Here is a 57671-nt window from a genome sequence, read left to right on the forward strand (position 1 = left end):
CGTTGCTGACGACTTTTTCGACTGTGACTGGATAGCGATGCAGTTCTTGAATGATTCTTTCGATTTCTGCTGCGGGTGTTTGGGATTTGATGACGACAATCATTTTATTTACCTCGTGAAATAGTTGTGGTTTCTTCTTTGTATCTTTGTCCGCCGTAGTTTGGGGGCGTTTTCAACTCGTTTTTTGGCTTCTAAATTTCTATAGGAGTCAGGCTTGAAGACTTATGCGCGTCCCGATGCTTTTTTGGAGAAAAATTTCTACTTTCTAGTTTTTGAGGAGAATTCAGAGCATTGTACTGCTGATTATGCTTGCAAAAAGCAGTCATTATCAGCAAAAATATTACGTTACTATATAAAAAATGTCTTAATGTAGCGGTTCTGCTCTATAAAATCTACTTAAAACAAACAAAGCTGTTTAAAGCGTTTACTTCCTACTTCATCACAGACCGTCGGCGGCACCTGCTCCATAGGCTTTTCAGGGTTAAGCCGACCCCAGGCGCGATAGGTTTATCGCTGCGTTTAAGTCCCTGTCCCGGCTAATATTGCAGCAAGGACAGACATAAACACGCTCAAAGAGCGGCATATGATTGCTGGTATCCGCATTCAGAACAAATCTGAGAACTTGGGTAGAACCTATCCACTACCACTAATCTTGAACCGTATCGTTTGCACTTATACTCAAGTTGACGGCGAAATCCATAAAACCCACAATCAGCAATCGCTGCTGCCAAGTTATGATTAGCCATCATTCCCAAGATATTTAAATCCTCACTTCCCACCTCGCCGTGGTTCTTGGCGATATATGTTGTGATTTTATGTAAACTCCAGAATCATAAGTCCGATAATTTTACAAGTTCTACAAAAGCTAGTTTGAATCTAGCTAACAGTTAGAAATTGGGATTTTTCAACCTTTCACGCTGTCATCAGGTATTAATCTCTATATATCTTCTCTTGGCTCACCCTTACTTTTAAACTCTATCATATGAACTCTGGGGGATTTTACAGCACTTCAATTTGTAATAGCGAAGCCGTTTTAAGGCTTTAAGTTTTTAACAACAAAAAACATAAGTCACTTATTTATGTTTTTAAAATAATTTTTAATCTCTTGAAAGATTAGAATTAATTTCATAATATTCAAGTGGAGTTAGACATTGTGGAGAAAATCTATGATTATTTCTGATTTAAACTATGAAGAAATTTCTGAATTAGAAAGCTTAAACATTATTGGAGGTGTTAGAGCACCGGGGTGTGTTGACATAAATACCAACACTAGCACATTCCGTACAAATGCCACAATAACTAACAACTGCGGTTATACATTAAATGCAAGAGCAATTTGGAATTTTGCCATTGATGACTCATGTAATACGCTTGATAACGGCGAAGCATATAAATCATCAAGAGGGAGACAAGCCACTGTTGAACGAGTCGATCTCTGCTAACTTTGCAGTGATTATTTTGCGTCTGTAATAAATATTCATCGCTGTACTTAACAAAGTTGCCGAAAACTCCCTGCCCTCAATAAAGCAGGGCGGGGTAGTTCTTTAGCGATTCAAAGTCATAGATGTGTTGCCCTTGTTTTAGTTTTCCAAGATTCTTCTCTCTTGAGCTTGGGCTTGTGCGATCGCTCTCTCCATAGCCTCTGGTGGGATGGATGCTTCTATAGCTTTTAGAACCTCATCACCTTAGATGGCTGGAGATACAAACGAGAAGCCTTTCAGGTACATCAACACTTCTATAGCTTAGAAGACAAAATTTACCAGGCTTCTGAGCTTAACTGAACCGTATTGGACGATGGAGTATGGTATGAATGTGTAGACAAGCCTTGGTATTCAGGCGGCGACGAATGGGAAACTTATAAAGGTTAATTTCTGACTTTAATGGATAATTGCCTGCGGTCTATTTAAGACCTTTAAAGCTAATTAGGTTATGTCTATAGGAATGTTTTAGACGTAACCTAATTATCATTTCTGGTTTCATCCGGGATAGGAAAATAAATGTAATGTCTACCGCTTGAAAAAATGGCGATGGTGATTATTTCATTCCCGATACTAATAAAAGCCTTATTGGGAAAAAAATTGATGCTTTAGAGTTTAATTTATCCGAGAGTAATGGAAGAGGGGTATATGAATATTAAGCTAGCTAAATCAGGTTTCTTGGTACTTTGCTTGGTCTGCGCGATCAGCATAACTTTACTATTCGGAAATATGCCTGCGAACTCTCATGAATCTCCCTCACAACCGAGTACCGCCTCAACTTCTAGTTCAACGATGAATTCCATACAAGAGTGGAAGGGCTTAATCGAACCCTTTTCAGTAATGACACCTGAATCACCCTTGCCAGAGCTGTACCCTGGCACAATACTACCAGGAGTACGTTTCCCAGATTTGGGGCAAGAACATGTGGAAGTAGGTACTTCAGTCACTTATAACTCAAATCCACCAACCTCCGGGCCGCACTACCCCTACCCAGCAGCGTGGGGTATATACAAAGAACCGCCCGCCGATGAATTTTTAGTACATAATTTGGAACACGGTGGGGTGATTATTAGCTACAACCCTAAGCAAATTAAAGATCAAGAGTTGACCCAATTACGGCAGCAGGCGCGATCTTTGAGCTACTTTAACGGACGTATTATCCTGACACCACGACAGAACCTCGACACAGCAATTGCACTCACCGCTTGGAATTACTTGCAGAAGCTTGACAGTTACAACTCTACAGCAGTAAAGGTCTTTTATGATACGCACATTGTTCGAGGCCCTGAGTGCCAGGAAGGGCTATGTCCGGGCTAATGCTTTGTTCCATGAATGATGTCGGTTAACAGATTATTTGTCGCTTTAACAAATTAATGTAGTTCTCTCATAAACTGCTAAAGTCAGGTCTAGTTAAATAGTTGTAAGTTTTTGAGCATTCCTCACAAGGTGCGGATTAGCGATCTTAGTTAAAACTGAAAACCTTACATCATAATGTTTTTTCGATGACATCAATTTGTTAAAAGGACTAACAATCTGTTAACCGACAACAGCACTTTAATTTGTAAGAGCCAACTTTTGTGCTTAAAAGGTTTAAAGCTTGGAACATGAAAACATAAGTCATGTAATTATGCATTAAAAATCCGCTTTTAATCCTTGAAATATTCACTCCAAAGCCCCGTGGAAAATCTCCTGGTTGGAAAACTGGGAAGCCACGCCAACGTAGAATTCGCTATCCTCTTGTCAAAAAAGGTACTACACGACGAAAGTCGCAAGTCTCAAAGACGGCTTGATCCTTTAATAAATCATCTTTCAGGTTTTTAGTTCGTTAACGAGCGCGCTCCTGGGTCATTTTGTTGTTGCCTAGTATCAATTCCAATAAGTAAGTTTTTTAACGATCGCCCGTTTAGTCTAAAGTCCAGATTATAGGCATCCCTTTATTTTTGCCCAGCCTCTCAAGGGTGCGATTGCGCAGAGCGCAGTGCCCTTTGGGCAATCGCTTGCTTTAGTCTAAAGTCCAGTTATAACTAAATAGACGCGGATTATAGCAAAATTAGCCGAGAATGGAGTGAGTCACACCTCACCATTATCAGCTAACATTTGTTCTGGCTCTTTTATGCTTGATGTATTGAGTTGTAAGTTGTTAATTTGAGAATGCTTTCTTTAAATTGTTCTGCCCTTTCCTGGTTAGGAATTTCTGCCACCAAAGTTTCTATAAGTTGATTTGGAGTTAAATTTGGGTGTGCATCCAAAGTATGTTCGAGAATGACGCTAGCAACAGGACCAACAAAACTAGTCAGTTGTCGCCGACAATGTTCTAAAAACTCTGGATTGCTAATCGCAGGATAGCTTCCCTGGGGTTGCAGTGACTTGATAGAATTCTCAAGCTTTCGGGAGTTAGGTTGAATAGAAAGTTGGATGCGATTTCTAAACTCTTGTGCTAAATTTGCATCAGGAATTGCCTCAGCTAGCGATTCAATGAATTCGTTTCCTGCTATTTCTGGGCTTTTGTTCAAAGTCTGTTTCACCAAAAAGCTGGCGAAAGGACCAACAAAACTAGTCAATTCTCGCCCGACAAACTCTAAAAATTCTGGGTTGAGAGAGACAGGCGTTTGTGTCTGCAATTGAGTATTTGTTTCACCGGCTTGACTAAGCTTTTGTTCTAGTTCTGATAAAACGAGGAAATCTTCTAAATTTTTATTGCGAAGTGCTTTGGGTTTTTCCTGCGCTTGAGAAATGTTAGTGTTAATTCGCTGTGTTTTCGGCAACAGGCTCGAAACTATGCCACCAAGTGAAAATGGTGACTTTTTATTGTCATTCTTATTGTTGTTTTTATTATTATTATTATTATTATTATTATTATTATTATTCAGTTCAACCAGAACTTCTTTTGCTGACTGGTAGCGCTCTGTTGGTACTTCTGCCAGCATTTTTTCAAGTATGCGAGCTAAAGAGTCACTGATATTGGCATAGGAGCGCCATTGCCACTTTAGAGAACCATCCATTAACAAATATGGCATTTTCCCAGTCAAAAGGACAAGCGCAGAAACGGCAAGTGCGTAGATATCACTAGAGGGGTAGCAATGTCCTAAACGCAGTTGTTCAGGTGGAGAGTAGCCAATTTTCCCCACGACTGAACCGTGAGCTGAGTACTGGTGATTTGGAGATTCATCTGATAATATCTGGGTTAATTTCTCCTTAACCACTCCAAAATCAATCAGCACGGGTTTAGATTGACTATGGGCAAGCATGATATTATCGAGTGAAATATCGCGATGAATAATGTTGGAGTCGTGGATATATTCCAACACTGGCAACATATCTAGTAGCCATGCTCTCACTTCAGTTTCGGAAAATGGCTTACCTTTTGCAGAAAGACGTTGGGATAAAATTTGTGCATAAGTTTTGCCATCAATATATTCCTGGACGATGAACAGCCGCTCGTTGTCCGTCAACCAAGCCATAAATTTGGGAATTTGAGGATGCTGAATTTGGTATAAAACTTTCGCTTCCCGCTCAAATAGCTCCCTAGATTTACGAATAACACCTTGTTTGGTGGTTGCAGGTACAAACTCTTTGAGAACACAGGCTTCACCAAAGCGTTGAGCATCAAATGCTAAGTAAGTTCGTCCAAACCCGCCTTGTCCAAGGGTTTTCTCAATCTGATAACGATTATTTATGAAAGTTCCTGGTTTAAGTTCTGTAGTCATTTGTAAGTTCTTGTTTAACTATAAATATGCTTTTTAATTTCATAGGGTTAGAGATCCACTCATTATGCACAGGACTAAAGTTGCGTATCCCCGTCACTCATGTCAACTTTCGGTACGCACCTCAGCTAAGTTTTTGACTCGCCTTGCATAGTGCCGCCACTCGTATGTACCGTTATGGCAGAGGACTTCAAAGGCAGTCTAGTTAAAGATTACTTACAGCAGATCATATTATATTTAACGCCTTAACGCTTCTACAACATGGCTGAACAAACAAAACCATACAGTTTTCAGCAAAGACACGAATCGTACTTAAAAATACAAGATTTCGCATTCATAATCTTCTGGAGTCGGCTCTACCTGCCACACTAACCCTTCCCCAGCATCGCCCAAAGCCACTTCAACGTAAAGCCTGTTTACAGGTTTTGTGGCTTGCGCTTGATTACCCTCGAATGGCTGTAAATCTTCAGTCAGGAGTTTCAATTTAAATCCACTGGGAATCAGTTCCTCTCTATTTCCATTGCGTAGTTCAAAGCGCCATATGCTATCTTCAATACTACCTTTGGGTTGCAGCCGCAATTCGTATGGTTGTTGGGCAATGGTTAATTTTCGTACCAAAGTTGGCGTTGCCGATTCCGGCTCTGAACCCCTAGCACCTGCTAAAGTTGGCTGTAACTCTACACTTCCCCAACCAAATTTTTGTGCAAAATCTGATACACCTGATTGTACCCATTGACGAATCGACCATTGTTGTTGCGCTCCTTGACGTTGTTCGTACAAACGTTGTCTCCAACCTCCATGTTCTAGGAGCGCTCCCCAGGTTTGAAACGGTACTGCTAAGCGTGGTAATATAAGTCTGGGATTTCCTAAACGTTGGAGCAAGTTTTCTGCTTGGGTAGCAGATAATTCTGTCAAGGGCGGAGTTTCAAGGTGAGTCACTTCTTCTGGACAAATTTCACGCGCCATCCACAAGATACTGAGATTAGAAATCAAATCCTCTCCATTTAAACAGTAAGCGCGATCGCTCGCATCATAACTGCCCATTGTCTTAAGTTGGGCGTGTGTTGTACATCCCCAAATCCGAATGTAGCCTTCTTCCAGATTGACTTGCACTGCTAGATAATAATCAGCACTCCAGTTCGGAATATCAACCCATTCTTGAGGAACGCGCAGTTCGCTCAAATCAAGCGCTTCACTCGGAATTAATGCTATGCGTGTCGTTCCGAGGGAAATACCTGTGCCATTAACGACTTCCCAAATGCTGGGTAAAGCCTTCAAAGCAGGAAAAACAGTTGCATCTGCGGCGTATTCTTCCCGCAGCCAAGGTAGAACAGTGTTTAAGCTCAAGCGGTTGATATAGGCATTCCAACGACGATTAACGCTGGAAAAAGCTTGGCTTTGCTCCCAAATCTTTGTTTTCTCGGCTTCAGAAATTTCTAGCCACATATCTGTTGTGTTTGTTAAAGTGAGTGCTACTGGGTCGAATGTCATAATTGTTACTCCTACTAAACTGAGGGACGGCTATAGTGAGCTTGTAACCATTCCTCTAAAACAGTGTTGATATAGTTTAATACCTGTGAGTTTAGTGAAATATGCAGCGATTCTTTAGTCCAGTTTGCAAGTTTAAGTAATAATACCTCTTTAGACTTAGTGAGCCGACGAGAAACGGTGTACTGCTTGACTCCTAATTGTTTTGCAATCTCCTGTTGCTTTAAATTTTCACTGTAGTAGAGTTTGATGATATTTTGCGCCTCTGCATCCAGTTCGTTCAAAGCTGCAAGTAACACACCACTGATTTCAGACTGCTGTGACTGTCGCTCAACGAGTTCTTCTTCAGCAACAATTTCCGTAAGTAACGATTCCTGCTTGAGTTGCGGTAAAAAATCTTGAAATTCCCCCCCAGAATCATCATCCCCTCTCGGCGCATTTAGGGAAGCCATATTTGGATACAAATAAGCGCGGGCTGCTTTCGCACTAGCAACCAGCCATTTTTCTATCGTTTCCGGACTGGACTCTGCGCCTGGGCTTGACAGTTGAGTCTGGCGTTGGAAATTGTAAAGCTGAGCGATCGCAGTCCATATAGCGTCATCTGGTCTTGCCAATTTGCGAGTCCCAGTAGATTGCTGTGGAGCATATAGCGACTGATAACATTTCCAAGCTAATATATAACGTTCTATTGTGTCCGCACTCAGCCCTGCATTTTGTAAAGACTCTACCAACCGCTTTTGGCTTAGCCTCCGTAACAATCGCCAATTGGTACTAATATCAACTTCGTTCTGCTGGCGCAGCATTTCCTTGAGTTCGCTGCTAAAAATCGCACTGGCGTAATTCTTGAGGTTAAAACCCATCTCGGGTTTAAACCTTTTCAAAACCTTATCTGTACTCGTTGTCACCATTTGGAAGCAGTCAGATAAAGTGTACTGCCCAGAAGAGAAATTAACAGCTGTTTTCTTCGCCGCCCAAAAGCACACTTCTTGTAAATAAGCTGACAAATGTCCTCCTGCCAGATTTTCCGTTTTGGTTTGCCATACTTTATACCAGTAAGATACCCAAAAAGTCTCGGAATTTTCTGGCTCTGATAAACGCGCCTGACAATTGAGTATATTTCGACGCAGCCTACTATCAGTAGCCCAACCAATGACCCTGTCAGCGTCAAATTGTAAGAAAGTCGTAAATAGCTCAGTGATACCTTGGCGGGAACGCATAAACTAACCAACTTATAAATAGTCAACTAAACAACTCATAAATGGAGCACCATATTAATGGATAGGTACATCACAAATACACTTATGCAGTCTAATGATCGTGCTACAACACCTAGAGCTTGCCTGCCAACTCTATTTTAGAGGTCTGTTATCAATATTAATAATGACTTTCATGTTTTGCGTTATACCATCATTAAGTTTTGTAACAGTTAACGTAATTTGTAAAATAAACTTGATTAATAAATTATAGAGAAAAGTGTTTGATGCCTACAGGGAAAATCCGTATTGAGTGAGCTAAGGGGTACAAAATGAACTTTAATTTAAGTAATTAACGTAGCAAATTTGCTAGATAGGACTCCTCCAAAGATTTTTGAAATACAGTAGGGTGGACAATGCTTACCAAAACCCAGATATAACTCAGATACGGTAGGCAAGGCACACCCGAAAGATACTTAGATTTTTCAAAAATAAAACCGGATTGCTATAGTTAAGTGGAAGGGGAAACAATTTCCTTGAAGCTACACATTAAAGCCTTGAGGGGTTTGGCTAAACGGACTCATACTAAATTATTAAAGTTTTTTTTAGGATTAAGTAGTAAATATGTCTCCGCTCGGTGTTGGTTCTAGTGGCTCGACTCATATATTAACAACAGGAGAAGGTAAGCTTTGGATTTTATTGGTAGGTGTTAACGAATATCAAGAGCCGAGCTTACCTTCTTTACGCTACCCAGCGTTAGATTGTCAAGGGTTAGGAGAAGCGCTCAGCAGCGCTACCCAAGGATTTCCTAATAAAGAAGTGATTGTTCATCACGATTTTGCGGCAAAACCCCCGACTTTGCAAAGTATTCGTCGGAGCCTGCAACAAATTGTTTCACAGTCTCAATCCCAAGACTCCATCCTATTATACTTTTCAGGACATGGGGTGTTAGAGCCGAATACTCAGCAAGCTGTTCTATGTCTGGCAGATACCCGCAAAGAAGACTTGCTCGCTACAGGGTTAGGCATGCAAGAACTGGTAGGAATATTAGGGGCTAGTCGTGCCAACCAACAGTTACTTTGTTTAGACACCTGTCATAGCGGTGATATGAGGTTGTTGGGTGGAAACCGTGGGAGCGCCAGAGATGGAAACATCTCTGAGACTTTCCTCAATCCCACAACACAAATGATGGATATCTTGAGACAACGTGCTTCTCAAAGTAAGGGATTTTGCGCCTTGCTATCTTGCGATCAAGGACAACAGTCTTGGGAGTTTCCAGAATTAGGGCATGGAGTCTTCACTTACTATTTAATGCAGGGACTGTTGGGTGAAGCAGCTGATTCACATGGAGTCATTGAAGCAGACGGGCTTTACAAATATGTTTACCGCCAGACGCTGCAATATATTGATAAATTAAATCAGCAACTGCGTCTGATTAATCAACAAAAGCTCAATCGTGGAGAGAGTCAACTCCATCCAGAATATCCCCTGCAAACACCCAAACGAATTGTAGAAGGAGTAGGAGAATTAATTGTTGGATTCAAGCCGGCAATTGTTGAATCTCACAAACAGCGACGTGCGGTTGTGATTGATGCACTCTCAAACAAGAAAACGACTACTGATTTGAGTCGATTGTTTGCTGGTGCTGGCGGTTTTGAGGTAGAATATTTTCCTCAAAAAGGCAAAAGTTGGTCAGAAGTACGCTTAATCATCCAAGCATTTACTCGTTCGCATGGTGAATCAGAAACGAAATTTCCCTCACAATTTCGTGCGGGAAAAAAGACACCAACATCCTTATTGTACTTACGCGGGCACGTCGAAGAAATCGAAGATGGAGAAGCCTGGTTAATTTTGGGTGATGGAATGCGCTTGAGTCGTTCTTGGTTAAGACAAGAGTTACGCCGCGCTCAAAAAAGTCAGCAAATCATTATCTTAGATTTAATTATCTCAGAACAATCTGAGGGGACTTCGCTGGAGAATTGGATAGAAGATTTGCAAACTGGCGCGGAGCAGGGACAATGTTTAATAGTCGCTGCAACGCCTGCCGAAAAGCCAGAATTATTTTCCCAAACGGTTCTAGAAACTCTTGTAGCAGCAAATCCGCAAGTCGGATTACCAGTTGCAAAATGGATGACTCAATTACAAAACCTTTTGCAAGCCAAAGGTATCAAGCTGCATACTTGGCTGTCAGGCACACAAGCAGTTATTGATATTTTACCTGGTAATATTAGCAGGATTTTCCAAGATTTCCAAGAACTAGAAGTTTCTGGCATTCAGGAAAACACACAGCAAAACAAGGAAAATTTACTTTCCATTGCCAACACGCAGTTGTCACCCTTTGGCAAACCCTTTCAAAAGAAGCGGCATGAGGCAAACCCTCCCGCAGCTTCTTCCCACGTGGGAGTTCCTACTTCCCCATCTGTTTCTGCTTCCTTGTCGTCACGCGAGTCACAGCAGGTGTCTCCCTCTCCTGCTGTTGGTGTTCGTGAATCTTCAGCAACCAAACAACCCCAACTGAATTTATTCCTAGGCTCAGAACAATATACCAACTTGGAACAGTTGCTAAAGCAATCGATAGGACCTGTCGCGCCGACAATTTTACAAGAAGCTGTCAAACAAGCAGCAAATTACCAAGAATTAGTGGAAAGTTTAGCGACTTACATATTGCCACTGCGACAAGAAAAATTTCAGAAACAGGCGATCGCTATATTAGAAAGATTCAATGTTTCATCTCCCGACTCAGCTAAATCGTCAACCCAGGAATATCAAATAATCGATGCCAACTTTATCAATAAATGCGAGCGTGAGTTAGCTTATTCCGTTGGTCCAATCGCTAAATTTATCATTAAACAGGTTTTGCAATCTCACCCACAAATTTCCTTACCAGAATTTGTCAGGTATTTGGCAAAGCAAATTCCCGAACCAAAACTCGCTATAGAGTTTGAGCGACGTATGCTTAGTCAATAGACTGCTTGTAAAAAAACTCATGTATCGTAATCTCTGATTCGGTGTAGGAGAGGTCACTAGCGTACCTCTCACGGATACTTTGCGACGAAGCCTTGGCACGAATGTGCTGTCCCGTACACGTGTAGAGACGTTGCCCTTTGGGTATCTCCTCCGGAGAGGCTGCGCCAACGCCAGTCGCCTGCTGTCGGGAAACAAGGACTGCAGCGCTGGACTCACATGCAACGTCTCTACAAAAGTTATTGTTTTTCCAAATTGTCTTATCACCAACCGTATTCTATTTCAATCCATCTACTTCTGATTTTTATTTAACATATTGAGAGCAATTTCTAAACTATACTTCATCCGATTGAAAGCTTCTGCTAAATCTCCGATTTCATCTTTAGATTGTTTACCAAAATGGGCATTCATATCGCCGACGCTAACTTGTTCTGCCACAGTTGCAATATTTTTAATACGCTGTAGCACAACTTTTTTCAACAACTGATTCATGATAAAAACGATGGCTGTAAAAATAATTCCGACAACTCCTATGATCAGAAAAAATGACCGATAAGCATTTTTCCAAATATCCTCAGCCGGAACATAAACTATTTGGGCTGCGACAATTTCATTGAGCTTCCATCCAAAACCATGGTCTTTTCCGTAGGTCGCTATTTGACTTTTTGGAGCTAATTCAGGAGTGGTATGACAGCGCAGACAACTCTTGTCTTGAATGGCAAAAGGTCGGGCGTTATAAAACAGTTTTTCTCCCGAAATAGTCCGGTCACCAGATAAGCTTTTATTCCCAGGTTCTTTACGAAATCGTTCAACAATGTCAGCTTCAAATTCGTCAGCTTTATCTCGGAAATTTATTGGATTCAGAGTGGCATCTTTGTAGATAAAATTGCCATATTCTTTGTTTTGACGAAATTTTTCAAACACCACTCTAAGGGTATATGTTGGTATGGATTCTGGAATGAACTCCTCTTGATTGGGATCGTCCACTTTTGGTAACAACAAGGGTTGTATACGCTCGTTGGTATAGCTTCTTACTGAGTTGGCAATTTGCATGAGAATCAAGGCTTTAGAAGTTATCTCATTCTCTGCTTTTGTGTAAAGTACATTTGATAAAGCGATACCACTAATCAATATACCGCTGATAACAACTATTATTAAAATTAGATTAACCTTAGTTCCTATTTTCATGATTTTTCTTTTTGCTGAATATACACCTGTTATATCTAAATGACAGAAAATCAATCCAAATATAATTTCATATATCTTAATGATTCCAGAAAAATTTACCTAATTATTATATCAAGTTCGCGCTCATCATTTATCAAAAGTTCTCTCACCACGCAAGGAATGCACACTCGGGTAAACACCCAACGCAATGGCTCCGCTACCCTTCTGCGCTCGTTGTGAGACGGGTGCCGTCAGGCGGAAAGAGGGTTTTTTACAGTTCTCATCCGAACCTGATATGACAGAAAAATTGCTTATAAAAATTTATCCATGCTATATTTTGATTCTTACTTTTCACGGTATCTGGAAAACCTCTCTCTAAATCTCTCTTTTATAAGGAGAGAGACTTTGAATTTTGGATTTGAAAGTTAGATTTTTTGTGGACTTTTCCACATGACGTGAAAAGTCAGATTTTGATTCGCTTAGAAAAATGCAATAAAATTGTTAGATAATAACAAGATGTCCAGAAAAATATTTGCTAAAATCTGTTAATGCCATCCCAACTTTCCCGACGTTTATTTATTTTGCAGATGCTACTCTTCATCACTGCCTGTGCAGGAGAGGAAACATCAAATCAACAACTTGAGTTAGTTATTGGTGTGATTAGCTATCGAGAAGGAAAACAAGCGATAGAACGATTTGCTCGCTTCCGTGAATATTTGGGTGAAAAAGCAAGGGCAATTATTCAATTAGAACCGACTTTCAATGAGAATATAGCGATTGAGCGCATTCAGCGCCATGCTTGGTCATTAGTCTTTGCTCCTGCGGGTTTGGCAGCAATTGCAAGTGCTAACTATCAATATTTACCAATTTTCCCTCTGGAGATGGAAAGAAATTCACGAGCGATATTTGTTGTACGCAAAGACAGTCCTGTGCAACAATTGAAAGATTTACAGGGGAAAACAGTTGCCCTAGGTCAACCAGGTTCCGCCACTGGGTATTATTTTCCCCTGTACAATCTATTTGGTTTCACATTGGCAGAAATCCTATTTGCTCCTACACCAGAAACAGTGCTTGAATGGGTGGCACAAGGAAAGGCTGCTGCTGGTGCTATTTCCTTAGAGGAATTTAATTTGTATAGAACAAAATTAGGTAATGTATTTCGCATATTATTCACTGAGTCTCAAAATGTTCCACTAGGTGCTGTTTTGATTGGACCAAACATCGAAAGAAATCGTCAAGAGTTGATTCGTAATTATCTCAAAGATGCTCCTCCTAATTTGGTTCAAGACGTTGGATATTTACCAAACGCAGAGCCACCTGATTATCAATATATGATTGCTGTGGTCAAGCGGGTAACAGCTATTTCTGCGCGTCTTAATTCTAAACCTGTTCGCCTATTTTGATAAAGTAAAAGGAAGAAGGAAGAAGGAAGAAGGAAGAAGGGAAAACACTGTTCCTACTTGCTTTATAACAGTCGCTATATTACGTTTCATTATATCCACTTACTCAGTTGTGTTAATGAGTTCATGATAGCTGAAATATAAATGATACTGCGTCTCGCTGACTCAAATGAAAGCGAATGAGCAGTTTGAATTTGTATCAAATTTTAGCAGGGTTTCCAACACCCTTTAACGACCAGACGTACTAATCGATCGCAAACATGAATGCGATCGCGTCTCGCCTACCAAAACTAATGTGCAGACCTGGTTTTAATTTGTACCAAACACCTGGTATAAGTGGGTATTTATTAATAAAAGTGCCGTTAGAACTGTTGAGGTCTTGGATATAGTAATTCTCTCCATCGTAACGAATCTGGGCGTGAACTCGTGAGATAACTCCAGAATTGGGAAAATCTGAAAGATCTACTTCGCTTATCAGGCGATCGCTGGACTTGCCGATATTAATAACCTGAAAATGTTCCGGCAATTCAATAGCCCTGTTAGTTCCGACATGGAGGAGCTGTGCAATAGGCTGTTGTAGGATTGTGGGAGACGCAGGGAGTGGAAACGAAGTTGGTGGGAATGGGGAAGTTGGTGGGAATGGGGAAGTTGGTTGTTCGTTGCTAACTGGTGGAACCTGTAGCTGTATGGTTTTGGCTGTGAAATCGAATACTTTAGTCGTTAGGAAATAATTGAACAGAGCAAATGAAATCAGCGAAAAGACGGCGCTGGCAAAAAAGACTGATTGTATTCCCCAAAACCTAACAGCAATGCTTCCTAAAAAAGGACCAAGTGTTTGTCCCCATGACATAATCGAGGTATTTACCGCCATAAATCCCGCCCGAGATTCTTGTGCAGAAAGCCCTGCTAACAGTGCTTGGGAGGATGGAAGGGCGATACCTTGAGCTGCACCTAGTAAAAAAAGCGGGATGAATAGTAACCAAAAGTTAGGAACAATCGGGAGAATTAACAGGGCGGCTGCAAAGAGAATAAAAGAGAGTTTGATGAGTTTGATTTCCGACAAATTCTGAGTTAAACGTCCCAATTGAGCTGCGACAAGCGCCAGCGCAATTGACATACTTGTCAGGAGGATGCCATTTAGCGCTTCTGATGTACGGAACTTGTCTACCGCCAAGAATGGGATAAAGGTTAAACATAAAGTTTGCAGTAAGAACAGAGACATGACCGCAAACAACAGCCCTAGTACGTGACGATTGTTTATGCTGCTCCAGGTACTTTGTACATAAGATTTTAGCTCAAACTTTTCTGCGTTCTGGGGTCGCCTTGGTAATCTTAGTGTCACGAGTACCAAAAACGCCAGTGGAATGGCAAGCAACGCTGGTAAAAACGTATATCGCCAGTCAAACCCGCCTAATATCCCACCAATCAGAGGAAAAATTGCCCCACTCATACCAATCAAACCGGCATTAAGTGCCATCGCAGTGCCTAGCGTTCTCCCGCGATAAAGGTCGCCGATAACGGTAAGTTGTAGCGGTTCTAAGCTAGCAGCACCAACACCTTGTAAAAGTCGCCCTCCCAAATGTGCCGTGAAATTAGATGCCAAGCCGCTAACCGCGCCACCAAGGGCAAACACTAGCAGCGAAGGAATCAGGACTTGTTTTCTGCCTAAAATGTCAGCTAAAATTCCAAATATCGGAGTAATAATGGCACCGGGCACCTGGAAAATTGTCGATGTCCATGAAGCTTCGGCTTCTGTAACTTTAAAAAATTGTTGTATGGTTGGCAGCGCTGGAGCATAAAGGGTTCCCCCTAAAATTCCTATCACCGTCACCAAATTGACAATGTAAAAATTCTTATCTTTGAAGATATTAGTTGTACTTTTTGGTTGAGATTGCATTCTTGCGTTAGTCATAGGTTTTATTTTTTATTAAACTAATACTGACCTTTTTAAGTTTGTATAACATGACAAAGAAGCTGATGATTGTAGACTAATTCTCATTTATTTAACTGTTGCTATGCACTCAATTTCTACCCGTGCATTTAGAGCTAAACCACTTGCTCCTAATGCACTTCTTGCAGGCAATCTGGATGCCGAAAAATAAGTAAGATAAACCTCATTCATCGCGCTCCATTCTTTCATATCTGCAAGCATCACCTTACATTTAACCACCTGACTGAGTGATGACCCATGCCTCTCAAGAATACGTTTGATATTCTCCATAGTTTGCTTTGTCTCAGCTTGAATTCCACCACTTACAAGCTGTTTCTTTCCAGGTATGTTTCCGATAACCCCTGACAGGTAAAGCATATTACCAACACGTACTGCTTCCGAAAAGGGAAGATTCATAGATGTTGTTTCAGGAGAGGTTAGATATTCTAAAGAATCTGGAGATGACATTTATTGCTTTTGGCTAAGTTTTGGTTGCGGCGTCTGCTGCGGTTTTTGTTGTTTAGCTTGAATGCTAGAAGTTAAAGCAGTCCCCAAAAAAATGATAGTGAGTACAGGGAGTACAGGGGGTATGAACTTCATCTTCTTTATTTATGCTTAAAATTTCTCAAACTAACGCAGGTTGAGGTCATCAACCTGCATTATTTATGACATTTAGGTTAAGCCAAAGCAGCGCCTAACTGTCTTCCTGTTTGGGGTCCAACTATTCCATCCACAGTTAAGTTATGGTCTTGTTGGAATTTTTTGACTGCCTTATCGGTAGCTTCACCGAATATGCCGTCAACTGCAACTTGGTATCCCAGTTGGGATAACTCGCCTTGCAAGCGTTCGACATCTGCACCAGTTGAACCGCGTTGTAGAAGAGAGGGTTGACTCATGGAAGTTTGCTCCTTGTGATTAATATGAGTTAATAGTGGTGAACGTTTGGGAGATATGCAAGCGATGAAATTTGGGTTAAGCCAAAGCAGCGCCTAACTGTCTGCCGGTTTGGGGTCCAACTATTCCATCCACAGTTAAGTTATGGTCTTGTTGGAATTTTTTGACGGCGTTTTCGGTAGATTCACCGAATATGCCGTCAACTCCAACTTGGTATCCCAGCTGGGATAACTCGCCTTGCAAGCGTTCGACATCTGCACCAGTTGAACCGCGTTGTAGAAGAGAGGGTTGACTCATGGAAGTTTGCTCCTTGTGATTGATATGAGTTAATAGCGATGAAAGTTTGAGAAATATGCAAGCGAATGGCTTAACCTTTTTGGGGAATATCCCATTCCAGTTCGAGCTGTGTATAACCACGGTTTCCCATTGCGGGGAAATGGATAAATTCTTGGTTGGGGCGAAGTCGTAAATTAGGTAACCGCTGAGACAATATTTCGAGTGCAATACGTCCTTCCCGACGTGCTAGATTTGCACCCGTACAGTAATGCATTCCATGACCAAATGCGAGGTGGTTTGCTGCAGTATGTTTGAAACGCTCAATATTAAAGTTTTCACCATCTGGATACTGAGTTTCATCGCGGTTGGCAGAGCTATATACCAAAAGGATGCGACTATCCTTAGGTAGTGTGACTCCCCCAACAGAAACCTCTTGGGTGGTAGTGCGAACCATTGATGGGGCGGGAGTATCGTACCTGAGTACTTCTTCTATAGTCGCAGGTATCAATGATGGGTCATCACGTAGAGCTTGCCAAAGTTGTGGGCGCTCCAACAGGAGTTTTAAAGCATTTCCGATTAGATTACCACTTGTTTTATGTCCGGCAATAAGCATTTCACATAAAATCAGCGCCAATTCGTTCGTGGTGAGGTCGCTATTCAACATCTTGCTGATAAAGTCATTGCCGGGTGCAATCCGTCGTTCTTCGACAAGACTGGCAGCATAGTGCTGTAAAGCAGGGAAGGTGCGAGCGCATTCGATCTGGCGTTCTGGAGTCAAAGCTGACGAGAATAATGCTGTTGTGTTGTTAGCCCACTGCTTGATTTCTGCCATCCTATCTAGGGGGACATTATACATATTGAGGATGACCTCAAGGGCTAGGTTATGAGCAAATTTTGACATGATTTCAACGTGACCATCATTGACAAAATCGTCTACTAACCTGTTGCCAATAGCGCGAATTGAGTCTTCCATGCGGGTAAGTCGCTCTGGAGCAAACTCTTTGAGTAAAGGATCTCGCAATCGTTTGTGCAGTTCGCCATCGCTACTAATTAAAGAAACAAAGGGTAAACCTTGACGCAGCACTTCAATGACTTCTGGGGTGAAATTTTGAACTGTCTGAAGGCTAGTTGCTGAAGAAAATTTGACTGGGTCTTTCAGTACAGTTAAAACATCATCGTAACGAGTGATCACATAAGCGTTGAACAATGGGCTGTAAAATATAGGCTCCTCACTTCTAGCACGCTGATAAAACGAATAGGGGTCTTCCAATTGTGGGTTGCTAAAAGGTTGGAACTCCTCTGCAAGTTTAAAGGGACAAGTTTTTGTCTCGGGCGTTGTTGAATTTTGCATATTCATTGTTTCTACCTGTGTGGGTTAATCAAATTTTGCAAATTTACCAACTTCTCAGTAGGGGTTGACGGTGGGCAATATCTGACGACAAGGCTTTCCCTTGTCTACGCCACCCTTGTTCATTCCTTGCTTCTTTAGGGAAGGTTATTTATTCCTGGCAATCAATGGTGAACGGATTACCTTCTGGATCAACACCTTCAGCAATTTTTAGACCAGGCGAGGGGGAACGAACAGGGCTGAGTTTGACGCCACGTTCAGTTAGCGTATGGTATGCAGTTTCAAAATCATCAACGTGAAACGCTAGCTTAGGTCTATCCTTACCGTGTTGTGTCTCCAAATTACCGTGCAACACCAAGGTGCATTCGCCAGTTGCAAACTCCACCCATTGTTTGTCGCTACGTCCTTCTATACTTTTGAAGGATTTAACCTCAAGCCCCAACTGGTCGCGGTAAAAGTTTATCTGTTTGTCTATGTCCTTTACATAAACAATAGCTTTTGTCAAACCTTGTATAAGACTCATGTTATTTATGCCTTATTTACAAAAATATTTTGGAGTGGGGAACTAGCATAATTCACATCTTTTGTGAAAAGCCAAGACTAAAAATTCATATTTTTGAATTTTGAATGAGCGAATTTTGAATTTTCAATTGCTCCCCCCTCCTTAAATCAAGCGATCGCAGGTTTTTTAAAAGCAACGTGTAGGTGATTAGGACCATGAAACACGATGTTGTTTGCCCACTCAATGTTTTCTTGTGCCAAACGAAGCTCAGGCAAACGGTTGAGCAAGACATTTATGGCGATCTGACCCTCGGCACGGGCTAGCGACGAACCAAGGCAGTAATGGATACCGCCGCCATAGGCACTGTGTTTGTTTTCTTGCCGCTGTATATCCAGAACATCGGGGTTCTTGAATTGGGCGGGATCTCGGTTGGCTGAGCCAAGCATGACCCCCACGCTATCCCCGCGCCGGATCAACTTGCCGCCAACCTCAACGTCTTCATAAGCCCAGCGTGTCACCATCTGGATTGGGGTGTCGTAGCGGACGAACTCTTCGATTGCCGCAGGGATCAGTTCGGGGTGGGAGCGTAACTTTTTGAGTACTTCTGGATGATACAGTAACGCCAGTGCCCCCTTGGCAATTAGGTTAATTGTGGTCTCGTGTCCTGCGGTCAACAAGTGGGTACAAGTGGCGACGATTTCAAAGTCGCTCAGTTTGTCGCCCTCATCAGCAGCCTTGACGAGAGCCGAGATCAAATCCTCGCGCGGATTGGCACGTCGTTCTGTGATGAGAGGGGTGAAATAATCCACGAATGATTGGGCAGCCTGGTTTGCACGTTCGTAGACTTCTGGTGGTGGTTTCAAACGGGAGGCGCTGGCATGCTGCATGGCGAGTGCCCATTCACGGAACAACGGCAAATCTTCGGGATCAGCACCGAGCATAATCGCAACCACCTTAGTTGGCAGAGGGAAAGCAAACTCCTCAACCAAGTCCAACTCACCACGGTTCTGGACTTTATCCAACAGATTGTCTGCGATTTCATAGATGGCTGGACGGATGTTTTCGACAATTTTTGGGGTGAATGCCTTACTAGCCAGCGATTTTAGCCGTGTGTGATTGGGTGGTTCCCGAAAGACTATCCAGTTGCTGACCAAAGACAGGAACGCGTTATATGCGGTTGGCACTGGTGTGGTTTCAACGTCCTCTCGTTCGTTCAAAGTCTCGCGACCAAATCTCCGGTCTTCCAGAACCTTCATGACATCGTCATAACGAAAGATGTACCAGGCTCCCGGCAACTGGGGATTCGCCGATACTCCCCAATGAACCGGGTCTTCTTCTCTATAGCGACGATAGACTGTGTAGGGATCTTGGATAACTTCACGTATAAATGGGTTTAATCTTTCAATTGTCGAACTAGTCATTTTTTATCTCCAAGAAAAAGTTTTGAATTATAGCGCTTCTCGTTTGGATGAAGTAATTATTTATCTGTGTCCATCTGTGTCCATCTGTGGTTCTCCTAACTTGATGTATTGCACTCAACTCAAAGAACCGCTATACGGGTTAGTAGGGGCAAAGCCTTTGGTTTACTAACTCTCTAAAGGCACTAGTTGCAATGGATTCCGCAGTTCAGACAGCATCTTTGTCATCTGGTCGCGTCCCAAGTTGAAAACTTGCGCAACGGATGGTCTAGACTCCAAACGTTTGACGTAATTTGTCAAGTTGGAAAAGTGGTTGTAGTTGTAGACCATACGCAGGTAGGCGAGGGTGGGAGCTGCGGCACAGTCTGCGATCGTAAACTCTTCTCCTCCCAACCAGGTACGACTTGCCAGTTTTTCATCAAGCAGAGCGAGTGCTGTTTCCAATAACCGCTTTGCTTTGAGAACCTCTTTTTTGCCTCGTTCTTCTACCGGACGCTGGGTATCAGCAAATAGCGCCTCTCGCCCACCGTTGATATACACATCAATCGTCCGTTCCAGCATCCGTACCTCTAGGGCTTGTTCTGGGTCAGCAGGAATCAAGCGGGATGTATTTTGAAATTTTTGGTCAAGGTATTCAATGATTATATTAGCCTCAAATATTACATTTTCTTTCTCAGTCATTAGGGTGGGTATCTTGGCAAAATGGTTAATTTGCATATACTCTTCACGAGCTTGGGGGTCAAAAAGATTTACCTCAATCGGTGTAAAATTTGCTTTCTTTTCGTACAGGGCGATGAGGACTCGTTGGGAATAGGATGACGCTGGGGCATAATAAAGTTTCATAATTCAGTTCTCAGTTATGTAGTTGATAGTTATCACTACCGGCTGAAAAATGAATATATGCATTTCTTTTTATGCTCCATAAGATACTACTTAACCAGTGAACAGTGAACAGTGAACAGGGAACAGTGAAGAACTGGTAACTGATAACTGGTAACTGATAACTGTTAAAAGCTCCCTCGAACTTGGTCAATCAACGCCCCTGAATCTTCAGGCAAGGTGTCACCTCTCCAAGCTACGTGTCCATCAGGTCGCACCAAGACATAGGCACGCTCGTAAAGCTTGGCGATTTCGGGGTTATCGATGTGCTGGCTCATCAGAGGCACTCCTTTTTCCTGACAAACCTTTGTTAATGTTTCGACTCCCTGCGTTGACTGGAAGCACATTAGCACAAAAGAGCGACCGAACAAATCTAAAGTAGATTTACCAGCTTCCAACCAGGCATGGGGTGCCCGACAGCCAGGGTAGCTACTCTGTTTCCACTCAAAGGGGTCGTCAGTTGGGGGTGTACCATCAGGAATGATACCACCGGACTCATAGCGGAACCCGAAGTGAACCCCAGGCGCTTCAAACTCGCGCTTCACGTTACTGCGTTCCATACCAACAGCCATCTCTTTGCGGATTTGTTCCCCTTCTGGGGTGTCAGTCATAATGACTGGAGGGATGGCGCGTTTTTGGGTGCGTTGCAAGTTGGCGTTTGCCTGTTGGAGGTTTCGCACTGCAATGGGACGCCGTTCGATTTCATAGGTGTCGAGCAAGTTGGGACCAGCCCAACCCTTGAGAGTGGCGGCAAGTTTCCAGCCCAAGTCAGCTGCATCACCTATGCCAGTGTTCATCCCAAAACCGCCAGAGGGGGAAAGTGTATGGGCACTGTCGCCGACGAAGAAGATATTTCCCACTCGGAAATTGTCTGCGACTCGGTGGGTGAGACGCCACGGAACGTTGGAAACAATTTCAAACGGAGTATCAATTGATATGGCGGCGCGGATGGCTTCTTCAGCATCACGCACACTTCCGTCTTCTTTTGGCTTCAAAATCAGACGATACAGTGAGTCCCCATCTACTGCGCGCAGTGGTTCCTGAAGAATTGGGTTGACCAAATAATAAACCATTGCATGGTTTTTGCCCATCACAGTCGCCAGTTCAGGTGCCTTGAACACAACACTCTGAAACACCTGCGTGGGGTGGAAGGTAGGAGCATCAACACCACAAGCCTTACGTACCGTACTGCGGGCACCATCGCAAGCTACCATGTATTGGGCGTGGATGATTTCTGTACTTTCTTTTTCCAGGTTTGTTACGTGGGCGATTATACCTTTATCTGTCTGTTCAAAGCTATCCAAGCGAGAGAGAAACCGAATTGCTCCATCTGGATATTCTCCCAAGTCATTTAGGAACACCGGGGCGAACCAGTTTTGTGGGCAGACTTGCTCCGGTTCCGGTGTGTAGTCAGGTAGCGATCGCTCGGCATAAGAGGGAAAGTGAGCTCGGTAAATTTCGTGACCTCCAACAGATGTCACCCAAGCAATATCTAGGGTGTGGTCGGCGGGCCACCCTGCATTGCGTATCTGCTGGGCAATGCCCCAACGGCGGCAAAACTCCATCGAGCGCGGTCCAACTGTACTCACCTTGGGGTCAGTCACCACCCCATCAGTCTGCTCTATGAGGATGCAATCGATACCTTGGTAACGTAGTTCCACTGCCAGTGCTAGACCCACAGGTCCGCCACCGACTATGAGTACATCAGTTTCAATATTATTGTCATTTGTCATTTGTCATTTGTCCTTTGTTGTTTGTTATTTGTTTTTTGTGAGACCAGTCCTGTTGGCGTAGCCTGCCCGCAGGGCGAATGAGGGTTTCCCAACAAGCGGGAACTGGCGAACCCGTGAGGGTCATTTGTTCTTTGACTAATGACTCAATGCAACAACGACTGGGGATGATGAGCCAGGTCTTCAAAGAATCTGGCGTAGAAATCAAACATCTCGTAGACCGTGCTATGGATAACTTGACATTCACGCGCCTTATGTGATAGATGCTCAAATCGTCGGGCGATCGCTTTCATTGCTATTTCTGGCGACGGGATGTAGATCGGGGTTTCAATCTCAAAGGATGGTCCGGCTGTTTTACCGCTTTTGCCTGAAGGCAGACTCATTAGCAACTCACCCAAAGGACGCATCATTCCCGTCATCACGTCAATGCCAGCATTCATCAGCTTTGAGCGTCGCAGGCTAGCAGTGGGCATCAAGCCGAAGTGTTGCACCATCAACTGCATCATCAGAAAATAAGTTTCGTTGAATATCTCCATGACTGCCCTCGTTTGGGGAACAGTGACAACGTTGGTGCTGTAATCTCGGTGCTGTAAGGAAGGATTACGCAAAGCAGGGTAGGAGGGGTTCCACGGCACTTTGCGTCCAGTCTCAGCATCGGTCATGTGTTCTTTAGAAAGTGCATCCGCTAGACGACGAAATTGCTGATAGTGAGAACGCTCAAATTTAGGTGATTCAGCATGACATCCTTCTCCTTGCTCAACAATAAGGTCGATCGCAAAAAGTGCGCTGTTGAGGTCGTCAACCTGAAACTGGTAATCTGGGTGAACTTTATTAAAGTCATCGCGCAGGAACAAACGATGCTCGCCGCCTACTTGACCCTTCTTAACCATGAATAAATCTGGAATATTCTCTAGCCCTTGGCGAATCTGATGGTACAGTTCGCTCAAAGAACCATAACCGTGCAAGTTGTCAATTGAGCGATCGCCACTTCCTGATTCGTTGCTCAAGTTTTCTTCCAAAAAGTCAGGCATCTCCAAACGCATAAAACGCTGTAGAGAAGCGGCGTTCATTGGTTCTAGGGCAAAGTCTACATCAATCGGGAAGCGTGCGTTAAGTTCCTTGAAGTTGGGGACTCCTGGATAAAAAGGTTCCCCAATCGCCATCAATATATTATTAACCATCAAAAAGTGAATCATTTCCTCGCGGGAAATTTCCAGCACCACACCCCGCATACCGTAACTTCGGACTTCTTTGCCGTCGCCACAAGCTAAATGTAACTGTTCGGGAGTCCACAAACCCCGACGCACGTATTCCTCACCAGTGACGTAGTTGGGAATAGAGTATCCTGCATAGATGTATTGCAACATCACAGTCACTTCCAACTCCGCCGCTTGTTTCAGGGCGCTTACCAACTCTTCCCGCGTCTGGATCGTGCGTTGCGGGCGTTTTGGTTCTGCGATCGCCCCTTGGGCGGGCACTTGTGCCATCGCAGGCGGAACATAGCCGACTCGCTGTAGATTTTGCAGAAACTTCAGCAAAAGCATCGACTTGGCTTGGGACATATCCCGCGTTGGCGGCATATAGTAAGTTTTATATTTGTTGCGTGGATCGGACATTTGCCACATCAGACGTGCGTAAGTCTCGACCTTGCATTGGTCGGCGAGACTAAAGACATCGACTTTCATAAACGAGAAACTTAACTCGTAGAAAGCTAGGATCTGTTCGTAGATTAAGTTAAAATCTACCGCTGCATCGGGAATTTCATCCAGGTGCCAATCATCACTCATCACCCGCACTGCAAAAAAGCCCGCACCAGACCAAAAGCCTAGTTTATCATCATTGTCGTAAGCAATTGCCGCTTCCTCTAGGTGAGTAGAGTCACAAGGTAACTCATCAGGGCGAGCAGATAGCAGCACCCGTGTCGTTCCTGCTCTGGCACCGCGCAGAGTCACCCAAGCACGCCCCTTGTCGTCCGTGGAAATTGCACATGTGGGGGCAAACTCTCCCTTGGATTGCCGCAACCCTTGCTTAAAGTGGACAATTTCCATTTCCGAGCTACGTGGGTAATGGAAAGCCTTACCTGCATTGGCGGGATCACTTTCAAACTCGTAGCGTAGTTGAGGAAAGGCTCTCGGGTTATAGAACTGACGCAGGTAAACCGCTTCAACCGCCGCCGGACGCCCGCGCACGAAAGACCGCACTTCTAACTCCACTGCGTGGTCTTCACCGCTATGCCTATTGGGATGTTCGACAAACAAACAACCGTCATCTACCTGAAGATTGATTTCCTCCTCTTGAACGAGAATTCGCTGTTGTCCGTCAGGTGCCGTCCCGATGATGCACAGACCTTGCTGTTCTATTTCCTGAGATAAATTTTCCCACTCTTGGGCTAAAGGAACATCTACAATTCCACTAGTTAATTGATGCGGCTCCTTTTGGTATGCTTCTTTGGGTATCCGCGCTATTAGCTGTTGGCTGTTAACGGTACGCAATTCCAAATCACCCAAGTCGAGCTTAGAACCAATCGCGTGGGTTGGTCCTGGTCCAGCTTTGGGGGCGCGTCCCACACAAGGCACTGCCGTAACCGTATTTAAACTCACGCCTTGGGGGGTGACTTGCAGGGTGAGGTTAGAAAGGGGTTTAGATTCTGTTTGCGAAAGAGCAGCACGTCGGGGAGTCAGCAGCCGACCGTGAGGATAGGTAGAAAGTTCGTCTTGACACCATAAACCGATAGTTCCGTGCAATTCCCAGAAACTAGGTAAATCGGGTTGAACTGGCGCAGACATATTACTAATGCCCAATTGCATCACCAGCCCCAAGACATCCTCACGATTCATTGCTTCCCGCAGTAGAGATACAGTTGGTGACTGGGCGGCTTCTTCAGACCACAGGAAATCTTGGGTATCTTTGGGGATCGTAAACTGATAAACAGCCGCTCGTTTAAACTCATCCTTGAGGCAGTGTTGAGGCAATTCGCGGATGTGGTTAAAGTCTTGCCAGCGAGCTAACTGCATACCTGTAATCGGGGCAGATAGCATATATGGGACTTCGTGGGAAACGCCTTGGCGTCCGAAGGCGAGTTGACCCAACATAATTGTGCTAGTCCAGTTGGAAGCTGGGTCGCATTCAAAGATTCGGGCGCGATTAAAACTTGTTTTAACGTATTCGTTGTAATGACCCCATAAATCAACAGAACGTCCTACCACTGGGTCATTTTGGTCAACTTGTCCAAATTCCCTTTGCGTGCTGACAATTTGTGCCTCGATAGAGAAGTGACCGTTACCGCCAAAGTCCCATCCCATTGCCATACTGAAAGGACCATTTTCATCCAATTCCCCTTGGGCGTTAAACTTTGGTCCCAAATTGTAGAGGTATTCGTGGTACTCGGACGCTCCACGGTGGTGGTCGAAGGGCTTACCGTTCATGTAGACTGTGTTGCTACTGACATCCACTCCTCCATTTTTATGTCCTGTAGGGGCGTGGATGCGGGCGAAGCCGAGTAAGTGTAGGCGGGGAAAATCTAAGATGCTCATCTTAAAAAACCACTTTTATAACTTTGGACAAAAAGGGAACTTAGGAAAGAAAAAAGGGCTTTGCTGAATTCTCGTGTACATCTGACAAGTCGGGAAATTGGGGAAGTCATGGGAGTTGCACGCCTTGAAGGATTTAGTTTTCCCGATCAATGCTGATTTTTATTGCAATTGGACAGGGCATAACATTCTGGTGGAATTCCACCGTATCCGGACAGCTTCTCGTTTTTTATATGTGTTAATTAATACAATTTTTTTCCAGGCAGCTTGTTATCTATTGGTTTTACGTACAATCAATCTGTTTTATTTTTTACTTTTATTTTTCAGTTAACTTGCTGTAATATTTGGTTTTAGGCATTATGGATACATCTTTAGTTTGCTCCCAAATACATTGTGTTTGTCTCAAATGTTATTATGTTGTTTTCTTCGGTTTTTCTTTATAAATACGATTCCTTGAATTAACAAGCGTTGATAGAAGGTCACTAGAAGTATATAGAGTTGAGTGAATCGAACTTATGCAGTCACAAATATATACAGTTGAGTGAATCGAACTTATGCAGCTACACGCTTGAGGGGTGGTGCGTAGGTAATACAGGGGGGCAAAGCAGAGGGCGAAGAGAAGAAGGGGTAAGGATTTTCAGCAATTGATTGTGTGATCAAGTCATGGGGTTGACTCGTTTAGAAGTGAGAATTTGTAAATTCCAGGGCAACTGGTGACATTTCTCAAATTCTTTTCAAAATTCATCATTCTTTGTTTTTGGCAAGAGAGTTGATGTGCCCCCAATCCTCCAAATGTATTGTGGAGGCTTTTTCCAAATGATTAAGCCACTTGATAAGCCTGTTGACGTTGGTTTGTTCGTAGAATCTTGCCATGTGTCTTCCTGGTAACTCTTTTGTTGGTTGTCGCTTTTTTTGTTGGTTGGTGAGAAACAATATCGTACACAGCCTCAAGTGCAGACTCGATAGAACCCTGAAGCCAAGCAGGATATTTAGAACAATGTTCACCAGCAAAGAACAGAGTCTTTTGCGGTCTAGCAGCTTCCAAGTAACTGATAGTATGGTTAGATTCATCAGACATGTCATCGCTCCAATGAACAGTGCATCCACCAGCGCTCCACTCGTAGTTACCCCAGGCAATCGAAGCCACATCTAACACCATACCAGGAGTTTGAATTTCTGGGTGAACTTTGCTGACAACGTTCTTGACGTAACCGTGACGCTGTTGCTCAGACATCATCCCCAAGCGTAGAGCATCGTCACCGATGGTATAACTAGCAAGCATCGTACTCCCAGCTTCGGGGTTGAATTTCACAGAAGGATAGTATGTTTGGCGAACGCCATCACCACTGAAGGATGCACCACCCTTGATACCTTGTTTTTCCCAAAAAGCTTGTTGAGTATGAAATGCAACTTTGGTTGCTGGACAATATATAGTATTGTGGATAGATTCCAGTTTTCTAGAGTCAAATCCGCTCAACTCCATCTTACGCATTACCGAGAAAGGAATAGTGCATAACACATAGTCGCAACGACGCGTATGCAACTGTCCGTTTTCCAAGTAATCCAATTCTACGTGGTCTGGACGCACGCGCATTGCCACTATTTTTTGGTTGCACTGAATCGGAGCTTTGATTGATGCTACCAGGCGCTGGATAAGTTGGTCCATTCCGCCTTTGAGTTGTAATAAATCGTGACTGGTTTCAACTAAGATGTCGCTCAGGAACATATCCAAGGCTTTGCTGCAACGAGCGCGAAAACTTGGGTGATCTTTAATAAATGCCTGTAAGTCGATAGTTTCGCCGTCTTCGCTAAAGTAAGGTTCTAAATCCAGTCTTTCCAATTCATCCATTAAGTGTGATTTTAGGTCAGAATCCAAACTTTCACGCAAATTTCCAGGAGAGATGGTATTGACAATGGTTTTCAGCCATGCTGCAAATAATCGAGTTTTTTCACTGTAACGAGTGTCGGTAAAGATTCCTTGATAACGTTCTTGGAGAAGGCGGGGTGCGTCTTTCATGCGGAAGACATTTCCTTCGATGTTCATGAAAGCGTTTTGTTCTTCAAAGACTGTGACAAATTTGCAAAGTTTGTCAGCTAGTCCCAGTTCGTTTACGTAGTGCAGTGTATGCTGGTGTTCGCTGGGGATACGCATGGCTCCCAGTTCTGCGTACGGTGCGTCAGGCGAGTTACCGAAACGGTGTGTCCAAACTCGACCACCGACGCGCGGGCTACCTTCCATAATATCGACTTCATGACCCAGACGTTCTAACTCGTAAGCTGCAACTAAACCTGCAATTCCTGCACCCAGGATGGTGACGCGCTTACCTTTTTGGATGTTTGCCAGTTTGCACATATCGAGCATTGTTGTGGTATCCATTTTGAAATTCCTCTTGCAAATGAGTTTGTTGTTTGTTTTCGGTGTTTCAACCGCTTCATAAGTTTGATAGCGCTGAGGAATTTTTTTTATGCACTCTGATCTGCACCCATCGCAGACAAGTGACGCGGTGAGAAGCGCGGATAAGCATTGTGCCGAGATGGGCGACGTGAAAATTGACTGACGCGGTGAGAAGCGCTATGAAAATCAGTAATGCCCTTGGAGTAGAGCGTGCTGCGATGGTGCGGAGCACCCGCAGCCATTGCGATCGCTCGAACGGGCGATCGCCTTTGGGATCATGTTGCATTTAGAGTCGATGAAGGGCAAGGATTTGATTGAATTAAGCCTCTAATGATGAAACGCAACATGGCAGTATAAATATAAGTACTGGTTTTAGATAGTTCTATTTATTACCTTAATCTTTAAATAAAGCAGCTTTGTATTCATGATTACAAATAATTTTAATATTATCTAAATTCCTTGGCTAGAAACAAATATGTCGATTGATAGAAGGTTGTATAAACAGTAAATAGTATCTTTAACAGTTAGTGATAGCGATTGTTGTCAAGGTAAACAGCCTTAGTAGTTTTTAGGCAGTCAAGAAAACACCAAACGCTTCTTTACCAGATAATGCTTACTGCCCTTGTACTAAGAAAAAGTAAGCTAAAAGTGGATTTTTTCTAATTCCTCTGCTCTGGTGAAAGAGCATTTGGAAACAATTCTATTTCCTATAAAGATAAAATTGAGATAACCTATGTCAGGCGAAAAAAGTCAAATAAAAAATAACGGGCTCAGTAATGGGAAGTCAGGAAGAATGCTTAAAGCTAAGCTTTCAACACTAACTGAACCGCAATCATCAGGTGTATCATCCCAAAATTTATCCATACCCAACAAAATTTATAAAGAAACCTCTACAGATACGCCTGATATAGTTTGCTTGTCTCATTTGCGTTGGAATTTCGTTTATCAAAGACCGCAACATCTTCTGGTTCGTTGCGCTCAAGGACGGCGGGTTTTCTTCATTGAGGAGCCAATTTTTACGGACGAACCATTGGGGCGGTTGGATGTCAGCCAAGACAACAATGGAGTCGTGGTTGTTGTTCCACACTTACCACAAGGTTTGAGCCAGGAGGCGGTAAACGCAGATCTAAAACTGCTGATTGATGGTTTGTTTGCAGAGCACAACATCCGCAAGTACATCTGTTGGTACTATACGCCGATGGCGATCGCATTTACAAGCCATTTACAACCATTGGCAGTTGTCTACGATTGCATGGATGAATTATCTGCATTCAAGGGAGCATCACCTGCTTTAAAGAACAACGAAGCCGAACTTTTCCGCCGTGCAGATTTGGTGTTTACAGGTGGACAAAGCCTTTACGAAAGCAAGGTGAACCAGCACCCTAACGTCTACGCGTTTCCTAGTAGTGTTGAAGTACCACATTTTGCACAAGCAAGAAATTCCCAAGAGTCAGAACCAGCAGATCAAGCGAATATTCCCCATCCGCGCCTTGGGTTCTTTGGCGTGATTGACGAGCGGATGGATATCGAACTGTTGGCTGGTATTGCCGACACACGCCCTGACTGGCATTTGGTGATCATTGGACCGGTTGTGAAAATCGATCCCGCAACTTTGCCACAGCGAGAGAATATTCATTATCTCGGTGGGAAAGACTATAAAGAACTACCTGCATATTTGGCGGGGTGGGACTTGGCGATGCTGCCGTTTGCGCGCAACGAGTCAACTCGCTTTATTAGCCCCACTAAAACCCCAGAGTATCTTGCCGCAGGTAAGCCTGTGGTGTCTACCTCAATTCGAGATGTCGTGCGTCCCTACGGAGACTTGAAGCTGGTGCGAATTGCAGACACGGTTTCTGAATTCGTCGCTGCCATAGAAAAGGCTATACAAGAGGACACCTCTGCATCGGGATGGTTGAGTCGGGTAGATGCCTTTTTGGAGCAAATTTCTTGGGATCGCACTTGGGGATCAATGATGCAATTGATAGACTCTGCTATTGCTGCACAAAAAGAAGGCAACAAAATGAACTCAAATCTGGCTATTGCTGGTAAACAAGCACCAAGTATCATTAACAGAGACAAAGAGCCTGTATTTGATTACTTGATCGTTGGTGCTGGATTTTCAGGGAGCGTCATTGCAGAACGGTTGGCAACTCAGTCTGGTAAGAAAGTGCTGGTTGTGGACAAGCGATCGCACATCGGCGGCAACGCCTACGATCATTACGACGATCATGGCATCCTCGTACACAAATACGGTCCCCACATCTTTCACACCAACTCTCGCGAAGTCTTTGAATACCTCTCGCAGTTCACTGAATGGCGGGCTTACGAACATCGCGTCCTCGCTAGCGTAGACGGGCAACTTGTCCCCATCCCCATCAACCTCGACACCATCAATAAACTCTATGGAATGAACCTGACTTCATTTCAGGTGGAAGAGTTCTTCAAGTCACTTGCTGAACCGAAAGAATACATCCGCACCTCAGAGGATGTGGTGGTGAGCAAAGTCGGTCGAGAACTGTATGAAAAGTTTTTCCGCAACTACACACGCAAACAATGGGGACTCGACCCATCGGAACTTGACAAATCAGTCATTGCCCGCATCCCCACCCGCACCAACCGCGACGACCGCTATTTCACAGATAGTTACCAGGCAATGCCCCGGTACGGTTTTACCCGGATGTTCGAGACGATGTTGGCACACCCCAACATCAAGGTGATGCTCAACACCGATTACCGTGAAATCCAGAAGGCAATACCTTGCGGTGAGATAGTTTACAGCGGACCTGTTGATGAGTTCTTTGATTATCGCTACGGCAAACTACCGTATCGCTCGCTTGATTTCAAGCACGAGACGCATAACACCTCGGTGTTTCAGCAAGCGCCAGTCATCAACTATCCGAACGACCACCTGTATACCCGCGTCACGGAGTTTAAGTACCTGACGGGACAGGAACACCACAAAACTAGTATTGTTTACGAGTTTCCCAAAGCAGAGGGAGACCCCTATTACCCCGTGCCACGTCCGGAAAATCAGGAAATTTACAAGCAATACAAGGAACTGGCTGATGCAACGCAGGGGGTGTATTTTGTCGGACGCTTAGCAACGTACAAGTATTACAACATGGATCAATGTGTTGCTCAGGCTCTATCTGTTTACAAGCAAATCGCGGTTAAGGCTTGATTTGTAGAGTGGGCATTGCCCACTTTTCTATGTGTCTTGGCGGTTAATATAGGGCTTCTCATTTGAATGAAGTACAGATTTATCTGTGTCCATCTGTGTCCATCTGTGGTTCATTATTTCTTTGGTGTACCTTACTCCGGGTTGCAAACTGCTATAAAACGAACCGCCAAGACGAGCCAGCGCTCTTTGGAGGGCTTCGCCGTGAGCGCTCAGCCGAACGGTTTCCCTCGTGCCGGCTCTGGCGTCGCAAAGAACGCCAAGGAAGAAAAGAGAATATATAAGATTGAGTTTAAAGTATGGTTTCCTTCAACTCAAGACTCAACACTGATAATTCACAACTTCCCTTGGAAGTGTGGGCTGGTGTGGAGTGTACGGTTAATCGTGTGGGTGATGAGTATTTTGACCAGTTGGAACGCAATGGTCATGCAACGCGCTTGGATGACCTAGACTTATTTGCCGAACTAGGGATAAAGGCGATCCGCTACCCGGTGCTGTGGGAGCGAACTGCTCCCGACGGGTTGGAGAATGCTGACTGGTCTTGGGCGGATGAGCGATTAGGGCGGTTGCGCGAACTCGGCATCAATCCGATTGTCGGATTAGTGCATCATGGTAGCGGACCACGTCACACTAGCTTGATAGATCCGGAATTTCCAGAGAAACTAGCTTTGTATGCCCGTGCGGTTGCAGAGCGCTATCCTTGGGTGACGCATTACACACCAGTAAACGAGCCACTGACAACGGCGCGGTTCAGTGGAATGTATGGTCACTGGTATCCTCACGGTGGAGATGAGCTAACTTTTTTACGCGCTTTGTTAGGGGAGTGCCGTGGGGTCGCCCTTTCGATGAAGGCAATCCGGGAAGTTAACCCCAATGCCCAACTAGTGCAAACGGACGATTTGGGTAAGATTTACAGTACACCAAAGCTGGCGTATCAAGCAGAATTTGAGAACGAGCGTCGGTGGTTGAGCTTTGATTTATTGTGCGGTCGAGTCACGCCGACTCATCGGATGGGGGGTCACCTGCGCTACTGTGGCATCAGTGAGGCTGAACTTGAATGGTTTCTGGAAAATCCCTGTCCGCCAGATATCATCGGGATTAACCACTACCTGACGAGCGATCGCTTTTTGGATGAACGCAAAGAACGCTATCCGACTAGCTCGCATGGGGGTAACGGGCGGGACGAGTACGCAGATGTAGAGGCAGTGCGCGTTTGTGCTGAGGGTGCAGCAGGTCCGCGCAACTTGCTATTAGAAGCATGGGAACGCTATAAACTGCCCCTTGCCATTACCGAAGCTCACCTGAGCTGTACCCGCGAGGAGCAGCTGCGCTGGCTTTATGAGGTCTGGAATGCGGCGCTTCAATTACGAGATCAGGGTGTGGATGTCCGTGCTGTCACTGCTTGGGCGCTCCTGGGCAGTTACGATTGGAATAGCTTAGTGACTCGTTCGGTCGGCTACTACGAGTCAGGCGTGTTTGACTTGCGCTCGTCACGTCCCAGACCAACAGCAATTGCCAAGATGATACGCGACTTATCCGCTGGGCGCAAACCAGATCACCCGCTCCTTGATACACCCGGATGGTGGCATCGGCAAGAGCGGTTATTATACCCTGCGGTAAGTTGCGGTGTGGAGGTAGGGGGAGAGAAACGAGATGAGCGAGTAACATCCTCCTCATCTTCCCCATCTCCCCTAGCGATCGTGGGTGCGAGAGGAACCTTGGGAAGGGCTTTTGCGCGGTTGTGTGAACTGCGGGGGATCTCATACCGCTTGCTGACACGCCAAGAAATGGACATTGCTGATCCTGCCTCTGTCGATGCAGTTCTAACGCAGTTGAAGCCGTGGGCGGTTGTGAACGCTGCTGGATACGTGCGGGTGGACGATGCGGAACGCGAACCCCATGTTTGCCTGCGGGTGAACGCTGAGGGACCAGCGATTTTAGCTGCTGCTTGCGCTCAGCATAATGTGGGGCTACTGACTTTCTCGTCAGATCTGGTATTTGACGGTGCTGTGTTCAACCCTTATGTCGAAAGTGATGCCGTTGCTCCCCTAAATGTGTATGGGTGCAGTAAAGCTATGGCAGAAAAGCTGGTATTGAAGGTGAATCCGGCATCGCTAGTGATTCGCACCAGTGCATTTTTCGGTCCTTGGGATGATTACAATTTCGTCACTATTGCCCTGCGTCAGCTCAGTGCTGGGAATACCTTCGTCGCTGCTGAGGATGCAATTGTTTCGCCTACGTACGTGCCGGATCTTGTCCACGCTAGTCTCGATTTGTTAATTGACGGCGAGAGTGGTTTGTGGCATCTGGCTAACAAAGGTGCGATCGCATGGGCTGATTTGGCACGGCTAGCGGCGAAAACGGCAGGCTTTAATCCTAGCAATGTGATTGCCCTGCCAACGCAAGAACTTGGTTTAACTGCTAAGCGCCCGACTTACAGCGTTCTTGGTAGCAATAGGGGTGAGTTAATGTCATCTCTTGACAGTGCGATGTCTCGCTATTTTGACGAGTGTCAACGATTTTAGATTTTTGTCATTTGTCAATGATTTCTAACTCTATACGGGCGTTGCATTCGAGCAGAAATATCTCGAGTTTTCAGAAATATTTTTGCTTGGTAGCTTCGCCCCTACCTCATTGATTGTTTAATCCAAAATCTAAAATAGACTTCTTGGATTTATTCCAAAAAAAAGAATAATTAACCACAGATGGACAAGGCAGTGCGTTGCGGGGGTTCCCCCCGTTGAAGCAACTGCCGTACAGATGGACACAGATGGAACTCACCTTCCGCAATCTTGTCTATTCTAAAACCTAAAGTTAGTACAGTTATGACAACCATTTTAGTTACAGGTGGAGCAGGATATATTGGCTCCCATGCGGTATTAGCTCTAAAAAATGCAGGTTATGAAGTCGTTGTTCTTGATAATTTGTCCAATGGGCATCGAGAACTTGTAGAACAGGTTTTGCAGGTAAAGTTGATTGTTGGTGATACGAGCGATCGCGCTCTTTTAGATAACATATTTTCAACCCACAATATAACTGCGGTGATGCATTTTGCTGCGTACATTGCCGTGGGTGAATCTGTCACTGACCCAGCCAAATATTACCATAACAATGTCGCAGGTACTCTGACGCTTTTAGAAGCAATGCTTGCTGCTTCCATCAACAAGTTCATCTTTTCTTCTACTTGCGCTCTTTATGGTGTGCCCAAGTTTGTGCCGCTGACTGAAGACCATCCTCAAGACCCCATCAGTCCCTATGCAACTACCAAATGGATGGTAGAGCGAATATTATCTGATTTCGATACGGCTTATAATCTCAAGTCTGTCCGTTTCCGCTACTTTAACGCCGCAGGTGCTGACCCAACTGGCCTATTGGGGGAAGACCACGAACCAGAAACTCACCTCATACCACTGGTGCTCATGGCTGCTTTAGGTAAGCGCGAATCCATTTTGATTTTCGGTACTGATTACCCTACGGCTGACGGGACTTGTATTCGAGATTACATTCATGTAACTGATTTGGCACAAGCACATGTTCTAGGTTTGGAGTATCTCCTGAAAGGAGGAGATAGCGAAGTCTTTAATTTAGGGAATGGCAGTGGGTTTTCAGTTAGAGAAGTCATCGAAAGTGCAAAGGAAGTCACAGGAGCTGAAATCAAAATAGAGGAACGCGACAGGAGACCTGGCGATCCGCCTATTTTAGTCGGCAGCAGCGACAAAGCAACTAAAGTTTTGGGTTGGCGTCCCCAATACCCAAACATTAAGGACATCCTCACCCATGCTTGGCAGTGGCATCAGCGACGGCACGGGTAGTCTAAACTTTAGCTTAATCGGTCATTCATCCCACATCTGACCCGTAACGGGAGCGTGGGATGAATGACCGGGCAATTAAGGTACGTCCTTTGACGAGTTTTCAGCGTCGCTAGAAGGGGGACTGGGGACAGTACCTTGATTGCCAATCTCTGTGTTGGGCAACCTGTCAACCCAGTCTTCGACAATTTGAGTAATCGTCTTATCTTTGCTTGCTGCATATAACCGTAACTTATTCAGCCTACGAGAAGACATTCTTAAACTTAATCGTGAATCTTTCATAATGGATAGCCATTGACTAGCCACGATGTTAACATAAAGGAGTGTTGACAAAGACTAAAAAGCTGGTCAAGCATCTGTACCAAGACAACTGTTTGCGTAGCGTGCGCGATCGCGCATAGATAAGGGGTTAGGTTTTTGATTACTGAATCGATGCTCTAGCGTTCTAGCGACACACCGCTACCACTTCACAGCAAGGTTGGCGACGGCTGCAACTAACGCGGCTGGCTCCACTGGCTTGGCAATATGCTGTTGAAATCCGGCGGCAATTGCCTGTTGGTAATCAACATCACCTGCATAAGCCGTTAGGGCGATCGCTGGAATTTGCCCTCCCAGTTCTGCTGGCATTGCTCTGATTTGACGCATCAGCATATAGCCGTTTACTTCAGGCATTCCGATGTCGCTTAACAGCACATTTGGTTGAAACTGGGTGATAACTTGTAGTGCTTCACTTGCCGACGCTACCTGTGTTACTTCTGCTCCAGACTGCTCTAAAATGAAAGCAATCAACTCTCGTGTATCTACCTCATCATCCACAACGAGAACTTTCAGCCCCTTTAAATCGGGAAACTCATCAGACTGTGTATCACTCTGTTGCTCATGTAGATGAATCTTCATCAATGGCAGAGTAACTGTAAAGGTTGCTCCCTGTCCTTCACCCAAACTTTCTGCCTTAACCGTGCCGCCGTGTAGCTCTACAATGTGGCGGACAATTGCTAAACCTAACCCTAGTCCACCGAATTTCCTGGTCGTTGAGCCGTCAGCTTGTCGGAAGTAGTCAAATACATACGGTAGAAACTCAACAGCAATTCCCTTACCTGTATCGCGCACTTGAAGCTGAGCCACAGAACCAACGGACTCTAAACGGATTTCTACTTGTCCACCTTCTGGTGTAAACTTAATGGCATTGGAAAGCAAATTCCAGACGACTTGCTGTAAGCGACCTGAATCGCCTGAAACTTGTCGCATTTTCTCCTCAAACACGGTCACTAGCTGAATCGATTTGGCTTGGGCAGCTAACTGCACAGTTTGTATTGCTGCTGCGATCGTAGATGCCAAATCAACTGCACCAATCTTTAGTCTGAGTTTGCCTTGTAGGATGCGAGAAACATCCAGCAAATCTTCGATAAGTTCGATCTGGAGTTTGGCGTTCCGCTCAATGGTTTCTAAGGCGCGAGCAGTCGTTGCTTCATCATACTTTCTAGCTCGTAGTAACTTCGACCATCCAAGTATGGGGTTGAGCGGCGTGCGAAGTTCGTGGGAGAGGACTGCCAAGAATTCATCTTTGATGCGGTTAGCTTGAATCAATTGCTCTGTTTGGCGCATGAGAGCTTGTTCTGCAAGGTGGCGTTCACGAAGTGCGCGTTCGCGTTCGGTGATGTCAACCGCAACTCCTCCTACCAGACATTGCCCAGACACATCTGCAATGGGAAACTTATACACCAGAAAGTCGCCGAGCGTGCCATCTGTGCTAGGGGCATGCTCAATCGCCTCAACGACTTGCTTTGTCTGGGCAACTGTTCTAATGTTATCAAGGAATTGCTGAGCGATTTCAGTCGGATATAGCTCGAAGATACTTTTGCCGAGCGCGTCGGTTGTTGGTAGCTTGAATATGCGATAGTAAGTTTGACTAAGGTAAATCACACGCCCGTCTGCATCTGTAATCCATGATGCGGCTGGACTGTTATTCATAAAAGCTTGAAATCGCTCTTGACTCTGGCGTAGGGCTTCAAGAGCCTGTTTGCGCTCAGTGATATTCATTATGCTTACCAAGACGCTATGAAATTTTGCGGTTGGCGGGGGAAAAGTAATCGTAAAAAGGACGTTGAGGCGTTCTCCGTTTATAGTTTGCAGAATTGTTTCAGATTGAAAATAAGTTTCGGAGTGAGCAAGCGCAAGCAGTTCTTCGACAAACACCTCTAGGGTTTCCGGTATAAAGACTTGGTCAACTGAAGCCAAGAGTTCATTTTTGTTTTGAGCGCGAAACATCCGTACCGCCGTGTCATTCACGTTGAGAATTCTCACCATGTCAACTGCCTGTCGAACGAACTCAGGGTGTTCCGCGAAATAGGTGCGAAAATTTTGGACTCCTTGCGCTTTTAAATGAGCGATCGCTTCTTGGACAAGAGAAAAATCTTCTTCAAAAATCGCCACGCCTGCGGCTTCAAAGATATAGCGGTATTTTCTCTCCTGTTCTTTGAACGCTTCCTCCGCCTGCTTGCGTTCGCTAATGTCCCGAAAATAAACGGCAAGACCATCTGGCGAAGGATACGCGTGGACTTCCAGCCACTTACCTATCGGCTGACCAAATTCTTCAAAGACAACGGCAACTTGCTCAGTAACGGCACGGTGAAATTCCTGGTACGCCAAACTTCCGACTGTCTCTGGAAACACCTCCTCCCACACCTGCTTGCCGAGTAGTTCTTCAGGGGTTTTGTGTAAAAGCTTGGTAGCTTCCTGATTGACATAGGTGTAGCGCCACTGGTGATCGAAAGCCACAAACGCATCAGTGATGCTTTCAAGAATGTTGCTGATTTGGTCACGGGTTGTCTCAGCGGTACGTTGTGCCGTTTCGCTAACAGCACGTAATTCCCGCTCTCGCCGCGTTGCTTCCTGACGCAATCGAGCCATCTCTAAGTTAGCATTCACACGAGCCAGGAGTTCACGTCCAGAGAAGGGCTTAACCAAATAGTCGTCTGCCCCAGCTTCCAAACCTTCAATGCGCGACTCTTCCCCAGCACGCGCAGAAAGCAGAATGATGGGGATTTCTCTCGTGTGCGGATCAGCCCTCAACTCGCGAAGCAACTCAAAGCCATCCATCCCTGACATCATGACATCACTTAATATCAAATCTGGAACCTGGGCACGAGCAGCAGCTAACGCCTCAGTGCCATTTGCTACCGCCTCCACGTCATACCGTTGGCTTAACAAACGCTTGACATAGTCGCGCATATCCGCATTGTCGTCAGCTAGGAGAATGCGGGGGATTGGGGAAGGTGGGGCCCCCTCTGGGGATAAGGGGTAATGGGGATTAGGGATTGGGGAAGGTGGGGCCCCCTCTGGGGATAAGGGGTAATGAGGATGGGAAATTGAGAGAACTCTTCCCTTGTCCCCCTTCGGGTATGCCTTCGGCACACCTTCGGTGAACGCCAGTCGCACGGGCGGGGGGAACCCCCGCACGGCGCTGGACTCACGAGTCCCTTGTCCCGAGTCCCTTGTCCCTTCTTCAGGTAGCCAACGTAACGCTTCCTCGACATACGGCGTAGCGCCCACTGCGGTGGATGCGAGTGAACGGGTTGCGCTGATGCCTTCACTTGGCAGATGGGCAGTTCCTGTGGGAATCAACACGGTAAAGCAGGTTCCCTGATTCACAATGCTGCTGACTTGAATCGTGCCACCGTGCAGCTTTACCAACTCTTGGACTAACGATAGCCCAATGCCCGAACCTTCATGAGTACGTGCTTGCGCTCCTTTGATGCGATGGAACCGCTCGAACATATGGGGTAGCTCATCAGCGGGGATGCCTATGCCTGTATCGCGCACGTCTAACTCAACGTGGTCGTCGCAATAACGGAGCGTTACTGCAATTTCCCCCTCAAAGGTGAACTTGAAAGCATTGGAAAGCAGGTTAAGCACAATCTTTTCCCACATTTCCTGGTCTACGTACACAGGTTCCGGTAAAGGTGGACAGTTGACCAAAAGCCTTAGCCCTGCTTGTTCGATTGCGGAGCGAAACACACTCGCTAGCTCTGCTGTCAGCATCGCTAAGTCTGTAGGTTCGTAAACTGCCTGCACCCGTCCTGCTTCGATGCGGGAGAAGTCCAGGAGGCTATTAACCAGCTTCAGCAAGCGTAACCCATTACGCTGCACCATTTCTAACTGCTCACGGTCGTGTCTGGGAAGAACGCTTGAGGGATTGGTTAACACGTCCTCAAGAGGACCTAGCATCAAAGTCAACGGCGTACGAAATTCGTGACTGATGTTACTGAAGAAAGCAGTTTTCGCCCGGTCTAGTTCTGCTAGTGCTTCAGCCCGTTTGCGTTCTGCTTCGTAAGCATTAGCATTGGCGATCGCAGTCGCAACATTACTGGCAATTAAATCAAAGAACCCCCGGTAGTCGTCATCAAATGCACGCCGAGGACTTATTCCGGCAACCAGGAATCCAGCTAACTGCTGCTTATGTCCCGATTGAGCAATAGGCATGACCAAGGCGGCGTTAGGCGGTTGCTTCCCGGTTGCTCCAAACAGTGATCCGAACTGAGTTGCGAAATCATCCACCACCTCCGCTTGCCCCGTACGCTTAACTCGTGCCAGATGCCAGCAGTCTGTCTCTTGGGTTAAATCAATCTGCTCAAGACTTGCGGGTGTGCCTGGCTCAATGCCCGTTGTTCCTACCAAACGTGCTTGTTTTCCGTCCGCCTCAACTAAGTACAATAAAGCAAAGGGAATACAGTCGGGATTGTGGGATAAGGTTTGCGTGGCAATGTGACAAGCTTCTTTGACCGTCTTTGCCTCTGCGGTGTTGCTGGCAAGTTCACGCAGCGATCGCAGCCGACGTTCGCCAATGATCCGCTCTGTTGTTTCGATCACAGCACAGAAAACTCCGCCAACTCCACCGCTCTCGTCTCGTATCGGACTGTAGGAAAAAGTGAAGTAGGTTTCTTCCACGTAGCCGTAGCGGTCGATCATCAGCAGCAGATTATCTGACCAGGTAGGCTGACCTGTGGTGAGGACGCTATCAGCTAACGGACCAATGACATCCCAAACTTCTGCCCAGCACTGCTTGGCAGACTGTCCCAGAAATTGGGGATGCTTGCTAGCACCGAGAATTGGGCGGTAGGCATCGTTGTAGAGGTTGGCATACTCGCTTCCCCACCAGATGAACATCGGGTAGTGGGAGTTGAGAATAATGCTAACGGCAGTTTTCAAGCTCTGTGCCCATTGAGATACTGGACCCAAAAGCGTTTGCGACCAGTCGAGCGATCGCTCAGCGTCTCCAAAGGAGTTTCGCATCAACGCTCCCATTTCTCCACCGCCTGCAAAGATATCCTCAGGGACAGTCGCCTTTACTGGATCACTCACCATCTCTGCTCCGCTTGTGGAAAATATTTGCTAAGGATGCCTTTGCCGCGTTTTCGTAGCGTTGGTTCTGGCAAATCCGACAGTTCACGAATCAGTTGGCTCATTTGTGGTTGCCTAAGCACTGCTGTCTTCCTGGACTTCACTTTTTCAAAAGGAAATTGCATCGGCGGCTTAAGCAAAATTTAACGCGGATTATCTTATTATTCAATATATTCAATCCTGTACCAAGTGGCGCAAGGACTTTTCTATCTTTTGATTTAATTTTTGACCTTTATTGGTTAATTTCTTGTGTAGGCATTCCCACACTATCACCTGCTTTAGAGGGCCATCTCACAGTCAGGATAGTAGATTCAGACTCAGCAATCCAACAATGCGGCACGCCTGCACACCAAAGAACGTAGTCGCCCTCACGAGATAGTACAATATCTCCGTCCTCAAATTGAAGACGAAATTGTCCCTTGATCAGGATAGAAAGGGTGGCGGCTTGGTTATTGACTGCCCACTCAGTTCTACTGTCTCCTACTTTATGGACAGCCCATTTCACTTCTAGGTCTTCCGTCGATCGCGGATCTTCACTTGGAGTGATGAAGTGACCAAGAAACCATCCCCAGCGCTTCGCGCCTTCGTTAACAGCGTTACCAAAAACTACTTTAGTCATTAGTCATTAGTCATTAGTTATTAGTCATTAGTTATTAGTCATTAGTCATTAGTCATTAGTCATTAGTCATTAGTCATTAGTCATTAGTCGTTAGTCGTTAGTCGTTAGTCGTTAGTTCTTCCCCTGCTCCCTCACTCCCTCATCTCCCTCATCTCCCTCATCTCCCTCATCTCCCCAATCAAAAATCAGTAGACGGAACTAAGATTCGTCCGGTGTTACCTGTTTGATTGTATTGTTCGAGGACGTTACTAGCAATACCTCTGCCCTCACCCGCTGCGACCAAAGCAACGCTTGCCCCGCCAAAACCTGCGCCCGTCAGCCTTGCGCCAAATACTCCTGCTGTTTTCTGCAATATCTCTACCAGCGTATCCAGCGCAGGGACAGAAACTTCGTAATCGTCCCGCAAGCTGGCGTGGGATGCGTTCATTAATTCGCCAAAGCGCTGAGATGAGACTCCCTGCAAAACCTCTAAGACGCGGTTATTTTCCGTTACGACATGACGGGCGCGACGCCGCAGCGGTTCGGGTAATACTTCTGTTGCGCTACTGTCGGTAATATCTCGCAGCGCCTTCACCCCCAGTAACCGCGCCGCCTCCTCACATTCCGCACGCCTTTGGTTATATCCGCTACTTGCAAGCGTGCGAGGCACACCGCTATCTATCACCACAATCTCTGCACCGCTTGGGAAAGACATCACGCGACGTTCCAGGGTACGCGTATCTAAAAACAGCATATGCTCTGTGTCAGCAAGGCTGGAAGCCATCTGATCCATAATGCCGCATTGCACGCCAGCATAGTGAATTTCCGCTTGCTGTGCGAGTTGGGCGATTTCGACATCATTGATGGGGAGGTTGAGGAGTTGGCGCACAGCCCTCAGCGTTGCGACTTCCAAAGCCGCACTGCTAGACAAACCCGAACCGATAGGAACCGTCGATTTGACGTGCAAATTCAGCGATGGTATCGTGTGTCCTTCTTTTTGCAAAAGTTGAATACACCCAAAGATATAACTTGCAAATCCAGACGGCGTATGATTACTTTCTAAAATGCTAACTTGCTCGTCTAAATCTTCAGAATAAAAGTGGTGCTGTCCATCGGTACTAGAACCTAGCTGTACTGTGGTGCGTTGGGGAATTGCTGTTGGAAGAACAAAGCCATCATTATAATCAGTATGTTCACCAAGTAGGTTGACTCTTCCTGGCGCACTGGCTTCGGCTTCAGGTGGTTTACCAAATATCTTTTGGAAATTCATAATTATTAATTAATCTTTTGGAAATCCATAATTATTAATTAATTGATTGATAGCAAAAAAATTCAATATTACACGTCCTCCCATAGGGTAAGCCTACAGCAAGAAATTTTAAAGTAAAAGTACACCAAAAGGGCCATTCTCTCAATGAATCATCCTGAGCAGTATCCTGTTTTGCTAGCCGAGGACAATGACAGCGACTTAATTTTTCTGCAGCGTGCTATCCGTAAAGCTGGTGTGTCCATTTCTCTCCAACTCGTACGCAACGGGGAGGAAGCCGTGAATTATTTGTTAGGTGAAGGAAAATATGCAGACCGAGAGCGTTACCCCTTGCCAATGCTAATCATTAGCAACATGAAAATGCCAAGGATGAACGGGTTAGAGTTATTAACATGGGTTAAACAGCAACCAAATTTTAAACATCTGCCTGTTATCGTCATGAGTAGCTCTGAAGATCCTGATGAAATGAACCAAGTTACTACTTTGGGGGGTAGTGCTTACTTTGTTAAAACGAGTTCTTTAGATATGTTGGCAGAAATCGTGAAAAAGATGATTTCATTTTTACCACGCAGTCAAGAGCCATAAGTATGAGATGACTGTAGTGTTGCTCAGGATACATACAAATGTTTATGCAAGCATTGAAGCAGAATATGCTGGTCGAAGAACGTTCTTGGTTGCTAAGTTACCCAATCGCGGTTGTCACCAGCCTAGCGGCACTGCTAGTTTCGCTCGTCTTATCACCACTTCTACCGCAAAGTTCCCTGGTTTTGTTTCTCACGGCTGTGGTGGTTAGCTCGTGGTATGGAAGTCGCAACGTAGGAATGCTTGCTACCCTACTCTGTAGCTTGGCAAGCGCTTACTTCTTTTTAGCTCCGATTTATTCTCTGGCTGTTGCCACTGTTAATGGTTTTCTGGAACTGAGCTTATTTGTGGCAGTGTCTTTGCTAATTAGCGGTCTAAGTGCCGCTCGTCAATCCACAGAAAGTCGCCTACGGCAAAGCGAAGAACGTTTCCGCAGTGCCATCAGTGATGCTCCAATACCAATAATGCTACATGCTGAGGATGGGCAAGTTGTTCAAATTAACCGAACTTGGACAGAGCTAACAGGTTATACTCCTGTTGACATCCCGACTATCTCAGCATGGACTCAAAAAGCTTACGGTGAAAGTCAAGAATTGGTTAGAGCCGACATTGATCGCCTCTACAGCCTGGATGCACGAATTGCAGAAGGAGAGTACACCATAACCACACGTAGTGGTGAAACTCGGATTTGGGACTTTTACTCGGCTCCTTTGGGCAATCTTCCTGACGGAAGACGCCTAGTCATTACTACAGCTATTGACATTACCGAACGCAAAGGAGCCGAGATTGAATTGCAGGAAGGAACCAACCTACTGCAAGCAGTCATTGAGGGAACCACGGATGCAGTCTTTGTCAAAGACCTCCAGAGACGCTACAAATTCATTAATGCTACTACAGCTCAGATTTTTGGCAGGGCAAAAGAAGAAATCATTGGCTGTGATGACACAGAACTTTTACCGTTCGACTTGGCAACAGCTTTGAGAGACGTTGACCAAAGAATTATGACGACGGGACGGGGGGAAATTGTGGAAGAGAAGGTGCGATCGGATGGCAGCATCCACATCTATCTTTCAACAAAAGACCCCTATCGAGATGCTGTTGGTAATGTCATCGGTTTAATTGGTGTAGCACGAGATATTACGGAACGCAAGCAGACGGAAGAAGCATTGTCTCGCTCTCTTCAACGCCTGGCAGCCCTACAACAAATTGATCGTGCCATCCTTAGAGCAGAGTCTACGGAAGAGATTGCCCATGCTGCACTTTTACGAATGCATCGGGTGCTACCTTACGTTGAAGCTGTCGTTGCATTATTTAATTTTGAAACAGGCAATGCCCAGATACTGGCAGGGACAATTGATAGTGTGTCAAAAGGGGAAAGCGTTGAGCTTGAGCAGCTCATACCAACTTTTGTCTCAAGGGAATCAGGGGGAATTCGTTATGTAGAAGATATTGCTACCCTTGAGGAACGCCCGCTTTTAATCGAGCGGCAACTTGTAGAAGGCAAGCCGAGTTTCCTGGCAGTACCACTGGTGGTCGAAGGAGACTTGATTGGTGAACTGAGTTTGTTTGCCAACCAAACAGCAGCATTTAACCCGGAACACCAGCAAATTGCTATTAGAAGTTGCAAACCAGCTAGCAGTGGCGATTCAGCAGGCTCGACAACGAGAACAACTGCAAAGCTACGCTGCCGAACTCGAACAGCGAGTAGCAGAGCGAACGGCTGCGCTGAACGAATCCAATGCCGATATGCAAGCTTTTACTTACTCAGTTTCCCATGACCTGCGGGAACCTGTGCGTGTTTTACAAGGGTTTGCTCAAATTTTGTTGGAAGACTACGCCGGCGAATTAGACCCGATCGCACAGGACTTCATAAAGCGCATTCTCACCAACGCCCAGCGGATGGAAAGGCTGCTACGCGATTTATTGGCATACAGTCGCTTGAATCGCAATGAGCTATCACCAAAACCCATTAGCTTGTCAAATGTTATGGCGGAGGTGCTGACTCAACTAGAGGTACAAATTCACGAGCAACAGGCGATTGTGACAGTAGACGAACCACTGCTTCCAGTTGTTGGGCATTATACTACCGTTATTCAGGTGCTCACAAACCTACTGAGCAACGCTATCAAATTTGTGGCTCCTGGAGTTCAGCCTTCTGTACGGGTATGGACACAAAAACGCAATGAATGGGTGCGGTTATGGGTGGAAGATAACGGCATTGGTGTCGAGCCGAAGTACCAAGAGCGCATTTTCAAAGTTTTTGAACGCTTGCACGCTGAGGAAGTTTATCCTGGTACTGGCATTGGGTTAGCGATCGCCCGTAGAGGAATCGAGCGTATGGGGGGGCAAGTAGGCATCGAATCAACAGCATCTCAGGGAAGTCGTTTCTGGATAGAGTTACCAGCTCTTTCTGAGGATAGTATCCTTTACTAAGGCTTAGCAATTATTAATATTTATAGCAAGAAATGGGATGACTGACGCCAAATCAATATAAATACTAGTGTTGATGATAACGAGTGTTCACTGCTGACAAAAAAAACTTAAATGCTGCGTTTGCTTCTGATTGATGATAATGAACATGACCGTGCCTTAATCGTCTATAAACTCAAGTCTGAGTTTCCTGACCTTCAGGTTGAACAAGTTACAAAAGCAGAGGATTTCCACCAAGCATTGTCAGCAGGTAACTTTGAGTTTGTCATCACTGACTATCGTGTGCGTTGGAATGATGGAGTGGCTCTTTTACAGGATATTAAATCCCGCTACCCCAAGTGTCCAGTGATTATGTTTACCGATAGTGGCACTCAGGAGATTGCAGTCGAAGCAATGAAGGCGGGGCTGGATGATTATATCATCAAATCAGCAAAACACTATGTTCGTTTGCCTGTTGCTGTGCGCTCAATCTTGCAACGATTGGAACAACAGGAGAGAGCAGAGAAAGCCCTGCAAGAAGCCAATCAGCGTTGTGCCGATATTCTTGAAAGCATTACTGATGCCTTTTGTGCTTTAGATGAGCAGTTTCGATTTACGTACGTTAATCGAAAATCAGAACAAATTTTGCAGAAAACGCAGGCAGAGCTTCTCCGCAAGAACATTTGGGAAGAGTATCCTGAAGCTGTCGGCTCAGTGTTTTATCAAAAGTATCATGAAGCAGCAACAACAAAACTTCCTGTCCAATTTGAAGCGTTTTGTCTCCATCTCAATATATGGCTGGAAGTGAGAGTTTATCCACGGGAGGATGGACTGACTATTTATTGCCACGACATCAGCGATCGCAAACGTTCGGAATCGGAAAGAGAGCAGTTTCTTGCTCGTGAGCAAGCCGCCCGTGCTGAAGCCGAAGCCCAAGAAAGGCGTTCCACCTTCTTAGCTGAAGCAAGCCGCCTGTTAGCTTCTTCCCTCGACTACCGTACTACGCTCACTAGCGTGGCAAGTCTAGCAGTACCAATTCTTGCAGACTGGTGCTTTGTTGATATTCTTGAGAAGAATTTGGTCGTTTTTGACAATCCAATCATCGTTGCATTTGAGCCAGAGAAGGAAGCGCTGATACGAGAACTCAGGGAACGTTATCCACCTCCAGCCGATGCAGATTTTGGCGCACCCAAAGTTTTACGAACCGGACAGCCGGAAATGGTTACCGAAATTCCAGAGTCACTTGTGCTATCCATAGCACAGGATGCCGAACACTTGAGCTTGATGCGCCAGTTGAATGCACAGTCTTATATGATCGTGCCGCTGATTGCTGGTAAGCGCAAGCTCGGTACAATCGCTTTTGTGTTGGGACAGCCAGAACGTCGATATCAAAAGGCAGACTTGGCGATGGCTACTGAACTTGCTCAACGGGCGGCGATCGCGATTGACAATGCAATGCTTTACCGGGAAGCTTGGGAAGCCAACCGGATAAAAGACGAGTTTTTAGCGATCGTTTCCCACGAACTACGCACGCCGCTAAACTCGATGTTAGGCTGGGCGAAACTGCTTCGTCAGGGGAAGTTAAATCAAGCCACTGCCGCCAAGGCTCTAGAAACTATTGAGCGCAATGCTGAAGTTCAAAAGAAACTCATTGAAGATATTCTCGATGTTTCACGGATTGTCCAAGGCAAAATCCGCCTGAACCTTCGCCCGCTTCACCTGATACCTGTGATTGATGCGGTGAGCGAAAGTATACGTCCCATAGCTCAAGCCAAAGCAGTTCAGTTTCAGTCGGTACTTGATCCCAATGTTGCTCAGGTGACAGGTGACGCAGATCGCCTGCAACAGGTTTTATGGAATCTGCTTTCCAACGCTGTCAAATTTACCCCTTCTGGAGGACGGATTGAAATTCGGCTCGAGCAGGTAAATTCAATGGCTCAGATTACGGTGACCGATACGGGAGCAGGTATTAGCGCTGATTTTCTTCCCTACGTCTTTGAACGCTTCCGTCAAGCTGATGGGACAAGCACCAGAGCAAATAGTGGACTGGGGTTAGGACTGGCGATTGTACGTCATTTGGTTGAGATGCACAATGGCACAGTTTATGCAACTAGCGATGGGGAAGGCTTGGGTGCAACTTTCACGGTGCAACTACCGATAAGAACAGAAGAACAAATTGTACAGCCAACCAACTTGGACTCAGTGGCTAGTGGTGAGTTTCCATCTCTCAATGGCTTACGAATTCTCGTTGTGGATGATAATATCGATACTCTCGGACTGATTCGCTTCATTTTAGAACAATGTCAGGCACAAGTCACGACGGTGACATCAGCAAGAGAAGCCCTAGCAGCGCTCTCACAATTCAAACCCAATCTGCTGATTAGTGATATCGGTATGCCGGGTGAGGACGGTTATTCGCTGATTCAAAGAATCCGAGCTCTTCCAGCAGAGCTTGGGGGGCAAATTCCAGCGGCTGCTCTTACAGCGTTTGCTGGAGAATCCGAACGTAATCGTGCGCTCACAGCCGGGTTTCAAATGCATATATCCAAACCTGTTGAACCTGCTGAGTTAGTTGCAGCCGTTGTCAAGCTGGCTGAACCAAACGGACAAGTTTAATTTCAGGCTGCCGAATACAGATATTTGCCATGTTCCATTCCATCAGTACGCAAGATAGGCACCTAAAACAAGACGCAAGCGCGGGAGCTTCGTCTTTTTACAGCAGTTTTCAAGTAAATAAACTTAGGTGAGTTAAGAGCGCGTATGACTGATATAAGTTTACCAAATTTTTGCGCTCCTAACGCACCTATAAACTAAACACGTAGAAAGTTAGCACTAATAAAAAATGGATGCAAGGACAGTTAAGACAGTTAAGAGGGTGTTTATAAATTTGGCAAAAACCTCGATTTGTCATGCTGAACGTAGCGATAGCACAAGTGTTGCATCTCTCGACTATGATGCAAACCCTAGATTCTGAGTTGCGTTTCACTCCACTCAGAATGACAAATCTATTTTATAAACACGCTCTAAGACAGTTAAGGAATACTTAATAAAATTTTTAGATTTCCAGAATTAAATTTTAAGGAAGTGATACTTATAGGAAAACCTCCAGTAAATGCAATTACTGGAGGCGTATGCTGAACCAATATTTGTTCTAATCAGTACTGAATAAGTAAAACAAATATTAAAAAAGTTAGCACGAGTAAAAAAAGGGATGCAAGGACAGTTAAGACAGTTAAGACAGTTAAGGAATATTTAATAAAAATTTTAGATTTTGCAGTACTGAAATATACATCTGCATACCAGTATATGCTGATGTATGTTTCAAGCGTGTATTAGAAGATTCTCGCAATATATGAAAATATCATTCTTAAGATAGATTTTTTGGCTTATCTGTCTTAACTGTCCTAACTGTCTTACTTGACTTTCTTAACTGTCTTAACTGTCCTTGCATCCCTTTTTTATGAGTGCTAACTTTTTACGTGTTTGTACATATACAAGGAAAACCATGAAAAGTATCACTAGAATCGCACGACGACTGATGTTAGTGTTTTTGGCACTGGTTGCAAGTAGCACGATGTTCTTCTCATCTCCTGCGGTTGCTGCTTCTGTGGATGTTGCAGCTACACAGTATCTTGCCGATACCAGCACACCAACCCAAATATTCACACCCAAAGAAGATGCCACCACACAAACCCAAACACTCACACCCGAAGAAATTGATCAAGCAATCGCTTTTTACAGACAGTTAAAGGTAAAAGTTTCCAAATTTATTCCCCGGCAAGAAAAGAATGCCAATGGTGAAATCCAGACAACAGAAGTCAAAGGTGGAAGCCTGACAATAGATGAAGGCAAAGGTCTTTTATTCGCCATTAACAAACTAATTAATGAGCTATTACAAGAAAAGAAAGCTGCATAAACTGCAAGAACGAGAGCAACTCATTAGAAACAGAGTTCAGTACCTAGCAGAGAAAAGGGGAATCAGCTTTGATGAATGCTGGAAACTAGCTGTAACAGGACGGTTGGAGAAAATCACCCCTGAAGAATGGTAAAAATTTCATTCCTAAGATAGATTTTTTGGCTTAACTGTCTTAACTGTCCTAACTGTCTTGGTTGATTTTCTTAACTGTCTTAACTGTCCTTTCCTCTCTTTTTCACTCGTGTTAGCTTTTTTAATATTTGTTTTACCTGTCTAATACTGAATGGAACAAATATTGGTTCAGCATACGCCTCCAGTGAGTACTACTGGAGGCTTTCCTATAAATATTACTTCTTTAAAATTTAATTCTCAAAATCTAAAATTTTTATTAAATATTCCTTAACTGTCTTAACTGTCTTAACTGTCCTTGCATTTATGCTTACTTGGTTTCAATATGGATATGAAATATCAAGTAACAACATTTACATATTAGAAGTGAGGAACTAAATATGGAGTTGACTGATTTGGCAAATTTCTTTGCGATTCTCACAATCCTAGAGCCTGATAGCAAAATATGTCAGTTTACTATAAAACTGGCTGATTTCGGTACAGCAACTGAAGGAGAAACGGATACTATGATTTTACGGGAGATGAAGAAGCATTTGCCTGAATTACAAAAAGAGTTACAAGAAATCAAAGAAAATAAGTTAGAACTTAAACAAAAAATTGTAACCAAGATTTTGACACCTGATAATTGAGGGACTAATTAAAGAAATCTAAATACTTACTTAGATTAGCTCGTGTTAGGTTTTTTAATATTTGTTTTACCTGTCTAATACTGAATAGAACAAATATTGGTTCAGCATACGCCTCCAGTAATCACACTCACTGGAGGTTTTTTCTATAAATATTATTTCCTTAAAATTTCATTCTCGAAATCTAAAAAAATTATTAAATATTCCTTAACTGTCTTAACTGTCTTAACTGTCCTTGCATTGTTTGTTTGACTTTTTCATAAAACACTCACCAAAAAAGGACTGTAGGTTTATTTTGCATCTTCGCTTTATTGTGGTTTTCAAACTAGCGATGCCCCACATCCAAAAGGTACAAATTGAAAATATGTAATTGTGTATACATTCGATTTGAAAGAATTTTGCTCAACAAGAAAAAAACCCCGATTATGCCGGGGTTCTACTCTATGGATTTTCATGATTGGAGCTCATGAATCTAAGATTGTTTTATATTCTTGACCAGGACAAATAGTTGCACTCCACCCAAAAGATATAAATCATGCATATGTGATAGACTATACATTCAGTTGGGCGATCGCCCAAGGGGCAGTGGCAAAGCCAATCGCGCTCACAATCGAACTAAGAATTATCCCTTCTCCAACGGAATGGGACGTAGCCTTCCTTCTACCTCCACGCTAGGAAAATTGGGATCAAAAGTCAGATTTTCCAACTTTCCATCTTGGAGAATCACAAAAGTATCTTCAACTTTTGCCCCTGGTAAACTTGGATTCCAAGCAACAGCTATGCCTTCTGCTAAAGTGTCGGTAGTAGTGGGATTTGCGACAATTTCTCGCGCCAGATATCCCGTAGTTCCACCTTGATGATGTTCACGGATTGCATTATTAAATCCGTGCTGTTGATAGGCTTTCGCTAAAGTGTCATAAACTGCATTGAGAGATGTTCCCGGTTTACACACATTCAAAGCTTCGGCTTCAATTTCACGAACATGACGATGCAATTCGGCGTGTTCATCACTAAGCGCACCAAAACTGACAAATCGCGTCAGGTTCGCATACAAACCATATCCCCGAGCGCAAAACACCAGCATCGCTTGCCGTCCAATCTGTTCCCCTGTGGCTGTAGCATGGCGGTATAGCGGTAAACGCCTTTCGCCAGCCACCAGTGTCAGCGCGGGATGCAAACCCCTCGCCCACAACGCCTCTGCACCTGCACCTGCTAACTGATATTCTGTCCAGGTAGGTTTGGCTGCTTTTAGGACCTCTGTCATCGCTTCGCTTGCTTTTCGCCCCACTTGGCGATATCGCTCTAGCTCGCTTGACATCATTACCCGTTTATGTTGTTGTAAAGACTCGGGCAATCGCTTTTCTACATGAGCGATAGGGCGATCGCGCTTCGCGTTGTCGAAGACATCGCTGAAAACCTTCCCGCCACCAGTCGCATCACGGACAAAAGATTCACGCGCAGCAGCATCAGCCCACGGGTTAACGTGCAGTTGGAAATTAGCCGGCAGTTCTTCGTCCTTTAAGCGCTGCGCTTCAATTTCATCTGTCAAAACCCAAGCATCTTGCGCCGTTACCAACACTTCTGCTACTCCGGTTTCAGCAGTCAGCAGCACGGTGTTAGAAGCGCCAGCAGTCGCCCAAGCAAACCAATCTGTACCGCGTAGACGCAACCCCTGCGTCTCTGTTTCGGCGAGGGTTTGGCGGATTAACTCTAACTTGGTGGAGACTTCTTGATTCAAAGCATTCATATTATACCTGTGTTTAAGTGTCGTTGATTACCCGATTATCTTAGGGTTTCCCTTAAGTATTATTATTTAGAATTTACAGATTGTGTTATCCGTAATAGGTATTATTAAAAGCATAAATATTTTTGAGATAGATAAAATCTTAAGTTTGTCTGTAAACATAGGTACTTTGAAGGGCAAAATCTTACGTTTCTTGTGTGTTTTTGAAAATCCATTGGCTCACATTCCCGACTTCTTAAAGAAGTCGGGAATCTTGTTGTTCAGAAACTGGAAAATATTTCGCTCTACCGTAACTCAAACTCTAACTGAAACATAACAAAATAAGCCTTAGCAACCCTATACGTGATAAAAAACTTCGTATTAGTTTGTAAGTGTGAATACTTTCAAACTTAACATTAACTTTGTTTTTTAGAAGAAGGCGCACCAAAAGACAAAAACGGATAAGTGTCAGAAATTTAGCATAAATTTAGCCTCTAGCTTCCTTCTCTAGCGACTTTTTGTAAAGTAACCATGCTTACAGGCAAAACTTAAAATTTCATCTATCTATCGGTGGTGAAAACCTCTATAAATTTTGACTAAAACTGAAAAGTTAGAATAACAGCCCAATTTCCCTGCTATCTGACTCCCTGTTAGCAGGACGCTTTTTTGTCCAAGGTACGATGCATATGACAGACAATCAAAAAAAGGACGAACTCGGTAACCAAGAGGAAATCCTGACAAATCGCCAAGGTCACCCAATATCTGATAACCAGAATACACGAACTGTGGGTGACAGGGGTCCGACAGTACTTGAAAACTACAACTTCCTGGAAAAGATTACCCACTTTGATCGCGAACGCATCCCGGAACGCGTGGTTCATGCGCGAGGAGCAGGTGCTCATGGCTATTTTGAGGCTTATGGTAAAGTTGGCGATGAAGCGGTGAGCAAATATACACGCGCCAAGCTTTTCCAAGAAAAAGGTAAAATTACGCCTGTATTTATTCGTTTTTCAAGTGTGATTCACGGAGGTCATTCACCAGAGACACTCCGCGATCCGCGTGGGTTTGCGATCAAGTTTTACACCGAAGATGGCAATTGGGATTTGGTCGGAAATAACCTTAAAGTCTTTTTTATTCGAGATCCCATCAAGTTTCCCGATCTCGTTCACGCTTTCAAACCAGATCCAGTCACGAACCGTCAAGACCCCAACCGCATCTTTGATTTCATCAGCCACACGCCTGAGGCGATGCACATGATCACGTGGCTGTTCAGTCCGTGGGGAATTCCTGCCAGCTACCGACACATGGAAGGCTCAGGTGTAAACACTTACAAATGGGTTAATGCTGACGGTGTTGGGCATATTGTCAAGTACTTCTTTTTACCCAAGCAGGGGGTCAAGTGCCTCACTCAAGCTCAAGCTGAGGAAATTCAGGCGAAGAATTTTAACCATGCGACACAGGATTTGTACGAAGCGATCGCACGAGGCGAGTATCCTGAATGGGAATTTTGTGTGCAAATCATGTCGGATGACGAGCACCCTGAACTCGATTTCGATCCATTAGATCCAACAAAAATCTGGCCGCCAGATCAATTCCCATTGCTGCCTGTCGGACGAGTGGTACTCGACAAAAATCCTGTCAACTATTTCGCTGAGGTTGAGCAAGCCGCGTTTGGTACAGGTGTATTGGTTGACGGTCTTGACTTCTCGGACGACAAATTGCTTCAAGGTCGGACGTTCTCTTACTCAGACGCTCAACGTTACCGAGTGGGACCAAATTACCTGCAGTTACCTATTAATCAACCAAAAACACCTGTTGCAACGAATCAGCGTGATGGTCAGATGACTTACCGCGTTGATGGAGTCGAAGCAGGCGAGAACCCCCACGTCAATTACGAGCCAAGCAGTCTTGGCGGGCTTAAAGAAGCGCCGAAATCTCGCAAAGATCACACTCCTTATGTGCAAGGTCCAGTCGTGCGTCAAAAAATCAGCCGCACCAACGATTACCAGCAAGCTGGCGAGCGGTATCGCACTTTCCACGACGAGGAGCGGGATGACCTGATTCTCAACCTTGTGTCAGCACTCAAACAGTGCGACGCGCATATTCAAGAGCGCATGGTGGAACATTTCATGCAATGCGATCCAGAATACGGTACACGGGTGCGAGAAGGACTCAAGCAAACCCAAGAAAAAAATATGCACGCTCACTCTTAGTTGACCCAGTAGTGTTACGGAGCGCGACGTGAAAAGGCGTGCTTCTTGACACTAGCCCCTTGTGATCGTCAATTCGTGAAGTACCTAGACAACACCTACTGGTCAGCAGTGACGATCGCGATCGCGAAGCCGTCGTACCCTTTGCTGCCCACTGTCTGGATCGCCGTGGCGCTTACGCGCGGTGAGTCGGCGAGCAGTTCGTTGAAGCGCCGCACTCCCTGGACGCTCGGATCGCTGCTGGCGGCATCGACCACCGCTCCGTTGCGCACAACATTATCGGCGATAATCAGGCTGCCGCGACGGGAGAGCTTGAGCGCCCACGCGAAGTAATCCGGATTGCTTGCCTTGTCGGCGTCGATGAAGATCAGGTCAAATGGACCGTGACCCTCACCGGCAAGCTGCGGCAGCGTATCCAGCGCCCGTCCGAGGCGCACTTCAACGACGTCAGACAGACCGGCGCGCGCGATGTTGGCGCGGGCAACTTCGGCGTGCTTTGGGTCAGCTTCCAGCGTGATCAGGCGACCGTCGGCGGGGAGCGATCGCGCGAGCCAGATCGTGCTGTAGCCGCCCAGCGTGCCTATCTCCAGGATCGTGCGCGCCCCCTGGATCTGCGCCAACAGCAGCAGCAGCTTGCCCTGGTTTGGCGAAACGTCGTGCGGTGGCAAACCTGCCGCAGCACTGGCTTGGAGCGCCGCATCCAGCGCAGGGTCGGGCGGTACAAGCAAATCGGTGATGTAGCGATCGACCGCCGTCCATTGCTCTTGAGTCATAGTATAAAAAAGTCCAACTGTGGGTAACTTTGGGTAGGTGTTATGTAACGGTTTTTAGATCATCTTACAAAAAATCAAGCGAGCCAAAACCACCGAGGATGAGGCTCGTAGCACGGCGCAGAGACTCATCTGTACTTCAGGCGGTGGATGCAGGCGAGCGGTTAGCCCCTTTAGGGGCTTTGATTTTTTGGCTCAGGCAAGGTATCAATCAAATCTTCAATAATTTGAGTAATTGTTTTATCTTTTTCGACTGCTAATAAACGTAGCTTATTGATTCTGCGTTCAGTAATCCGAATATGTAAATCTTTTTTTGCCATTTTGTACATGTATTGCGAACACAATAATGTTAGCATAAATTCCGTTGATTAAATTAAGGAGGTGAAGAGCCCAGTGCTGGTTTTAGAGTACAAGGTGAAGGGCAAGAAACAGCAGTATCGAGCTATCGATGAGGCTATTAGAACTACTCAATTCATCCGTAACAAAGCTATTAGATATTGGATGGATGCACCACGAGAAGCAAAGATTAACAGGATAACCTTAAATAACTACTCGACAGCACTGCGTAAAGAATTCAAATTTGTAGAAGAATTAAACTCAATGGCTTGTCAATCTGCGACTGAAAGAGCGTGGTCAGCTATTGATAGATTTTACGGTAACTGCAAGTCTAAGAAGCCTGGGAAGAAAGGCTTTCCTCGCTTTCAGAAAGATAACCGTTCGGTTGAGTATAAGACCAGTGGCTGGTCACTACATCCCACAAAACGACGCATCACCTTTACTGATAAAAAAGGTATCGGAGAAGTCAAGCTCCACCGGGAAGTGGGATATTCACACCTACCCTGTGAAGTCAATCAAACGAGTTCGACTAGTCCGTAAGGCTGACGGTTACTATTGCCAGTTTGCAATTGATATCGAGGTAAAATCTGAATCCAGAACGGCTGATGGTGAAATCGGTCTTGATGTTGGGTTAGAGTTTTTCTACTCTGATTCCAACGGGCATCACGAGGAGAATCCCCGTTTCCTTAGACAAGCCGAAAAAGCTATTAAACACGCTCAACGTCAAATTTACAAAAAGGAGAAAGGTAAAAACCAACGACGAATAGCTAGACTCAGATATGCCAAGAAACATTTAAGAGTAAGTAGGCAAAGGACAGAGCATTCCAAGAAACTGGCGCGAACCTTATGCAAGCTTAACAGCTTAGTCGCCTATGAAGATTTAAATGTGAAAGGCATGGTACGAAACTACTGTTTAGCCAAGTCCATTAATGATGTGGCTTGGACTCTGTTTCGTCGTTGGCTAGAATATTTTGCTGTTAAGTTCAATACTCAAGTTGTAGCTGTCAATCCTCGAATGACATCTCAAAAGTGTTCGGATTGTGGAGCAATTGTGAAAAAATCTCTTTCAACTCGTACTCATAAATGTAATTGTGGATGTCACCTTCAGAGAGATGTGAACGCAGCAATAAATATTCTGAATCTTGCAAAAGCTAGGGATGGGCAATCCCGAAGTAACGCTACAGGAGTCGCAACCTCTACTCTTGTTGGTGAGACCAGTCCTGAAGGAGGGTCTCCCGACCTAGGGAACTGGCGAACCCGAAGGGCGCAAGCCTGGTTGAGCAAGTGGCGACGTAGAGTGTAGAATCCCTGTGTCTTTAGACCGGGGAGTGTCAATTGTGCGACTGCTGTATGCAGGTATGCAAGAATGATTTAGCTTAAACGGCTAGAAGCCCCACACTGTACCTGTACTCAGGTCAGTGTTGGGATGAATAGCCGGACATTTTGGGTACGTCCTCCGACCAATATCAACCGTCGGTTGATGAGGGAGTGGGGACAGTGCCCAAAATGTCACTTTCCGGGATTTTTAACGAGTCAATGAGGTCTTCAATAACGTGAGTCATTGTCGTATCTTTGATTGCGGCATATAGCCGTAACTTATTCAATCTGCGTTCACTCATTCGCATCTTAAACCATTCTGTCTTCATATATGTACCTACGAATTACCTACATTTGTTATACTAGCAGATAACAAGAAGGTGATTAAAAGTGTTGAAAGCAGTCAAAGTCAGACTATATCCAACAACCGAGCAAGAAATAGCTCTAGCCAAATCATTTGGTTGCGCAAGGTGGTATTGGAATTATGCACTCAATGCTTGCATTCAACACTATCAAGAAACTGGAAAATCTCTGAAATTAAGTGTCTACAAAGCTTACTTGCCCCAACTAAAGCTAGAGCATCCTTGGTTAAAAGAAGATTGTTATTCTGCTGTTTTGCAATGCGTAGCAATCAACTTGAACAAGGCTTACACTAACTTTTTTGAGGGACGCGCTAAGTTTCCTAGATTTAAAGCGAAACACCATAAACAATCAATTCAATACCCCCAAAACGTAAAGGTTGTAGGTGATTGTTTGGAAATTCCTAAAATTGGTATTGTTAAGGCAGTTTTTCATAGACCCTTACGGGTTCGCCAGTCCCCTAGGTCGGGAAACCCTCCTTCAGGGCTGGACTCACCAATCTTTGGGAAACTTAAGACTGTCACTATAAGCAAGACTCCTACAGATAAGTACTTTGCTTCGATCTTGCTTGAGATTGACGGTGACACAGGTCAACATAGCGGCGATAAAACACTTGGTATTGATTTGGGTATCAAAGATTTCGCTATTGTTCATGATGGCAAGGAAGTTACCAAGCATTCAAATCCGAAACACCTGAAGCGCCATGAGAAGAATCTAGCTAGGAAACAGAAAAAGTTTGCTCGTA

Annotated in this window: 41 protein-coding genes and 2 pseudogenes (1 of these 43 running past the window's edge); 16 read left to right on the forward strand and 27 right to left on the reverse strand. The window is 44.9% G+C overall.

Features of this window, described 5'->3' with window-relative positions; all coding sequences use genetic code 11:
* Positions 1-481: 481 nt before the first annotated feature.
* Positions 482-583 carry a zinc ribbon domain-containing protein gene (locus AACT52_RS41400; protein WP_443216655.1) on the reverse strand — a complete coding sequence of 34 codons (102 nt, stop codon included), beginning with the start codon at positions 581-583 and terminating at the stop codon, positions 482-484.
* Complete coding sequence (locus tag AACT52_RS41405; protein ID WP_073632442.1) at positions 570-779, reverse strand: zinc ribbon domain-containing protein; 210 nt, start codon at positions 777-779, stop codon at positions 570-572. Before AACT52_RS41405 ends, AACT52_RS41400 begins: the two co-directional genes overlap by 14 nt.
* Before the next feature lie 387 nt (positions 780-1166).
* On the opposite strand from AACT52_RS41405, the gene AACT52_RS16765 reads away from it, so the two are divergent.
* Positions 1167-1442 (forward strand): hypothetical protein, encoded by a 276-nt coding sequence (locus AACT52_RS16765; protein ID WP_073632444.1) that lies wholly within the window; start codon positions 1167-1169, stop codon positions 1440-1442.
* A 765-nt stretch (positions 1443-2207) separates the two neighbouring features.
* Positions 2208-2795: a DUF3105 domain-containing protein gene (locus AACT52_RS16770; RefSeq protein WP_083630386.1), complete on the forward strand. Its 588-nt coding sequence runs from the start codon at positions 2208-2210 to the stop codon at positions 2793-2795.
* A gap of 794 nt (positions 2796-3589) precedes the next feature.
* Here AACT52_RS16770 and AACT52_RS16775 read toward each other — a convergent pair.
* From AACT52_RS16775 to AACT52_RS16785, 3 genes are all read right to left on the reverse strand, one after another.
* Positions 3590-5185, reverse strand: a complete 1596-nt coding sequence (locus AACT52_RS16775; protein WP_073632447.1) for a protein kinase domain-containing protein — start codon at positions 5183-5185, stop codon at positions 3590-3592.
* Between the two features lie 309 nt (positions 5186-5494).
* A complete protein-coding gene (locus AACT52_RS16780) occupies positions 5495-6673 on the reverse strand; it encodes a DUF1822 family protein (RefSeq protein WP_073632448.1) in 1179 nt (392 codons plus the stop codon).
* A gap of 14 nt (positions 6674-6687) precedes the next feature.
* A complete protein-coding gene (locus AACT52_RS16785; RefSeq protein WP_073632450.1) occupies positions 6688-7887 on the reverse strand; it encodes a sigma-70 family RNA polymerase sigma factor in 1200 nt (399 codons plus the stop codon).
* 600 nt (positions 7888-8487) lie between these two features.
* Between AACT52_RS16785 and AACT52_RS16790 the strand changes: the two genes are divergently transcribed.
* Complete coding sequence (locus AACT52_RS16790) at positions 8488-10830, forward strand: caspase family protein (protein ID WP_073632452.1); 2343 nt, start codon at positions 8488-8490, stop codon at positions 10828-10830.
* A gap of 288 nt (positions 10831-11118) precedes the next feature.
* Here AACT52_RS16790 and AACT52_RS16795 read toward each other — a convergent pair whose 3' ends face one another.
* Positions 11119-12015: a c-type heme family protein gene (locus AACT52_RS16795; protein WP_073632454.1), complete on the reverse strand. Its 897-nt coding sequence runs from the start codon at positions 12013-12015 to the stop codon at positions 11119-11121.
* 527 nt (positions 12016-12542) lie between these two features.
* Between AACT52_RS16795 and AACT52_RS16800 the strand changes: the two genes are divergently transcribed.
* Positions 12543-13397: a phosphate/phosphite/phosphonate ABC transporter substrate-binding protein gene (locus AACT52_RS16800; RefSeq protein ID WP_073632456.1), complete on the forward strand. Its 855-nt coding sequence runs from the start codon at positions 12543-12545 to the stop codon at positions 13395-13397.
* Between the two features lie 241 nt (positions 13398-13638).
* On the opposite strand, the gene AACT52_RS16805 is transcribed toward AACT52_RS16800, so the two are convergent.
* From AACT52_RS16805 to AACT52_RS16865, 13 genes are all read right to left on the reverse strand, one after another.
* Complete coding sequence (locus AACT52_RS16805) at positions 13639-15306, reverse strand: MFS transporter (protein ID WP_073632458.1); 1668 nt, start codon at positions 15304-15306, stop codon at positions 13639-13641.
* Between the two features lie 87 nt (positions 15307-15393).
* Complete coding sequence (locus AACT52_RS16810) at positions 15394-15792, reverse strand: RidA family protein (RefSeq protein WP_073632460.1); 399 nt, start codon at positions 15790-15792, stop codon at positions 15394-15396.
* Entirely contained in the window at positions 15793-15924 is a 132-nt protein-coding gene (locus AACT52_RS16815) for a hypothetical protein (RefSeq protein ID WP_272937105.1), read from the reverse strand.
* Positions 15925-16001: 77 nt separating this feature from the next.
* A complete protein-coding gene (locus tag AACT52_RS16820; RefSeq protein ID WP_073632462.1) occupies positions 16002-16220 on the reverse strand; it encodes a peptidoglycan-binding domain-containing protein in 219 nt (72 codons plus the stop codon).
* Between the two features lie 76 nt (positions 16221-16296).
* Positions 16297-16515: a peptidoglycan-binding domain-containing protein gene (locus tag AACT52_RS16825; RefSeq protein WP_073632464.1), complete on the reverse strand. Its 219-nt coding sequence runs from the start codon at positions 16513-16515 to the stop codon at positions 16297-16299.
* Between the two features lie 70 nt (positions 16516-16585).
* On the reverse strand, positions 16586-17851 hold the full coding sequence (locus AACT52_RS16830; RefSeq protein ID WP_073632466.1) for a cytochrome P450: 1266 nt from the start codon (positions 17849-17851) through the stop codon (positions 16586-16588).
* A 142-nt stretch (positions 17852-17993) separates the two neighbouring features.
* Positions 17994-18365: a VOC family protein gene (locus AACT52_RS16835; RefSeq protein ID WP_073632468.1), complete on the reverse strand. Its 372-nt coding sequence runs from the start codon at positions 18363-18365 to the stop codon at positions 17994-17996.
* 146 nt (positions 18366-18511) lie between these two features.
* A complete protein-coding gene (locus AACT52_RS16840) occupies positions 18512-19765 on the reverse strand; it encodes a cytochrome P450 (RefSeq protein WP_073632470.1) in 1254 nt (417 codons plus the stop codon).
* A gap of 165 nt (positions 19766-19930) precedes the next feature.
* Positions 19931-20605: a glutathione S-transferase family protein gene (locus AACT52_RS16845; RefSeq protein WP_073632472.1), complete on the reverse strand. Its 675-nt coding sequence runs from the start codon at positions 20603-20605 to the stop codon at positions 19931-19933.
* Positions 20606-20769: 164 nt separating this feature from the next.
* Entirely contained in the window at positions 20770-22374 is a 1605-nt protein-coding gene (locus AACT52_RS16850) for an FAD-dependent monooxygenase (RefSeq protein WP_073632474.1), read from the reverse strand.
* A 143-nt stretch (positions 22375-22517) separates the two neighbouring features.
* Entirely contained in the window at positions 22518-25904 is a 3387-nt protein-coding gene (locus tag AACT52_RS16855; RefSeq protein ID WP_073632476.1) for a ferritin-like domain-containing protein, read from the reverse strand.
* 817 nt (positions 25905-26721) lie between these two features.
* Positions 26722-28278, reverse strand: coding sequence for a flavin monoamine oxidase family protein (locus tag AACT52_RS16860; protein WP_073632478.1), 1557 nt, complete (start codon positions 28276-28278; stop codon positions 26722-26724).
* A gap of 55 nt (positions 28279-28333) precedes the next feature.
* Positions 28334-28582 carry a hypothetical protein gene (locus AACT52_RS16865; protein WP_143172811.1) on the reverse strand — a complete coding sequence of 83 codons (249 nt, stop codon included), beginning with the start codon at positions 28580-28582 and terminating at the stop codon, positions 28334-28336.
* Between the two features lie 447 nt (positions 28583-29029).
* Here AACT52_RS16865 and glf point away from each other — a divergent pair, with 447 nt between their 5' ends.
* The 3 genes from glf to galE all read left to right on the forward strand — a co-directional run bounded on the left by glf (position 29030) and on the right by galE (position 35286).
* A complete protein-coding gene (gene glf / locus AACT52_RS16870; protein WP_073632480.1) occupies positions 29030-31477 on the forward strand; it encodes a UDP-galactopyranose mutase in 2448 nt (815 codons plus the stop codon).
* 296 nt (positions 31478-31773) lie between these two features.
* Complete coding sequence (locus AACT52_RS16875; RefSeq protein ID WP_073632481.1) at positions 31774-33999, forward strand: family 1 glycosylhydrolase; 2226 nt, start codon at positions 31774-31776, stop codon at positions 33997-33999.
* A 300-nt stretch (positions 34000-34299) separates the two neighbouring features.
* The gene (gene galE, locus AACT52_RS16880; protein WP_073632483.1) at positions 34300-35286 is read left to right on the forward strand and encodes a UDP-glucose 4-epimerase GalE; all 987 of its coding nucleotides are present in this window, start codon (positions 34300-34302) and stop codon (positions 35284-35286) included.
* Positions 35287-35361: 75 nt separating this feature from the next.
* On the opposite strand, the gene AACT52_RS16885 is transcribed toward galE, so the two are convergent.
* The 4 genes from AACT52_RS16885 to galK form a co-directional block, all read right to left on the reverse strand.
* Positions 35362-35565, reverse strand: a complete 204-nt coding sequence (locus AACT52_RS16885) for a hypothetical protein (RefSeq protein ID WP_073632485.1) — start codon at positions 35563-35565, stop codon at positions 35362-35364.
* A 177-nt stretch (positions 35566-35742) separates the two neighbouring features.
* Positions 35743-40647 (reverse strand): ATP-binding protein, encoded by a 4905-nt coding sequence (locus tag AACT52_RS16890; RefSeq protein ID WP_096549470.1) that lies wholly within the window; start codon positions 40645-40647, stop codon positions 35743-35745.
* 268 nt (positions 40648-40915) lie between these two features.
* The gene (locus AACT52_RS16900) at positions 40916-41302 is read right to left on the reverse strand and encodes a signal peptidase I (protein WP_073632487.1); all 387 of its coding nucleotides are present in this window, start codon (positions 41300-41302) and stop codon (positions 40916-40918) included.
* Between the two features lie 178 nt (positions 41303-41480).
* Positions 41481-42551: a galactokinase gene (galK, locus tag AACT52_RS16905; protein ID WP_073632489.1), complete on the reverse strand. Its 1071-nt coding sequence runs from the start codon at positions 42549-42551 to the stop codon at positions 41481-41483.
* Between the two features lie 144 nt (positions 42552-42695).
* Between galK and AACT52_RS16910 the strand changes: the two genes are divergently transcribed.
* The 6 genes from AACT52_RS16910 (at position 42696) to AACT52_RS16935 (ending at position 50213) form a co-directional block, all read left to right on the forward strand.
* Positions 42696-43133, forward strand: a complete 438-nt coding sequence (locus AACT52_RS16910) for a response regulator (RefSeq protein ID WP_073632491.1) — start codon at positions 42696-42698, stop codon at positions 43131-43133.
* Positions 43134-43171: 38 nt separating this feature from the next.
* Entirely contained in the window at positions 43172-44908 is a 1737-nt protein-coding gene (locus tag AACT52_RS16915) for a PAS domain S-box protein (protein ID WP_233153976.1), read from the forward strand.
* Positions 44877-45563, forward strand: coding sequence for a sensor histidine kinase (locus AACT52_RS16920; protein ID WP_233153977.1), 687 nt, complete (start codon positions 44877-44879; stop codon positions 45561-45563). Before AACT52_RS16915 ends, AACT52_RS16920 begins: the two co-directional genes overlap by 32 nt.
* A 111-nt stretch (positions 45564-45674) precedes the next feature.
* A complete protein-coding gene (locus AACT52_RS16925; protein ID WP_073632493.1) occupies positions 45675-48155 on the forward strand; it encodes a hybrid sensor histidine kinase/response regulator in 2481 nt (826 codons plus the stop codon).
* 889 nt (positions 48156-49044) lie between these two features.
* A complete protein-coding gene (locus tag AACT52_RS16930; protein ID WP_073632495.1) occupies positions 49045-49455 on the forward strand; it encodes a hypothetical protein in 411 nt (136 codons plus the stop codon).
* Positions 49456-49964: 509 nt separating this feature from the next.
* On the forward strand, positions 49965-50213 hold the full coding sequence (locus AACT52_RS16935; protein WP_073632496.1) for a hypothetical protein: 249 nt from the start codon (positions 49965-49967) through the stop codon (positions 50211-50213).
* Positions 50214-50832: 619 nt separating this feature from the next.
* Here AACT52_RS16935 and AACT52_RS16940 read toward each other — a convergent pair.
* Positions 50833-51957, reverse strand: a complete 1125-nt coding sequence (locus AACT52_RS16940) for a M24 family metallopeptidase (RefSeq protein WP_073632498.1) — start codon at positions 51955-51957, stop codon at positions 50833-50835.
* A 662-nt stretch (positions 51958-52619) separates the two neighbouring features.
* Between AACT52_RS16940 and AACT52_RS16945 the strand changes: the two are divergent.
* Positions 52620-54128 (forward strand): annotated as a pseudogene (locus AACT52_RS16945) (catalase); the annotation flags it as partial.
* A 113-nt stretch (positions 54129-54241) separates the two neighbouring features.
* Here AACT52_RS16945 and AACT52_RS16950 read toward each other — a convergent pair.
* Together AACT52_RS16950 and AACT52_RS16955 are read right to left on the reverse strand one after the other, a co-directional pair.
* Positions 54242-54916 carry an O-methyltransferase gene (locus AACT52_RS16950; protein WP_073632502.1) on the reverse strand — a complete coding sequence of 225 codons (675 nt, stop codon included), beginning with the start codon at positions 54914-54916 and terminating at the stop codon, positions 54242-54244.
* A gap of 170 nt (positions 54917-55086) precedes the next feature.
* Positions 55087-55233 carry a hypothetical protein gene (locus AACT52_RS16955; RefSeq protein WP_198940944.1) on the reverse strand — a complete coding sequence of 49 codons (147 nt, stop codon included), beginning with the start codon at positions 55231-55233 and terminating at the stop codon, positions 55087-55089.
* 73 nt (positions 55234-55306) lie between these two features.
* Between AACT52_RS16955 and AACT52_RS16960 the strand changes: the two are divergent.
* Positions 55307-56552 (forward strand): annotated as a pseudogene (locus AACT52_RS16960) (RNA-guided endonuclease InsQ/TnpB family protein).
* A 163-nt stretch (positions 56553-56715) separates the two neighbouring features.
* Here AACT52_RS16960 and AACT52_RS16965 read toward each other — a convergent pair.
* Positions 56716-56868 carry a hypothetical protein gene (locus tag AACT52_RS16965; protein ID WP_339374990.1) on the reverse strand — a complete coding sequence of 51 codons (153 nt, stop codon included), beginning with the start codon at positions 56866-56868 and terminating at the stop codon, positions 56716-56718.
* Between the two features lie 88 nt (positions 56869-56956).
* On the opposite strand from AACT52_RS16965, the gene AACT52_RS16970 reads away from it, so the two are divergent.
* Positions 56957-57671 carry the 5' portion of an RNA-guided endonuclease InsQ/TnpB family protein gene (locus AACT52_RS16970; RefSeq protein WP_073632506.1) on the forward strand. The gene runs 545 nt beyond the window's last position, so only the first 715 of its 1260 coding nucleotides appear in the window; it begins with the start codon at positions 56957-56959; its stop codon lies beyond the right edge, outside the window.

This window comes from Scytonema sp. HK-05 (assembly GCF_963872035.1).
Classification (GTDB): Bacteria; Cyanobacteriota; Cyanobacteriia; order Cyanobacteriales; family Nostocaceae; genus Kalymmatonema.

Excerpts from the sequence above, each read along its gene's own strand:
- AACT52_RS16845 (WP_073632472.1), bottom strand. The coding sequence starts at position 20,605 with ATGAAACTTTATTATGCCCCAGCGTCATCCTATTCCCAACGAGTCCTC.
- AACT52_RS16930 (WP_073632495.1), top strand. The coding sequence starts at position 49,045 with ATGAAAAGTATCACTAGAATCGCACGACGACTGATGTTAGTGTTTTTG.
- AACT52_RS16890 (WP_096549470.1), bottom strand. The coding sequence starts at position 40,647 with ATGGTGAGTGATCCAGTAAAGGCGACTGTCCCTGAGGATATCTTTGCA.
- AACT52_RS16925 (WP_073632493.1), top strand. The coding sequence starts at position 45,675 with ATGCTGCGTTTGCTTCTGATTGATGATAATGAACATGACCGTGCCTTA.
- AACT52_RS16835 (WP_073632468.1), bottom strand. The coding sequence starts at position 18,365 with ATGAGTCTTATACAAGGTTTGACAAAAGCTATTGTTTATGTAAAGGAC.
- galE (WP_073632483.1), top strand. The coding sequence starts at position 34,300 with ATGACAACCATTTTAGTTACAGGTGGAGCAGGATATATTGGCTCCCAT.
- AACT52_RS16860 (WP_073632478.1), bottom strand. The coding sequence starts at position 28,278 with ATGGATACCACAACAATGCTCGATATGTGCAAACTGGCAAACATCCAA.
- AACT52_RS16810 (WP_073632460.1), bottom strand. The coding sequence starts at position 15,792 with ATGTCATCTCCAGATTCTTTAGAATATCTAACCTCTCCTGAAACAACA.
- glf (WP_073632480.1), top strand. The coding sequence starts at position 29,030 with ATGTCAGGCGAAAAAAGTCAAATAAAAAATAACGGGCTCAGTAATGGG.
- AACT52_RS16910 (WP_073632491.1), top strand. The coding sequence starts at position 42,696 with ATGAATCATCCTGAGCAGTATCCTGTTTTGCTAGCCGAGGACAATGAC.
- AACT52_RS16775 (WP_073632447.1), bottom strand. The coding sequence starts at position 5,185 with ATGACTACAGAACTTAAACCAGGAACTTTCATAAATAATCGTTATCAG.
- AACT52_RS16865 (WP_143172811.1), bottom strand. The coding sequence starts at position 28,582 with ATGCAACATGATCCCAAAGGCGATCGCCCGTTCGAGCGATCGCAATGG.
- AACT52_RS16875 (WP_073632481.1), top strand. The coding sequence starts at position 31,774 with ATGGTTTCCTTCAACTCAAGACTCAACACTGATAATTCACAACTTCCC.
- AACT52_RS16815 (WP_272937105.1), bottom strand. The coding sequence starts at position 15,924 with ATGAAGTTCATACCCCCTGTACTCCCTGTACTCACTATCATTTTTTTG.
- AACT52_RS16965 (WP_339374990.1), bottom strand. The coding sequence starts at position 56,868 with ATGAGTGAACGCAGATTGAATAAGTTACGGCTATATGCCGCAATCAAA.
- galK (WP_073632489.1), bottom strand. The coding sequence starts at position 42,551 with ATGAATTTCCAAAAGATATTTGGTAAACCACCTGAAGCCGAAGCCAGT.
- AACT52_RS16800 (WP_073632456.1), top strand. The coding sequence starts at position 12,543 with ATGCCATCCCAACTTTCCCGACGTTTATTTATTTTGCAGATGCTACTC.
- AACT52_RS16855 (WP_073632476.1), bottom strand. The coding sequence starts at position 25,904 with ATGAGCATCTTAGATTTTCCCCGCCTACACTTACTCGGCTTCGCCCGC.
- AACT52_RS16825 (WP_073632464.1), bottom strand. The coding sequence starts at position 16,515 with ATGAGTCAACCCTCTCTTCTACAACGCGGTTCAACTGGTGCAGATGTC.
- AACT52_RS16850 (WP_073632474.1), bottom strand. The coding sequence starts at position 22,374 with ATGACAAATGACAATAATATTGAAACTGATGTACTCATAGTCGGTGGC.
- AACT52_RS16955 (WP_198940944.1), bottom strand. The coding sequence starts at position 55,233 with ATGGCAAAAAAAGATTTACATATTCGGATTACTGAACGCAGAATCAAT.
- AACT52_RS16840 (WP_073632470.1), bottom strand. The coding sequence starts at position 19,765 with ATGACTAGTTCGACAATTGAAAGATTAAACCCATTTATACGTGAAGTT.
- AACT52_RS16770 (WP_083630386.1), top strand. The coding sequence starts at position 2,208 with ATGCCTGCGAACTCTCATGAATCTCCCTCACAACCGAGTACCGCCTCA.
- AACT52_RS16935 (WP_073632496.1), top strand. The coding sequence starts at position 49,965 with ATGGAGTTGACTGATTTGGCAAATTTCTTTGCGATTCTCACAATCCTA.
- AACT52_RS16940 (WP_073632498.1), bottom strand. The coding sequence starts at position 51,957 with ATGAATGCTTTGAATCAAGAAGTCTCCACCAAGTTAGAGTTAATCCGC.
- AACT52_RS16920 (WP_233153977.1), top strand. The coding sequence starts at position 44,877 with ATGCAAGCTTTTACTTACTCAGTTTCCCATGACCTGCGGGAACCTGTG.
- AACT52_RS16915 (WP_233153976.1), top strand. The coding sequence starts at position 43,172 with ATGTTTATGCAAGCATTGAAGCAGAATATGCTGGTCGAAGAACGTTCT.
- AACT52_RS16795 (WP_073632454.1), bottom strand. The coding sequence starts at position 12,015 with ATGAAAATAGGAACTAAGGTTAATCTAATTTTAATAATAGTTGTTATC.
- AACT52_RS16830 (WP_073632466.1), bottom strand. The coding sequence starts at position 17,851 with ATGAATATGCAAAATTCAACAACGCCCGAGACAAAAACTTGTCCCTTT.
- AACT52_RS16805 (WP_073632458.1), bottom strand. The coding sequence starts at position 15,306 with ATGACTAACGCAAGAATGCAATCTCAACCAAAAAGTACAACTAATATC.
- AACT52_RS16885 (WP_073632485.1), bottom strand. The coding sequence starts at position 35,565 with ATGAAAGATTCACGATTAAGTTTAAGAATGTCTTCTCGTAGGCTGAAT.
- AACT52_RS16780 (WP_073632448.1), bottom strand. The coding sequence starts at position 6,673 with ATGACATTCGACCCAGTAGCACTCACTTTAACAAACACAACAGATATG.
- AACT52_RS16950 (WP_073632502.1), bottom strand. The coding sequence starts at position 54,916 with ATGACTCAAGAGCAATGGACGGCGGTCGATCGCTACATCACCGATTTG.
- AACT52_RS41400 (WP_443216655.1), bottom strand. The coding sequence starts at position 583 with ATGCCGCTCTTTGAGCGTGTTTATGTCTGTCCTTGCTGCAATATTAGC.
- AACT52_RS16765 (WP_073632444.1), top strand. The coding sequence starts at position 1,167 with ATGATTATTTCTGATTTAAACTATGAAGAAATTTCTGAATTAGAAAGC.
- AACT52_RS16790 (WP_073632452.1), top strand. The coding sequence starts at position 8,488 with ATGTCTCCGCTCGGTGTTGGTTCTAGTGGCTCGACTCATATATTAACA.
- AACT52_RS16820 (WP_073632462.1), bottom strand. The coding sequence starts at position 16,220 with ATGAGTCAACCCTCTCTTCTACAACGCGGTTCAACTGGTGCAGATGTC.
- AACT52_RS16785 (WP_073632450.1), bottom strand. The coding sequence starts at position 7,887 with ATGCGTTCCCGCCAAGGTATCACTGAGCTATTTACGACTTTCTTACAA.
- AACT52_RS16900 (WP_073632487.1), bottom strand. The coding sequence starts at position 41,302 with ATGACTAAAGTAGTTTTTGGTAACGCTGTTAACGAAGGCGCGAAGCGC.